51 protein-coding genes, 2 tRNA genes and 2 pseudogenes (1 of these 55 only partly in view) are annotated in these 55,366 nt (G+C 70.4%); 32 read left to right on the plus strand and 23 right to left on the minus strand.

Features of this window, described 5'->3' with window-relative positions; all coding sequences use genetic code 11:
- The 3 genes and pseudogenes from ASF28_RS23460 to parE all read left to right on the plus strand — a co-directional run.
- A pseudogene (locus ASF28_RS23460) lies at positions 1-431 on the plus strand (outer membrane protein); the annotation flags it as partial.
- A gap of 154 nt (positions 432-585) precedes the next feature.
- Complete coding sequence (locus tag ASF28_RS18155; protein WP_056095976.1) at positions 586-2,580, plus strand: PhoX family protein; 1,995 nt, start codon at positions 586-588, stop codon at positions 2,578-2,580.
- Between the two features lie 277 nt (positions 2,581-2,857).
- On the plus strand, positions 2,858-4,906 hold the full coding sequence (parE, locus tag ASF28_RS18160) for a DNA topoisomerase IV subunit B (protein ID WP_056095979.1): 2,049 nt from the start codon (positions 2,858-2,860) through the stop codon (positions 4,904-4,906).
- A gap of 136 nt (positions 4,907-5,042) precedes the next feature.
- On the opposite strand, the gene topA is transcribed toward parE, so the two are convergent.
- Positions 5,043-7,808, minus strand: coding sequence for a type I DNA topoisomerase (topA, locus tag ASF28_RS18165; protein ID WP_056095982.1), 2,766 nt, complete (start codon positions 7,806-7,808; stop codon positions 5,043-5,045).
- A gap of 239 nt (positions 7,809-8,047) precedes the next feature.
- Between topA and ASF28_RS18170 the strand changes: the two genes are divergently transcribed.
- From ASF28_RS18170 to dprA, 6 genes are read left to right on the plus strand one after another with little or no spacing between them, the layout of a single operon-like run.
- Complete coding sequence (locus tag ASF28_RS18170; RefSeq protein WP_056095985.1) at positions 8,048-8,998, plus strand: aspartate carbamoyltransferase catalytic subunit; 951 nt, start codon at positions 8,048-8,050, stop codon at positions 8,996-8,998.
- 1 nt (position 8,999) lies between these two features.
- Complete coding sequence (locus ASF28_RS23755) at positions 9,000-9,218, plus strand: type II toxin-antitoxin system HicA family toxin (protein WP_082476651.1); 219 nt, start codon at positions 9,000-9,002, stop codon at positions 9,216-9,218.
- Positions 9,215-9,601, plus strand: a complete 387-nt coding sequence (locus ASF28_RS18175; protein ID WP_056095990.1) for a type II toxin-antitoxin system HicB family antitoxin — start codon at positions 9,215-9,217, stop codon at positions 9,599-9,601. Before ASF28_RS23755 ends, ASF28_RS18175 begins: the two co-directional genes overlap by 4 nt.
- A complete protein-coding gene (locus ASF28_RS18180) occupies positions 9,598-10,899 on the plus strand; it encodes a dihydroorotase (RefSeq protein ID WP_056095991.1) in 1,302 nt (433 codons plus the stop codon). The genes ASF28_RS18175 and ASF28_RS18180 overlap by 4 nt, the downstream gene beginning before the upstream one ends.
- A complete protein-coding gene (gene plsY, locus ASF28_RS18185; RefSeq protein ID WP_200912694.1) occupies positions 10,896-11,504 on the plus strand; it encodes a glycerol-3-phosphate 1-O-acyltransferase PlsY in 609 nt (202 codons plus the stop codon). The genes ASF28_RS18180 and plsY overlap by 4 nt, the downstream gene beginning before the upstream one ends.
- A gap of 38 nt (positions 11,505-11,542) precedes the next feature.
- Positions 11,543-12,712, plus strand: a complete 1,170-nt coding sequence (dprA, locus tag ASF28_RS18190; protein WP_056095994.1) for a DNA-processing protein DprA — start codon at positions 11,543-11,545, stop codon at positions 12,710-12,712.
- A 7-nt stretch (positions 12,713-12,719) separates the two neighbouring features.
- On the opposite strand, the gene ASF28_RS18195 is transcribed toward dprA, so the two are convergent.
- On the minus strand, positions 12,720-13,895 hold the full coding sequence (locus ASF28_RS18195; RefSeq protein WP_056095997.1) for a hypothetical protein: 1,176 nt from the start codon (positions 13,893-13,895) through the stop codon (positions 12,720-12,722).
- A gap of 224 nt (positions 13,896-14,119) precedes the next feature.
- Here ASF28_RS18195 and ASF28_RS18200 point away from each other — a divergent pair, with 224 nt between their 5' ends.
- Complete coding sequence (locus ASF28_RS18200; RefSeq protein ID WP_056096000.1) at positions 14,120-14,380, plus strand: hypothetical protein; 261 nt, start codon at positions 14,120-14,122, stop codon at positions 14,378-14,380.
- Between the two features lie 218 nt (positions 14,381-14,598).
- Here ASF28_RS18200 and ruvX read toward each other — a convergent pair whose 3' ends face one another.
- Positions 14,599-15,087, minus strand: a complete 489-nt coding sequence (gene ruvX / locus ASF28_RS18205; protein WP_056096003.1) for a Holliday junction resolvase RuvX — start codon at positions 15,085-15,087, stop codon at positions 14,599-14,601.
- 87 nt (positions 15,088-15,174) lie between these two features.
- Entirely contained in the window at positions 15,175-15,714 is a 540-nt protein-coding gene (locus ASF28_RS18210) for an SMI1/KNR4 family protein (protein WP_056096006.1), read from the minus strand.
- 108 nt (positions 15,715-15,822) lie between these two features.
- On the opposite strand from ASF28_RS18210, the gene ASF28_RS22635 reads away from it, so the two are divergent.
- From ASF28_RS22635 to ASF28_RS23760, 6 genes and pseudogenes are all read left to right on the plus strand, one after another.
- Positions 15,823-16,011 carry a hypothetical protein gene (locus ASF28_RS22635; protein ID WP_157085644.1) on the plus strand — a complete coding sequence of 63 codons (189 nt, stop codon included), beginning with the start codon at positions 15,823-15,825 and terminating at the stop codon, positions 16,009-16,011.
- A gap of 138 nt (positions 16,012-16,149) precedes the next feature.
- Positions 16,150-16,437 carry an Asp-tRNA(Asn)/Glu-tRNA(Gln) amidotransferase subunit GatC gene (gene gatC / locus ASF28_RS18215; protein ID WP_056096008.1) on the plus strand — a complete coding sequence of 96 codons (288 nt, stop codon included), beginning with the start codon at positions 16,150-16,152 and terminating at the stop codon, positions 16,435-16,437.
- A 93-nt stretch (positions 16,438-16,530) separates the two neighbouring features.
- Entirely contained in the window at positions 16,531-18,012 is a 1,482-nt protein-coding gene (gene gatA / locus ASF28_RS18220) for an Asp-tRNA(Asn)/Glu-tRNA(Gln) amidotransferase subunit GatA (RefSeq protein ID WP_056096010.1), read from the plus strand.
- 10 nt (positions 18,013-18,022) lie between these two features.
- Positions 18,023-18,322, plus strand: coding sequence for a hypothetical protein (locus ASF28_RS18225; protein WP_056096012.1), 300 nt, complete (start codon positions 18,023-18,025; stop codon positions 18,320-18,322).
- A gap of 68 nt (positions 18,323-18,390) precedes the next feature.
- Positions 18,391-19,863 carry an Asp-tRNA(Asn)/Glu-tRNA(Gln) amidotransferase subunit GatB gene (gene gatB, locus ASF28_RS18230; RefSeq protein ID WP_056096014.1) on the plus strand — a complete coding sequence of 491 codons (1,473 nt, stop codon included), beginning with the start codon at positions 18,391-18,393 and terminating at the stop codon, positions 19,861-19,863.
- 282 nt (positions 19,864-20,145) lie between these two features.
- Positions 20,146-20,358: pseudogene (locus tag ASF28_RS23760) on the plus strand (GNAT family N-acetyltransferase); the annotation flags it as partial.
- A gap of 412 nt (positions 20,359-20,770) precedes the next feature.
- Here the strand turns inward: ASF28_RS23760 and ASF28_RS18235 are convergent.
- The 5 genes from ASF28_RS18235 to ASF28_RS18255 form a co-directional block, all read right to left on the minus strand.
- Positions 20,771-21,772, minus strand: a complete 1,002-nt coding sequence (locus ASF28_RS18235) for an efflux RND transporter periplasmic adaptor subunit (protein ID WP_056096017.1) — start codon at positions 21,770-21,772, stop codon at positions 20,771-20,773.
- A 2-nt stretch (positions 21,773-21,774) separates the two neighbouring features.
- Positions 21,775-21,969 (minus strand): DUF1656 domain-containing protein, encoded by a 195-nt coding sequence (locus tag ASF28_RS18240; protein ID WP_056096020.1) that lies wholly within the window; start codon positions 21,967-21,969, stop codon positions 21,775-21,777.
- A complete protein-coding gene (locus tag ASF28_RS18245) occupies positions 21,969-23,987 on the minus strand; it encodes an FUSC family protein (protein ID WP_056096024.1) in 2,019 nt (672 codons plus the stop codon). Before ASF28_RS18245 ends, ASF28_RS18240 begins: the two co-directional genes overlap by 1 nt.
- Positions 23,984-24,397, minus strand: coding sequence for a DUF4345 domain-containing protein (locus ASF28_RS18250; RefSeq protein ID WP_056096026.1), 414 nt, complete (start codon positions 24,395-24,397; stop codon positions 23,984-23,986). Before ASF28_RS18250 ends, ASF28_RS18245 begins: the two co-directional genes overlap by 4 nt.
- A 122-nt stretch (positions 24,398-24,519) precedes the next feature.
- The gene (locus tag ASF28_RS18255) at positions 24,520-24,768 is read right to left on the minus strand and encodes a hypothetical protein (RefSeq protein ID WP_056096028.1); all 249 of its coding nucleotides are present in this window, start codon (positions 24,766-24,768) and stop codon (positions 24,520-24,522) included.
- A 218-nt stretch (positions 24,769-24,986) separates the two neighbouring features.
- On the opposite strand from ASF28_RS18255, the gene ASF28_RS18260 reads away from it, so the two are divergent.
- Positions 24,987-25,622, plus strand: a complete 636-nt coding sequence (locus ASF28_RS18260; RefSeq protein WP_056096411.1) for a glutathione S-transferase N-terminal domain-containing protein — start codon at positions 24,987-24,989, stop codon at positions 25,620-25,622.
- A gap of 29 nt (positions 25,623-25,651) precedes the next feature.
- Here the strand turns inward: ASF28_RS18260 and ASF28_RS18265 are convergent, their stop codons facing one another.
- Positions 25,652-26,230, minus strand: a complete 579-nt coding sequence (locus tag ASF28_RS18265) for a DUF2147 domain-containing protein (RefSeq protein ID WP_056096030.1) — start codon at positions 26,228-26,230, stop codon at positions 25,652-25,654.
- A 202-nt stretch (positions 26,231-26,432) separates the two neighbouring features.
- Here ASF28_RS18265 and ndk point away from each other — a divergent pair, with 202 nt between their 5' ends.
- Both ndk and ASF28_RS18275 read left to right on the plus strand, forming a co-directional pair.
- Positions 26,433-26,855: a nucleoside-diphosphate kinase gene (gene ndk / locus ASF28_RS18270; protein WP_056096033.1), complete on the plus strand. Its 423-nt coding sequence runs from the start codon at positions 26,433-26,435 to the stop codon at positions 26,853-26,855.
- Positions 26,856-27,017: 162 nt separating this feature from the next.
- Positions 27,018-27,395, plus strand: a complete 378-nt coding sequence (locus ASF28_RS18275) for a hypothetical protein (protein ID WP_056096036.1) — start codon at positions 27,018-27,020, stop codon at positions 27,393-27,395.
- A 65-nt stretch (positions 27,396-27,460) separates the two neighbouring features.
- Here the strand turns inward: ASF28_RS18275 and purN are convergent, their stop codons facing one another.
- The 3 genes from purN to ASF28_RS18290 all read right to left on the minus strand — a co-directional run bounded on the left by purN (position 27,461) and on the right by ASF28_RS18290 (position 31,108).
- The gene (gene purN / locus ASF28_RS18280; protein ID WP_200912696.1) at positions 27,461-28,123 is read right to left on the minus strand and encodes a phosphoribosylglycinamide formyltransferase; all 663 of its coding nucleotides are present in this window, start codon (positions 28,121-28,123) and stop codon (positions 27,461-27,463) included.
- 13 nt (positions 28,124-28,136) lie between these two features.
- A complete protein-coding gene (purM, locus tag ASF28_RS18285; protein ID WP_056096041.1) occupies positions 28,137-29,201 on the minus strand; it encodes a phosphoribosylformylglycinamidine cyclo-ligase in 1,065 nt (354 codons plus the stop codon).
- A 155-nt stretch (positions 29,202-29,356) separates the two neighbouring features.
- On the minus strand, positions 29,357-31,108 hold the full coding sequence (locus tag ASF28_RS18290; protein WP_056096415.1) for a methyl-accepting chemotaxis protein: 1,752 nt from the start codon (positions 31,106-31,108) through the stop codon (positions 29,357-29,359).
- Between the two features lie 369 nt (positions 31,109-31,477).
- Here ASF28_RS18290 and ASF28_RS18295 point away from each other — a divergent pair, with 369 nt between their 5' ends.
- The 6 genes from ASF28_RS18295 to ASF28_RS18320 all read left to right on the plus strand — a co-directional run bounded on the left by ASF28_RS18295 (position 31,478) and on the right by ASF28_RS18320 (position 39,545).
- Positions 31,478-32,569, plus strand: a complete 1,092-nt coding sequence (locus ASF28_RS18295) for an AI-2E family transporter (RefSeq protein ID WP_056096043.1) — start codon at positions 31,478-31,480, stop codon at positions 32,567-32,569.
- A 5-nt stretch (positions 32,570-32,574) separates the two neighbouring features.
- Complete coding sequence (locus ASF28_RS18300; RefSeq protein WP_056096418.1) at positions 32,575-33,294, plus strand: DnaA/Hda family protein; 720 nt, start codon at positions 32,575-32,577, stop codon at positions 33,292-33,294.
- Between the two features lie 112 nt (positions 33,295-33,406).
- Entirely contained in the window at positions 33,407-35,821 is a 2,415-nt protein-coding gene (locus tag ASF28_RS18305) for an RNA degradosome polyphosphate kinase (RefSeq protein WP_147708753.1), read from the plus strand.
- 34 nt (positions 35,822-35,855) lie between these two features.
- Positions 35,856-37,403: an exopolyphosphatase gene (ppx, locus tag ASF28_RS18310; protein WP_056096047.1), complete on the plus strand. Its 1,548-nt coding sequence runs from the start codon at positions 35,856-35,858 to the stop codon at positions 37,401-37,403.
- A 17-nt stretch (positions 37,404-37,420) separates the two neighbouring features.
- Positions 37,421-38,443 (plus strand): zinc-binding dehydrogenase, encoded by a 1,023-nt coding sequence (locus ASF28_RS18315; protein WP_056096050.1) that lies wholly within the window; start codon positions 37,421-37,423, stop codon positions 38,441-38,443.
- Between the two features lie 121 nt (positions 38,444-38,564).
- Positions 38,565-39,545: a lipid A biosynthesis lauroyl acyltransferase gene (locus tag ASF28_RS18320; RefSeq protein ID WP_056096053.1), complete on the plus strand. Its 981-nt coding sequence runs from the start codon at positions 38,565-38,567 to the stop codon at positions 39,543-39,545.
- 44 nt (positions 39,546-39,589) lie between these two features.
- On the opposite strand, the gene ASF28_RS18325 is transcribed toward ASF28_RS18320, so the two are convergent.
- The 3 genes from ASF28_RS18325 to ASF28_RS18335 all read right to left on the minus strand — a co-directional run bounded on the left by ASF28_RS18325 (position 39,590) and on the right by ASF28_RS18335 (position 42,932).
- A complete protein-coding gene (locus tag ASF28_RS18325) occupies positions 39,590-40,864 on the minus strand; it encodes an aminopeptidase (protein WP_056096056.1) in 1,275 nt (424 codons plus the stop codon).
- Positions 40,865-40,926: 62 nt separating this feature from the next.
- Positions 40,927-41,220 carry a DUF2218 domain-containing protein gene (locus ASF28_RS18330; RefSeq protein ID WP_056096059.1) on the minus strand — a complete coding sequence of 98 codons (294 nt, stop codon included), beginning with the start codon at positions 41,218-41,220 and terminating at the stop codon, positions 40,927-40,929.
- A gap of 266 nt (positions 41,221-41,486) precedes the next feature.
- Positions 41,487-42,932 (minus strand): FAD-binding oxidoreductase, encoded by a 1,446-nt coding sequence (locus ASF28_RS18335; protein WP_056096063.1) that lies wholly within the window; start codon positions 42,930-42,932, stop codon positions 41,487-41,489.
- Between the two features lie 127 nt (positions 42,933-43,059).
- On the opposite strand from ASF28_RS18335, the gene ASF28_RS18340 reads away from it, so the two are divergent.
- The 5 genes from ASF28_RS18340 (at position 43,060) to ASF28_RS18360 (ending at position 45,867) form a co-directional block, all read left to right on the plus strand.
- Positions 43,060-43,758, plus strand: coding sequence for a fumarylacetoacetate hydrolase family protein (locus tag ASF28_RS18340; RefSeq protein ID WP_056096066.1), 699 nt, complete (start codon positions 43,060-43,062; stop codon positions 43,756-43,758).
- Between the two features lie 2 nt (positions 43,759-43,760).
- The gene (locus tag ASF28_RS18345) at positions 43,761-44,231 is read left to right on the plus strand and encodes an NUDIX domain-containing protein (protein WP_056096069.1); all 471 of its coding nucleotides are present in this window, start codon (positions 43,761-43,763) and stop codon (positions 44,229-44,231) included.
- Positions 44,232-44,395: 164 nt separating this feature from the next.
- Positions 44,396-44,470: transfer RNA gene (locus ASF28_RS18350), tRNA-Gly, on the plus strand.
- A 101-nt stretch (positions 44,471-44,571) separates the two neighbouring features.
- Positions 44,572-44,646: transfer RNA gene (locus ASF28_RS18355), tRNA-Gly, on the plus strand.
- Positions 44,647-44,949: 303 nt separating this feature from the next.
- Positions 44,950-45,867 (plus strand): PhnA-like protein, encoded by a 918-nt coding sequence (locus tag ASF28_RS18360; RefSeq protein ID WP_443189750.1) that lies wholly within the window; start codon positions 44,950-44,952, stop codon positions 45,865-45,867.
- Between the two features lie 110 nt (positions 45,868-45,977).
- Here the strand turns inward: ASF28_RS18360 and ASF28_RS18365 are convergent, their stop codons facing one another.
- On the minus strand, positions 45,978-48,311 hold the full coding sequence (locus ASF28_RS18365) for an NADP-dependent malic enzyme (protein WP_056096072.1): 2,334 nt from the start codon (positions 48,309-48,311) through the stop codon (positions 45,978-45,980).
- Between the two features lie 84 nt (positions 48,312-48,395).
- Here ASF28_RS18365 and ASF28_RS18370 point away from each other — a divergent pair, with 84 nt between their 5' ends.
- Together ASF28_RS18370 and ASF28_RS18375 are read left to right on the plus strand one after the other, a co-directional pair.
- Positions 48,396-49,022, plus strand: a complete 627-nt coding sequence (locus ASF28_RS18370; RefSeq protein WP_056096424.1) for a CatB-related O-acetyltransferase — start codon at positions 48,396-48,398, stop codon at positions 49,020-49,022.
- A gap of 47 nt (positions 49,023-49,069) precedes the next feature.
- Positions 49,070-49,324, plus strand: coding sequence for a DUF3297 family protein (locus ASF28_RS18375; protein ID WP_056096075.1), 255 nt, complete (start codon positions 49,070-49,072; stop codon positions 49,322-49,324).
- A gap of 6 nt (positions 49,325-49,330) precedes the next feature.
- Here the strand turns inward: ASF28_RS18375 and ASF28_RS22645 are convergent, their stop codons facing one another.
- The 6 genes from ASF28_RS22645 to aspS form a co-directional block, all read right to left on the minus strand.
- Positions 49,331-50,026, minus strand: coding sequence for a hypothetical protein (locus ASF28_RS22645; RefSeq protein WP_157085645.1), 696 nt, complete (start codon positions 50,024-50,026; stop codon positions 49,331-49,333).
- On the minus strand, positions 50,023-51,054 hold the full coding sequence (locus ASF28_RS22650; RefSeq protein WP_157085646.1) for a hypothetical protein: 1,032 nt from the start codon (positions 51,052-51,054) through the stop codon (positions 50,023-50,025). Before ASF28_RS22650 ends, ASF28_RS22645 begins: the two co-directional genes overlap by 4 nt.
- Positions 51,055-51,181: 127 nt before the next feature.
- Positions 51,182-51,493, minus strand: a complete 312-nt coding sequence (locus ASF28_RS18385; RefSeq protein ID WP_056096081.1) for a hypothetical protein — start codon at positions 51,491-51,493, stop codon at positions 51,182-51,184.
- Positions 51,490-52,554, minus strand: a complete 1,065-nt coding sequence (locus tag ASF28_RS18390) for an acyltransferase family protein (protein ID WP_056096084.1) — start codon at positions 52,552-52,554, stop codon at positions 51,490-51,492. The genes ASF28_RS18385 and ASF28_RS18390 overlap by 4 nt, the downstream gene beginning before the upstream one ends.
- A complete protein-coding gene (locus tag ASF28_RS18395) occupies positions 52,551-53,435 on the minus strand; it encodes a glycosyltransferase family 2 protein (protein WP_056096085.1) in 885 nt (294 codons plus the stop codon). Before ASF28_RS18395 ends, ASF28_RS18390 begins: the two co-directional genes overlap by 4 nt.
- 75 nt (positions 53,436-53,510) lie before the next feature.
- Positions 53,511-55,366 carry the 3' portion of an aspartate--tRNA ligase gene (gene aspS / locus ASF28_RS18400; RefSeq protein WP_056096088.1) on the minus strand. It continues 1 nt past the right edge of the window, so the window shows 1,856 of its 1,857 coding nt (coding positions 2-1,857); the start codon is cut by the window's right edge — 2 of its three bases fall inside, at positions 55,365-55,366; the stop codon is at positions 53,511-53,513.

Genomic DNA, 55,366 nt, shown 5'->3' on the forward strand with positions numbered 1-55,366 from the left:
CGGTGGTCAGATCGGCTACAACTAYCAGTTCACCCCGGGCTCCGGCTTCGTCGTCGGCGTCGAGGCCGATGCCCAGTACGTCGATTTCGGTCGTGAGCGGAACCGCTTCTCCGCCACCGGYCCSCTGGCCGCCCAGCAGGTGTTCAACCCGGCCGGCGTGTCGAGCCTCGACTACTTCGGCACCGTGCGCGGCCGCCTCGGCTACGCCTTCGACCGCACCCTCGTCGGCCGTGACGTTCAAGGTCGAAGGCCTGTACGTGAAGCTCGACCAGAACAACCGCAACGCCGGCGCCTTCGCCGTCAACAACGCCGGCGCGACCATCTTCACCAACAGCCCGGGCGTCGTCCTGGCCAGCGGYGGCCGTCAGGTCCGCGACACCGAGTTCGCCGTCGTCCGCGCCGGCCTGAACTACAAGTTCGGCTCGTACTAGGACCCGACCGGCGCCCCTCACCGGGCGCCACCGGCTCCACGAACCCCAGAAGCCCGGCCGAAAGGCCGGGCTTTTTCGTGCGCCGCATCCGTCATGCCGGTGCCATGCGAAGCCGGTAGGAGGCGCGGTTCTCAGGATTCGACGGAGCCGATTGATGACGCAGCCGACGCGAACCCGCTCGCGGGCGGCCGAAGACGCCGAGGATGCCGGCTCCAATGCCAGCGCCAACGCCACCTTCGGCGACGTGGTCGCCGCGCGCTTCGACCGGCGCGACCTCCTGCGCGGGCTCCTCGGGGTCGGCGCCATCGCCGCCGTGGTGACGCCCCGCGCCCTCGCCGCCCGCGAGGCCCACGCCGCCCAGGGGCGGAACGGCGACGCGTCCGCTCCGACCCGCTTCCCCTTCGCGGAAATCGAGGCGGGTTCGGACACGCATCATCACGTGGCGGCGGGACACGACGCCCGGATCCTCATCCGCTGGGGCGACCCCGTCCTGCCCGGCGCCCCGGCCTTCGATCCGCACAACCAGTCGGCCGCCGCGCAGCGCCAGCAGTTCGGCTACAACAACGACTTCGTCGGCTACTTTCCCATGCCGGGCGCACCCGACCCGGCCGCCCACGGACTCCTGGTGGTCAACCACGAATACACCAACGAGGAACTCATGTTCCCCGGGCTGGGGCGCCAGGACCTCAAGGGCGTGGCCTTCGCCGGCATGACGCGGGACCTCGTCGAGATTGAGATGGCGGCCCATGGCGGCTCGGTGATCGAGATCCGGCGCACGGACGGCCGCTGGGCCGTGGTGCCGGATTCGCGATACGCCCGCCGCATCACCGTGGAGACCCCGATGGTGCTCACCGGCCCCGCCGCGGGGTCCGAGCGCCTGATGACCGCCGCCGACCCCACCGGCCGCGCCGTCCACGGCATGATCAACAACTGCGCGGGCGGCACGACTCCGTGGGGCACGTGGCTCACCTGCGAGGAGAACATCAACTACTACTTTTCGGGGACGCTCCCGCAGGACTCGGCGGAGGCCGCCAACCACAAGCGCTTCAACCTGCCGAACTCCGCCTACGCCTGGGGCCGGTTCCACGAGCGCTTCGACATCGGAAAAACCCCGCGCGAGCCGAACCGCTTCGGCTGGGTGGTGGAGATCGATCCGTTCGATCCGAATTCCGTCCCGAAGAAGCGCACCGCCATGGGCCGGTTCAAGCACGAGGGCGCGGCCGGCATCGTCGCGAAGACGGGGCAATACGTCGTCTACCAGGGCGACGACGAGCGCTTCGACTACGTCTACAAGTTCGTCACCGCGGGGCGGGCCGACGGCGGCGACCGCGACCTGCTCGATTCCGGCACGCTGCACGTCGCCCGCTTCGATCCGGACGGGCGCGGCACCTGGATGCCCCTGGTGTTCGGACGGGGACCCCTGACGCCGGAGAACGGCTTTGCCAGCCAGGCCGACGTGCTCATCGGCGCGCGCCTGGCCGCCGACCGTCTCGGCGCCACCAAGATGGACCGCCCGGAGGACGTCGAGGCCAACCCGAAGACCGGCAAGGTCTACGTGATGCTGACCAACAACGGGAAGCGCACACCCGATGGGGTCGACGCCGCGAACCCGCGCGCCGACAACCGCTTCGGCCACATCGTCGAGCTCACCCCCGATGACGGCGACCATGCCGCGCCCGGCTTCGCCTGGGAGATCCTGGTCCGCTGCGGCGATCCCGCCATCGCCGCCGTCGGCGCCACCTTCTCGTCGGCGACCACGAAGGACGGCTGGTTCGGCATGCCGGACAACTGCGCGATCGACGGCCAGGGCCGCCTCTGGGTCGCCACCGACGGCAACTCGGCGTCGCGCACGGGCCGATCCGACGGCCTCTGGGCCCTGGAGACGGAGGGCCAAGGGCGCGGCACGGGCAAGCACTTCTTCCGGGTGCCGTGCGGGGCCGAGATGTGCGGGCCGTACTTCACGCCCGACGACACCACCTTCTTCGTCGCCGTCCAGCATCCGGGCGAGGCGGACGAGGACGATCCCAAGGCCGCGCCCGCCACCTTCGAGGCCCCGTCCACCCGCTGGCCGGATTTCGATCCCGCCCTGCCGCCGCGCCCGGCCGTGGTGGCGATCACGAAGCACGGGGGCGGTCGCGTCGGCACCTGAGGGTGCCAGCGCCGCGACGCGATAAAAGGCTTCCCCCGACCGTCAGCCCTTCTTAACCAACCCTGTCCCATGCCATGGGGTATCGTGCCCTTCGGGCATGGGGTCGGTGCGCCCGGCGGATCGGGGGACCCGACCCCATCCCGCGGGGGGGAAGCCCCTTTCTGTTTCCGGTTTGTTCCGGTATGGTCAGAGGATGAAGGCGAATGCTGCACGGTCTCCCTCTGCGACCCGGTCCACGAAGCAGGCGGCCGTGCCGTCGCCCGCGCGGAGCGCTCCGGTGAGCGACCCCGCGCGCGACCTTTTCGTGGGTGGCAAGGCGCCGGCGCCGACGGCCGCCGAGCGGCGCACGCGCGAATCCGCCGTGGCGCCGCTCGTGCTCCCTTCGGCGGAGGCCGGCTACGACGCCTCGGCCATCGAGGTGCTGGAGGGGCTGGAGCCCGTGCGCCGCCGCCCCGGCATGTATATCGGCGGCACCGACGAGCGCGCCCTGCACCACCTCTTCGCCGAGGTGATCGACAACGCCATGGACGAGGCGGTGGCGGGGCATGCCAGCTTCATCGAGGTGGAGCTGGAGGAGAGCGGCCACCTCGTGGTGACCGACAACGGCCGCGGCATCCCCGTCGATCCGCACCCGAAGTTTCCGGGAAAATCCGCCCTGGAGGTCATCATGACCATCCTGCACGCGGGTGGAAAGTTCGATTCCAAGGTCTACGAGACGTCGGGCGGCCTGCACGGCGTCGGCATCTCCGTGGTCAACGCCTTGTCCGACGAGCTCGAGGTCGAGGTCGCGCGCGCCCAGACCCTCTACCGCCAGACCTTCTCACGGGGCCACGTGCAAGGGCCCCTGGAGACCGTGGGCCGGGTGCAGAACCGGCGCGGCACCCGGGTACGCTTCCACCCCGATGCCCAGATCTTCGGGGCCCTGAAGTTCGATCCGCGCCGCCTGTTCCGCATGGCGCGCTCCAAGGCGTACCTGTTCGGCGGCGTCGAGATCCGCTGGCGCTGCGCCCCCGCCCTGATCGAGGGCATGGACGACGTGCCGGCCGAGACCGTGCACCGCTTCCCCGGCGGCCTGCGCGACTATCTCGCTCGCGATCTTGAGGGCAAGGAGCTCGTCACCGACGCGATCTTTTCGGGCAAGATCACCAAACCGGGCGGCCACGGGTCCCTCGAATGGGCGGTGGCCTGGATGGTGGTCGAGGACGGCGTCTCGGCCTCCTACTGCAACACGATCCCGACAGCCGAGGGCGGCACCCACGAGAGCGGCCTGCGCGTCGCCCTGCTGCGGGCCCTGCGCGAGCACGCCGAGCGGGTGAACCAGGCCAAACGCATGACGGCCGTCACCACGGACGACGTCATGGCGACCTGCGCCTCGATGCTGTCGGTGTTCATCCGCGAGCCCGAGTTTCAGGGCCAGACCAAGGACAAGCTCGCCACGGTGGAAGCCTCCCGCATCGTCGAGACGGCGATCCGCGACGCGTTCGACCATTGGCTCGCCGCCTCGCCGGCCCAGGCCAACAAGCTCCTCGACTGGGTCATCGACCGGGCCGAGGAGCGCCTGCGCCGCCGCCAGGAGAAGGACGTCGCGCGCAAATCCGCCACCCGCAAGCTGCGGCTTCCCGGAAAACTCGCCGATTGCTCGAAGGCCGGCATGGCCGGCTCCGAGATCTTCATCGTCGAGGGCGATTCGGCCGGCGGCTCGGCCAAGCAGGCGCGCGACCGCGCCAGCCAAGCCATTCTGCCGCTGCGTGGAAAAATCCTCAACGTGGCGTCGGCGAGCCGCGACAAGCTCGTCGCCAACCAGCTCATCTCGGACCTGACCCAGGCGCTCGGCTGCGGCACCGGCAACAGCTTCCGCCTGGAGGACCTTCGCTACGAGAAGGTCATCATCATGACCGACGCCGATGTCGACGGCGCCCACATCGCCTCCCTGCTGATCACGTTCTTCTACCGGCAGATGCCGAAGCTCATCGACAAGGGCCACCTCTACCTGGCGATCCCGCCGCTCTACCGCCTGACCCACGGCGCCAAGACGGCCTATGCCCGCGACGACGCCGACAAGGAGCGGGTGATCAAGACCGTGTTCAAGGGCGCCAAGGTCGAGATCGGCCGCTTCAAGGGTCTGGGCGAGATGATGCCGGCGCAGCTGAAGGAGACCACCATGGACCCCAAGAAGCGCACGCTCCTGCGCGTCGGGGTGCTGGAGGATGCCCGCATCTCCACGGGGGACGCCGTAGAGCGCCTCATGGGCAACAAGCCCGAAGCCCGCTTCGCCTTCATATCCGAGCGCGCGGCCTTCGCCGACGGGGCCGAGCTGGATATCTGATCCAGGCTCCAGGCCGATCGCAAGATCCTCCGGGTCTCGAAGAGCATAGCCCTTCGCGGGTCCAGGGCTGGCCCTGGCAACCGTGTCGGGCCCTGCCCGACACCCGCCGAAGGGATGATCCCTTCGGAATCCCGGATCAGGCTTTCTTAGCCGTCGCCTTGCGCGCGGCTGCGGGTTTCGCCGCCGCCGCTTTGGGGGAGGCCGCTTTGGCAGGCGCCTTCTTCGCGGCCGGCTTCTTGGCCGGGGCGTCCGCGCCATCGGTCGTCACGGCCTTCGCAGCCGCCTTCTTAGCCGGAGCCTTTTTCGCAGGGGCCGACTTCGCCGACGCTTTGCGGGCCGGGGCGCGCTTCTTGCCGCCGCCCGATGCCTCGCGGGCGGCGATGAGTTCCAGGGCCTGGGGGAGGTCGATGTCCTCCGCCGCCTGAGTTTTGGGCAGGGTCGCGTTGGTGGTGCCGTCGGTGACGTAGGGGCCGTACTTGCCCGATTTCACCACGATGGCCTTGCCCGTCTCGGGATGGTTGCCGAGGGCCCGGCCCGGATCGGCGGCGGGGCCGCGGCGGCCGCCGCCCTGCTCCTTGGCGACGATGATGTCGATGGCCCGGTTGGCGCCGATCTCCAGCACGTCGTCGTCGCGGCCGAGATTCGCGTACATCTTGCCGTGCTGGACGTAGGGCCCGAACCGGCCGAGATTGGCCAGGATCGGTTCGCCGGTCTCGGGGTGTTTCGCCACCTCGCGCGGCAGGGACAGCAGCTTCAGGGCCTTCTCCAGGTCCACGCTCGACGGGCTGAGGCCCTTCGGGATCGAGGAGCGCTTTGGCTTCGGCGCCTCCTTGTCGGGGGAGGCCTCGCCGAGCTGCACGAACGGGCCGAAGCGGCCGTCCCGCAGGCTCACGGCCATGCCGGAGACCGGATCGGTGCCGAGCACCCGCGTGCCGGGCTGGCCGCCATTCTCCGAGGTGCCGTCGCCGTCGCCCTCGACGGCGGACGCCGCGAGCTGCCGGGTGTACTTGCACTCGGGGTAGTTCGAGCAGCCAACGAAGGCGCCGAACTTGCCGAGCTTGAGCGAGAGCTGGCCGGCGCCGCAGGTCGGGCAGGTGCGCGGGTTCGAGCCGTCGGCCTTTTCGGGGAAGATGTGGGCGCCGAGCAGATCGTTCAGCGCGTCGAGGACCTCGGTGACGCGCAGCTCCTTGGTGCCCGCGATGGCCGCGGAGAAGTCTTTCCAGAAGTCGCGCAGGACCTCGCGCCAGTCGATCTCGGCGTTGGAGACCCGGTCGAGCTGGCCCTCGAGGTCGGCGGTGAAATCGTACTCGACGTAGCGCTTGAAGAAGCTCTCGAGGAAGCCGGTGACGAGGCGGCCCTTGTCCTCGGCCACCAGGCGCTTCTTCTCGATCTTCACGTATTCGCGGTCGCGCAGGGTCTGCAGGATCGCCGCGTAGGTGGAGGGCCGGCCGATGCCGAGCTCCTCCATGCGCTTGACGAGGCTGGCCTCGGAATAGCGCGGCGGCGGCTCGGTGAAGTGCTGGGTCGAGGCGATGCGCTCGCGCTTGAGGGCGTCGCCGGCCTTCATCGGCGGCAGGCGACGGCCGTCCTCGTCCTCCTCGTCGTCCTTGCCCTCCTGGTAGAGAGTGAGGAAGCCGTCGAATTTAACGACCTGCCCGGTGGCGCGCAGATCGAGCTTGCGCGGGCCGACATGGGCGACGATGTCGACGGTGGTGCGTTCCAGTTCGGCCGATTCCATCTGGCTCGCCACCGTGCGGGTCCAGATGAGTTCGTAGAGCTTGGCCTGCTCGGCATCCACCGTGCGGGCCACGGTCTTGGGCAACCGGCCCATGTCGGTGGGGCGCACGGCCTCGTGGGCCTCCTGGGCGTTCTTGGCCTTGGTGCTGTACTTGCGCGGCGCCCCCGGCAGGTAGCGCTCGCCGTACTCCTTGGCGATGACTTGGCGCGCGTCGGCGATGGCCTCGGGCGCCATGTCGACGCCGTCCGTCCGCATGTAGGTGATGAGGCCCACCGTCTCGCCGCCGATCTCGACGCCCTCGTAGAGCTTCTGAGCCGCCCGCATGGTCTGGGCCGGAGCCATCCCGAGTTTTCGCGACGCTTCCTGCTGCAGGGTCGACGTGGTGAAGGGTGGCGCCGGATGACGCTTTGCCGGCTTTGCTTCAACGGTGCCGACGGAAAACGTCGCGAGTTCGAGGTCGCGCTTGAACGCCGCCGCCTCGTCGCCGGTGCCGACGTCGAGGCGCTGGATCTTCTTGCCGTCCGCGCCCGTGAGCCGGGCCTCGAACACGGCGCCGGTCTCGGTCACCAGGGTCGCGACGAGGGACCAGTATTCGCGGGGGCGGAACACCTCGATCTCGCGCTCGCGCTCGCAGACGAGGCGGAGCGCCACGGACTGGACGCGGCCGGCCGAGCGGGCGCCCGGGAGCTTGCGCCACAGGACCGGAGAGAGGTTGAAGCCGACGAGGTAGTCGAGGGCGCGGCGCGCCAGGTAGGCGTCGACCAGGGCCTGGTCGATCTGGCGCGGGTTGCGCATGGCGGTGTCCACCGCCGCCTTGGTGATGGCGTTGAAGGTCACCCGCTCCACGTGCATGCCCTTCAGGGCGCGCCGGGCGTTGAGCGCCTCGACCACGTGCCAGGAGATGGCCTCGCCCTCGCGGTCCGGATCGGTCGCGAGGATCAGGCCGTCGGCGCCTTTGAGCGCCTTGACGATGTCGGAGACCCGCTTCGAGCCGCGCTCGTCGAGCTCCCACAGCATGTGGAAGTCGGCCTCCGGATCGACGGAGCCGTCCTTGGCCGGCAGGTCGCGGATGTGGCCGAACGAGGCGAGCACCTCGTAGTCGCGGCCGAGGTACTTGTTGATCGTCTTGGCCTTGGCCGGCGACTCGACGACGACAACTTTCATGGAGGGATTCCGAGCCTCTCGTGAGGGCCTCTTTTCCGCAACGGGCGGTTGAGCGCCCGAGGGCGCTTCGCCGATGCGGCAAGGCGGGCCGCCTCCCGGGGGAGGGGCCTTTTGCGGGGCATGAAGTGGGTTAACCCTCGGGCGATGTCAAATGGAGACACTTTGCCGGGTGCGCCGGGGCCCTCGGACGACCGCCGTCTTGCGGGCGCCGCGTGCCCGCTGTAGCGCTGACCCTCGTGATGACCAGCGCCCCGACTCCGCCCGGCTTCCCCCACCGCCACCTCCTCGGCATCGAGGGCCTGTCGCGCCCCGACATCGAGGCCCTGCTGGAGCGGGCCGATGCCGCTGTGGCCCTCTCCCGGCAGGTGGAGAAGAAGCGCACCACTTTACGCGGTCGCACGCAGATCAACCTGTTCTTCGAGCCGTCCACCCGGACCCAGGCGTCGTTCGAGCTCGCCGGCAAGCGGCTCGGCGCCGACGTGATGAACATGTCGGTGGCGTCCTCCTCGGTGAAGAAGGGCGAGACCCTCATCGACACCGCCGCGACCCTCAACGCCATGCGCCCCGACATCATCGTGGTGCGCCACCACGCGGCCGGCGCCGTGCATCTCCTGGCGCGCAAGGTCGATTGCGCCGTGGTCAATGCCGGCGACGGCGCCCACGAGCACCCGACCCAGGCGCTCCTCGACGCCCTCACCATCCGCCGCAACAAGGGCCGGATCGAGGGCCTGACCGTGGCCATCTGCGGCGACGTCCTGCATTCGCGCGTCGCCCGCTCCAACATCATCCTGCTCCAGGCCCTCGGCGCCCGGGTCCGGGTGATCGGTCCCTCGACCCTGCTGCCCACGGGCCTCGCCCGCTTCGGCGTCGACGTGTTCACCGACATGAGGCAGGGACTGGCGGGGGCCGACATCGTCATGATGCTGCGCCTCCAGCGCGAGCGCATGAACGGGTCCTTCGTGCCCTCCGTGAAGGAGTACTTCCGCTATTTCGGACTCGACGGCGACAAGCTGGCGCTCGCCGCTCCCGACGCCCTGGTGATGCACCCGGGCCCGATGAACCGCGGCGTCGAGATCTCGTCGGAGGTCGCCGACGGCGCGCAATCCCTCATCCGCGAGCAGGTCGAGATGGGGGTCGCCGTCCGCATGGCCGTGCTCGAAGCCCTCGCGACGCACCTGCCGAACGCTTGACATGCCCCCGCGCGACTTCGACCTTGATCTCCCGGCGATCCGCAAGCGCCTGGAGCGGGAGGGCTGGCGGATACGCCCCGCAAAGGGACCCCACGAGATCTATGTCCGTGAGGGCCGGCCGAACGTCGCGGTTCCGCGCGGTCGGGGCGACCTTTCACCGGGAACGGCACGCGCGATCGCCCGCAATGCGGGTTGGCTCGACGGGAGCAGGACGCCATGACGGCCTATATCGGCATCCTCGAGAAGGAGCCCGGAACCCTCTGGGGCATCTGGTTTCCCGATCTGCCCGGGTGCATCGCCGCCGCCGGGACGGCCGACGAGACCATATCCCAGGCGGGAGAAGCGCTCGCGCAATGGTTCTCCCTCATGCGGGAGGACGGTGAGACGCCGCCGCCGCCCCGGACCATCGAACAGCTTCGCGGCGATGCGGACTTCGCCGAGGCCCTGGCCGCCGGGCATATGGCCATCGTGATCCGGCCGCCCGTCGATGAACTCGACCTCGACGACGGCCAGTTGCGGGCCGTGGACGAGGCGGCCGAGCGGCGTGGCCTGTCACGGCGTGGCGTCGTCCGCGCCTTCGTTCTCAGCCAGATTTCAGGATGAGCGTGCCCCCCCTTCTCCTTACCAATGCCACCCTGTGCGATCCCGCCACCGGCCGGCAGGCCCCCGGCCACGTCCTCGTGCGCGATGGCCGCATCGCCGACATCGCTTGGGGGGCCGCCCCGGCCGCCCCCGGGGGGGCCGAGACCGTCGACTGCGCCGGGCATGTCCTCGCCCCCGGCCTCATCGACATGCGCGCCTTCGTCGGCGAGCCGGGCGCGGAGCACCGCGAGACACTGGCTTCCGCCAGCGCGGCGGCGGCCGCCGGCGGGGTCACCACCCTGGTCTGCATGCCCGACACCAACCCGGTTATCGACGGGCCGCCCATCGTCGATTTCGTCCTGCGCCGGGCCCGCGACACGGCCTGCGTCCATGTCCTGCCGGCGGCCGCCATCACCAAGGGGCTGGCCGGGCGCGAGATGACGGAGTTCGGCCTGCTGCAGGAGGCCGGCGCCGTGGCCTTCACCGACGGGCTCAAGGCCGTGACCAACGCCCAGGTCCTGCGCCGGGCCCTCACCTACGCCCGGGATTTCGACGCGCTGATCATGCAGCACGTCGAGGAACCCGACCTCGTCGGCGAGGGCGTGATGAACGAGGGCGAGATGGCCTCGCGCCTCGGCCTCATCGGCATCCCGCGCGAGGCCGAGACGGTGATGCTGGAGCGCGACATCCGCCTCGTGCGCCTCACGGGCGCCCGCTACCACGCGGCGATGATCAGTTGCGCCGATTCCGTCGAGATCGTGCGCCGGGCCAAGCACGACGGCCTGCCCGTCACCTGCGGCGCGTCGGTGAACAACCTCGTCCTCAACGAGGGCGATATCGGCCATTACCGCACCTTCTGCCGGCTCTCGCCGCCGCTCCGCCACGAGACCGACCGCCTCGCCCTGGTGGCGGCCCTGAACGAGGGCGTGGTCGACGTGATCGTGTCGGACCACAACCCGCAGGATGTCGAGACCAAGCGCCTGCCCTTCGCCGAGGCCGCCGACGGGGCGCTCGGCATCGAGACCCTGCTCGGCGCCGCCCTGCGCCTCGTCCACACCGGCGACATCGCCCTGCCGCGCCTGCTCGCCGCCCTCACGGCGCATCCGGCCAGGATCCTCGGCCGCGAGGCCGGGCGCCTCGCCGTCGGCGCGCCTGCCGACCTTGTGCTCATCGATCCGGACGTGCCCTACATCCTCGACAAGCGCAGCCTGAAGTCGCGCTCGAAGAACTCGCCCTTCGACGAGGCGCGCCTGCAGGGGGCCGCCGTGCTCACCCTCGTCGGCGGCCGGGTCGTCTTTCGCCATGGGGGCTTCGCGTGACCTATGCCGAGGCCGCCTCGGTGCCGATGCTGTGCGCGAGTCTCGCCGGGGGCTACCTCCTCGGCTCGATTCCCTTCGGCCTGATCTTCACGCGTCTGGCCGGCCTCGGCGACGTGCGCGCCATCGGCTCGGGCAACATCGGCGCCACCAATGTCCTGCGCACGGGCCGCAAGGGCCTGGCCGCCGCCACCCTCCTGGGGGATGCCCTCAAGGGCACGGTGGCCGTGCTCATCGGCCTGCGCTTCAACCTGGAGCCGGCCCTGGCGGCGGGGCTCGGTGCCTTCCTCGGCCACCTGTTCCCGGTCTGGCTCGGGTTCAAGGGCGGCAAGGGCGTGGCGACCTTTCTGGGCGTGCTCCTGGCGCTCAGCCCGGTGGCGCTCGCCGCCTTCGCGGCGATCTGGCTCGGCCTCGCCTTCAGCCTCCGGTACTCATCCCTCGCGGCGCTCGCCGCCTCGGCCGCCACGCCCGTCGTCCTGTGGGCCCTGGGACAGCCGGGGGTTGCATGGCTCTTCCTCCTGCTCGCGGCCCTGCTATGGTGGAAGCACGCGCCCAACATCCGCCGGCTCCGCGCCGGCACCGAAGGGCGCATCGGGCAGAAGGGCTGAGGAAGACCGACGCCGCCCGGGAGCGAGGGGGCAGGGCGATGCAACTCAACGATGCCCAGCGCCTCGACTGGCTCCGCCTCATCCGCGCCGAGGGCATCGGCCCGCGCACCTTCCGCACCCTGATCAACCGCTTCGGCGGGGCCGGCGCCGCCCTGGAGGCCCTGCCGACCCTCACCGGCCGCGCCGGCCGCAGCGTCACCCCGCCGACGCGGGCCGAAGCGCAAGCCGAGCTCTCCGCCGCCGCCCGCCTCGGCGCCCGCCTCGTGGCCCTGGGCGAGGACGACTACCCGAAGCTGCTCCAGGCAGCGGACTCCGCTCCGCCGCTCCTGGCCGTGCGGGGCGACCCGGCCGTCCTGAACCGGCCGGCCGTGGCCATCGTCGGCTCGCGCAACGCCTCGGCCGCCGGCCTGAGCGTCACCGAGCGCCTCGCCCGCGAGCTCGGCGCGGCCGGTCTCGTGGTGGTCTCGGGGCTGGCCCGCGGCATCGACGCCCGCGCCCACAAGGCCGCCCTCCCGTCCGGCACCGTGGCGGTGCTGGCGGGGGGGCACGACCGGATCTATCCGGCCAACCACGCCGGCCTCGTCGCGGGGATCCTGGAGGCGGGCGGGGCTGTGGTGGCCGAGATGCCCATGGGCTGGGAGCCGCGGGGCCGCGATTTCCCGAGGCGCAACCGCATCATCTCGGGGCTCAGCCTCGGCACCGTCGTGGTCGAGGCGGCGCGGCGCTCGGGCTCCCTCATCACCGCACGCTTCGCCCTGGAGCAGGGCCGCGAGGTCTTCGCCGTGCCGGGCTCGCCCCTCGACCCGCGCGCCGAGGGCACCAACGACCTCATCCGCCAGGGCGCCACCCTGGTGGCCGAGGCCGCCCACGTCCTCGAGGCCGTCGCCCCCCTGATCGGGCGCGATGCGGAGGGCCGCGAGCCCCTCGCCCGCGACCGGCCCGATCTCGCCGACGCACCGATCTTCTGGGACGAACTCGACGTCGACGGGATCGTGCTGCCGATGCCGGTGGATTCCTTCGACCCGCCCGAACCCGCGGACGACCGCGCCCGCCTCATCGGGCTGCTCAGCCCGACCCCCATCGGCACCGACGACCTCGCCCGCGCCGCGGGCCTGAGCGTGCGGGTGGTCCAGACGACGCTCCTCGAACTCGAACTCGACGGGCGCATCGAGCGCCACGGCAGCGGGGCGGTGTCGCTGGTGGGATGAGCGCGGCTCAGCGCAAGTAGATCACGCTGTAGAGGCTGCGCCGCAGCTCGTCCTCCCGGAGCCAGACCCGGCCGTTGTCGCAGCGCCGGGCGATGTCCGGCCGCATCCGGGCGCAATACTCGCCGGTGTTGTCTTGGACGAGGTACTGGCACCGGCCCGCCGCCTTGCGCCGGCCGATGACGGCGCTCGAATGGTCGGCGGCGAGATCCGGGTCCTTCGGGTCGCGGTCCTGCAGGATGTACCAGCTGTAGCCGATGGCCGGCGCGCGGCCGTGATCGAGGGCGTAGTCGACCCTGGACAGCAGGCGGGTGATGTCCGTTCGGGCCGGCGGTCGGCCCGCCTCCAGCATCGCCATGAAGTCGAGCTGGTTGGCGGCGACGCGGGCGGAGACCGGCAGCAGGGGCACGGGCAGGGGCTCGCGCCGGCACAGGGCGTCGACCCGTCGCAGCCACGCGTCGTTGAAGGCGTCCGCCCGCCGCGACCGGAGTTTGTCCACCGTCGCGCCGACGCGGCGCAGGCACTGGTTCGGCGCACGAACGGGGGCGCTGAAGCGCAGGGCCGCGTAGGTGGGGCCGAAATGGGCGTAGCCCTCGTGCGAGGGCAGGTCGCGCTCCGCGCACAAGCCGCCGAGGTTGTAGAGCAGGGCGGCGGCATCCTCCTCGCCGCCCTCCAGCTTGTCGAAATAGGGCTGCAGGCCCGGGTTGCCGACGGGGTTGATGTCGGCGGCGTTCCGGCCCCAGGCGATGTCGGCGGGGTAGCCCGGATGCGCCCGGAGATGCGCCCGCAGGGCCGGATCGGGCAGAGCTTCGAGGCGGGCCGGATCGGCGAAGTAGAACTTGCCGGCCACGTCCAGGGGCGACACCGCCCGGCCGACGCGTTGGGAGATCATGTCGGCGGTGGCATAGGCGAAGCAGATGGCGCTGTCGCCCTGCCCGACGGGGATCTCGGCGGGTCTGGGCGAGATCAGGGGACCGCCCGGAAGCCGGTGGGTGCCGGGCGGCATGGCGATCCGCACCGGGGCGCAGGCGGCGTTGCGCACGTAGCGCGGGGTCGCGGGCAGGATGCGCGGATCGACGCCCTGCGCCGGCGTGGCCGATCCTGCCACGAGGAGCAGGAGCAGCGCGCCGCAGGCCGACCGGACGTTTCCTGCGCGCCCGGCTCGTTTCACGTCCCGCTCGAACATTTTCGGCCTATCCCTGCGGGTCCACCCTCGGGCTCGCTAAACCATCGGCCCGCGCAGGGGAATTCGGTTCTCGCCGGAGGCCCCCGAACAACGCATCGGCTGGTTCGGCGGGGTTGCGTGCGCTTCGACACGTCACGCCAAGCTGACGCTCCCCATCTGTAGTTCAGACAGAGAGAAACGAACCGGTTCGTCGGTTCGACCTGCAGAGGAAACAGAGTATCACAATGAAGACCCGTATCGCCGCCATCGCCGCCGCTCTCGTGCTTGGCGTTGCTCCGATCTCGTCTGCCATGGCATTCGAAAACACCGCGCGCTACACCGCGTTCACCCCCTATGACGTCGAGACCACGGGTTCGGTCGATGCCGCGCCCCGCACTCCGTCCCATGGCGGCTGCCCGATGAATTCGGCCGCCGAGGGCAACGCCAACCAGCAGAACTTCCCCGTGATGCAGTACGGCCAGACCTCGGGCGGAAACCGTTGCTGATCCGGGCACGGGAGGTGACACCCATGGTCCTGAAGGGCTTTTCCTACGCGATGATCGGCGCCTTCGCGGGCGGCCTGGTCTTCACTATCGTCGGCGCATCCCAGGCGATGCTGAGCCTGTAAAGGCTCGGCCAACGGCACGGAGATTGGACGGACGGGCGGCGGAGCGAAGGTTCCGCCGTTTTCGCGCGCGGGCTCGAAGCTCTCCCGTTACCTGCATCACGTGTCGTCCGCCGCGTCCTCCAGCACGCCCCGCATCTGATCCAGGCAGCCCTGGAGGATGTAGGCCGCCGCCAGCTTGTCGACGACATCGCCGCGCTTGGCCCGGGAGGCGTCGGCGGCGATGAGGGCGCGGGTGACGGCGGCGGTGGACAGGCGCTCGTCGCAGAACAGCACCGGCAGGTCGAGGAGCGGCTTGAGGTTGCGCACGAAGGAGCGGGTCGACTGCACCCGCGGGCCCTCGCTGCCGTCCATGTTGAGGGGCAGGCCCATGACGAGGCCGCCGACGCCGTGGGTCTCGCAGAGCTGGCGCAGGCGAGCGACGTCGGGGGTGAACTTGACCCGGCGGATGGTCTCGAGGGGCGAGGCGATCTGGCGTCCGACATCCGACAGGGCGAGCCCGATGGTCTTGGTCCCCAGATCGATGCCAATGAGGCGGCGCCCGCCCCGCGACGCCTCCGCGAAGGCGCGGATCTCGGCCTCGGTCATGTCTGTCGCTCCCCGGTGATCCGCCGGTCCTGATCGATCCGTGGCCCGGTGGCAATCCGGGGCCTCGGACGTCAGGGCAGGGGGCGGTCAATGCGTGGCGGGGGCCGGGTCGTCGCCGGCGAAGGTCGAGGGCAGGGGGGCGGCCCCCATCCCGAGGATGCCGCGCACGGCCGGGCCCTGCACCCGCCGCAGGAGATCGCCGAGGTCGGCCCCACCGAAGCGAACGGATTCGAGGTCGGCGCCCATCACCCAGATCTCGTATTCGGGCCGATCCGGGACGACGTCCCAGAACAGGAACTCGCCGGCCTCCGAGCGGCCGAAGAAGCAGGCCCGCTCCACCACGGTGGGATCGTCCCCCTCGACCTCGAAGCGGTGCTCGGGGTGGTCGGCGAGGACCGCCCCGATGCTGTGGGCCATGAGCTCCGCGCCGGCGACGAGATCGGTGTCCGGATCGGGGCCGGGCGTCAGGATGCGGACATGTCCGGCGGCGAGGCCGGCGCCCCAGCGCCGGCAGAAGTCGCGGTAGGAGGCGGGCAGGGGAAAGCCCAGCGCCGCCTCGGCGCGCGCGAGATCCGCCTCCCCCGAGACCGGTCCGGCCACGCCGTGCGCGAACACCGTTTCCCACATTTTCCCGTCTCCGCCCGCATTAAGGTTAAGAATACGCAACCCTGGCCTTGCCGGGATCGCCCCGCTCATAGCATCGTTAACAATGCGTTAATGCCGTGGGTGCCGCGTATGACTCGAGTCCGAACGATCCGTTCCGCCCTGGCCGGCGTCGTCCCCGCGATGCCGTTCCGGCACAAGCTGATGCTGCTCCTGGCCGTCGAACTCGTCGCCGTCGGCTTCCATCAGGCCGAGCGCAATCCCTATCGCCCCGGGATCACCGTCGAGGTGCCCGACCGCTCCACCCATGTCATCACCTGAGGACAGGTCGGCACCCAGGGGATCCTTGCCCGAGATCACCCGGCGTTGCGAGCGCGCGAAGGCGGGTGCTATAGCCCGGCCATCCTTCGTCGCGGCCCCATGGGGGCCTGACGCATCCTCCTGGGGGCTCAAGGCAGCATGTCGGTCGACGCAACGACGGTGAGGCGCATCGCGCATCTGGCGCGCATCGCGGTGAGCGAGGACGAGGTCGCCCCGCTCCAGGGTGAACTCAACGCGATCCTGGCCTTCGTCGAGCAACTCGGCGCCGTCGACGTGACCGGCGTCGAGCCGATGACGTCGGTCACCCCCATGGCGATGAAGAAGCGCACCGATACGGTGACGGAGGGCGGCCACGCCCACGACATCGTCTTCAACGCCCCCGAGACCGAGGACAATTACTTCCTGGTGCCGAAGGTGGTCGAGTAGCGCCGCCCCCGTGTTTCGTGATGCCTCCCGGCAGGATCGTTCGGCGCCGAGACCGGCGACGGGGTTCGCCGGGATCTTGAGGACTGGACGCCCATGACCACCCTGAACGAACTCACCCTGGCGGAGGCCCGCGACGGGCTCAAGGCCAAGGATTTCTCCGCCCATGAGCTCACCCAGGCGCATCTCGCCGCCATGGAGAAGGCGCGCGGCCTCAACGCCTACATCCTGGAAACGCCCGAGCGGGCGCTCACCATGGCAAATGTCGCCGATACGAAAATCGCCGCTGGCGAGGCCCGCCCCCTGGAGGGCATTCCGCTCGGCATCAAGGACCTGTTCTGCACCCACGGCGTTGCCACCACCGCCGGCTCCAAGATCCTCGAAGGCTTCCAGCCGCACTACGAATCGGCCGTGACCCACAACCTCTGGCGCGACGGCGCCGTGATGCTGGGCAAGCTCAACCTCGACGAGTTCGCCATGGGCTCGTCCAACGAGACCTCGGCCTACGGCGACGTGGTCTCGCCCTGGCGCCGGAATGGTTCCGACACCAGGCTGGTGCCGGGCGGCTCGTCGGGCGGGTCCGCCGCGGCGGTCGCCGCGCACCTGTGCCTCGGCGCCACCGCCACGGACACCGGCGGCTCCATCCGCCAGCCCGCCGCCTTCACCGGCACGGTCGGCATCAAGCCGACCTACGGGCGCTGCTCGCGCTGGGGCACCGTGGCCTACGCTTCGTCCCTCGATCAGGCCGGTCCCATCGCCCGGACCGTGCGCGACTGCGCCATCCTGCTCGGCTCCATGGCCGGTCAGGATTCTCGCGACACCACCTGCGCCGATCTCCCGGTGCCGGACTTCGAGGCGGCGGTGGCGCGCGGCGTGAAGGGTCTCACCATCGGGATTCCGAAGGAGTACCGGGTCGAGGGCATGTCCGCCGAGATCCAGGCGCTCTGGGACAAGGGCGCCGCGATGCTGAAGGACGCCGGCGCCACCATCCGCGAAATCTCCCTACCGCACACCCCCTACGCCCTGCCGGCCTACTACATCGTCGCCCCGGCCGAGGCTTCCTCGAACCTCGCCCGCTACGACGGCGTGCGCTACGGCCTGCGGGTGCCCGGCAAGGACATCGCCGGGATGTACGAGAACACCCGCGCGGCGGGCTTCGGCCGCGAGGTCAAGCGCCGGATCATGATCGGCACCTACGTGCTGTCGGCCGGCTACTACGACGCCTATTACGTCCGCGCCCAGAAGATCCGCACCCTGATCAAGCGCGATTTCGAAGAGGCCTACGCATCGGGCATCGACGCGATCCTGACGCCCGCGACCCCGTCCGCCGCCTTCGGCTTAGGCGAGAAGGGCTCGGGCGATCCCGTGGAGATGTACCTGCAGGACGTGTTCACCATCACGGTGAACATGGCGGGGCTCCCCGGCCTCTCGGTGCCGGCGGGACTCGACGCGCAGGGCCTGCCCCTCGGCCTCCAGCTCATCGGCCGGCCCTTCGACGAGGAGACCCTGTTCGCCGCCGCTCAGGTGATCGAGACCGCCGCCGGGCGCACGAAGCTGCCGGCCGCGTGGTGGGCATGAAAGCGCGGTCATGACCGTCCCGGTTTATGTCTTCAACGACTGGATCTGGGCCGCGTTCGATCCCGTTCTGATCGCCATCGCGCTGGTCATGGGCTGGAAGTCGGATCAGTTCGTGAAGGTCATCCTCGTGTCGCTGATGGCCTTCTCGGTCTCGGTGCTGGTGTCGTGGGGTGTCACGGCCATCGGCATCCCCTGGCCGGCGCCGGTGAGCCACGACGGACCGACCTTCTTCCCGATCCGCTGGATCGCCGGATTCCTGTGGGGCACCCTGGGCTTCCTGGCGCACCAGCTCTATCGCCTGCGCGCTTGACCGCGCCGGCCGGCACTTTCACTCTTCCGGCGCTCACCCGCGCTCCGCAACGCTGAACCTGGGCCATCATGACCGCCTCCGTGAACCCAAAAAAGCTCATCAAGGGCGGCCTGCACGACTGGGAGGTCGTGATCGGCATGGAGATCCATGCCCAGGTCACGAGCCGCTCCAAGCTGTTCTCCGGCGCCTCCACCGAATTCGGGGCCGAGCCCAATGACCACGTCTCCCTCGTGGACGCCGCCATGCCGGGCATGCTCCCCGTCATCAACGAGGAATGCGTCGCCCAGGCCGTGCGCACGGGCCTCGGACTCAAGGCCCAGATCAACCACCGCTCAGTGTTCGACAGAAAGAACTACTTCTACCCGGACCTGCCGCAGGGCTACCAGATCTCCCAGTTCAAGGACCCCATCGTCGGCGAGGGCACGGTGCTGGTCGACCTGCCCGACGGGGAGACGATCACCGTGGGCGTCGAGCGGCTGCACCTGGAGCAGGACGCGGGCAAATCCCTGCACGACCAGAACCCGACCCAGAGCTTCGTCGACCTCAACCGCTCGGGCGTCGCCCTGATGGAGATCGTCTCGCGGCCGGATCTGCGCTCGTCGGAGGAGGCGCGCGCCTACGTGACCAAGCTGCGCACCATCCTGCGCTATCTCGGCACCTGCGACGGCGACATGGAGAAGGGCTCGCTCCGGGCCGACGTCAACGTCTCCGTGCGCCTGCCCGGCGACCCCCTCGGCACCCGCTGCGAGATCAAGAACGTCAACTCGATCCGCTTTATCGGCCAGGCCATCGAGGTCGAGGCGCGGCGCCAGATCGCGATCATCGAGGATGGCGGCACCATCTCGCAGGAGACCCGCCTGTTCGATCCGGGCAAGGGCGAGACCCGCTCCATGCGCTCCAAGGAAGAGGCGCACGATTACCGCTACTTCCCCGACCCCGATCTGCTGCCCCTCGAATTCGATCAGGCTTACGTGGATCGCCTCGCCGAGGGCCTGCCCGAACTGCCCGACGCCAAGAAGGCGCGCTTCATCGAGTCCTACGGTCTGAGCCCCTACGATGCCGGCGTGCTCATCGCCGAGCGGTCGTCGGCCGACTATTACGAGGCGGTGGCCAAGGGCCGTGACGGCAAGGCCGCGGCGAACTGGGTGATCAACGAGCTGTTCGGCCGCCTCAACAAGGAGGGCCGGGACATCGAGACCAGCCCGGTCTCGGCCGATCAGCTCGGCGCCGTGGTCGACCTCATCGGCGAGGGCGTGATCTCCGGCAAGATCGCCAAGGACCTGTTCGAAATCGTCTGGTCCGAGGGCGGCGATCCGCGCGCGCTCGTCGAATCCCGCGGCATGAAGCAGGTGACCGACACCGGCGCCATCGAGGCGGCCATCGACGCCATCATCGCGAAGAACCCCGACAAGGTGACCCAGGCCAAGGAAAAGCCGACCCTGCTCGGCTGGTTCGTCGGCCAGACCATGAAGGCCACGGGCGGCAAGGCCAACCCGGCGGCGGTGAACGCCCTGCTGAAGGCCAAGCTCGGGATCGAGTAGGGGTATCTACCGCCAAGAAGGATGACGTGGCGGCGTTCCGGGCCCTGCGCCTGGATGGCCTCGCTCGGCACCCGGCGGCGTTCGGTGGGTCGTGGGAGGTGGACCGGGCAGCCGCTCGCGCGGTTCTCTGCGCCCCTGGACGGGCAAGCCGTGTTCGGCGCTTGGCGCCGAAGGACGAACTGTCGGGATCGCCGGACTCTACGTGTTCGAGGCGCCCCAGCTCCGACACAGGGGCACGCTCTTGGGTCTGTTCGTTGAGGCCGGACGCCGCGCGGCGCTGGCCTTGGCTCGGCGCTGCTTGCAGACGTGCTCGCCCATGCGGCCGAATGTGTTGAGGATGTCGGTCTGTCCGTCGCCGCCGCCAATCATGGGGCCATCCGGCGCTATGCGGCAGCCGGATTTATGCCGTACGGCCTGGAGCCACGCGCCCTGAAGGTCAACAATGGATTCTACGACGCAGTCTTGATGGTTCTTGCTCTCAGCCGCCAAAGTTGAACAAAGCAACCGGCGGCGGAAGCAGTCGAGGTGGGGCTTTTCGCGTGTTCGAAGTCGTGCCGTGAAGGCCGCTTCTGCGCCCCGGTGACCGCTTCCGTCCCGTGATTCGCGTCTTCGCTGCTCGGGTCCGGATCGAATTAGGCTCGGATCGTCGCCGCAGCGTGCTGCTGGGGTGGAGTCATGCTCGTCTCCCGCGATTCGGTTGGCCGCAATCGAACGTAAACGCCGCTGCTGGTCACCTCGTTGCTTTGTCTGTGCTTGCCTTGCGAAGCACAACGACAGACTGCGACTGCCGGGGGAAAGCGTCAACCCCCTATTTGCCGGCTCCATCGAAAGTCTTCCGCCGCGATGGACGGCGACCGCGAAACGTCGTTACCGATCAGTGTCTTGGTGCCGGTCCGCACCGCGGACATCACGGGCTCGGCGCCGGTGCCGCCCAGCCCGAGAAGCGCTGACGCAGGGCCGTCCACCACTTGCGCCGGTGGTCGCCGGCCTCGCCCACGGAGACCGTGGCGGTCATGCCGGCCACCAGGGTCACGCCCTCGGGCACGCGCTCGATGCGCACCCGCACGGGCACGCGCTGGGCGAGGCGCACCCAGGTGTAGACGGGATCGACGCTGGGCAGCCCCTGCGTGCTCGGCGCCGCGTTGGCGATGCTGATGCCGAGGGTGATGCTCTCGACCCGGCCCCGGATGAGGGGATCGTAGCCCAAAAGCTCGGCCGAGACGGGGTCGCCCACATGGATATGGGCCATCTTCGTCTCCTCGAAGTAGCCGTCGATCCAGAACGAGTCCGTGTCGATCACCGCGATGTTCACGGTGCCGGTGGTGGCGTAGTCGCCGACCCGCAGGAGCAGGTTGGTGACCCGGCCGTTCACGGGCGCGCGCACCTCCGTGCGGGTGCGGTTGATCTTGGCCTGGGACAGCTGCGCCTTGGCCGAGGCGAGGGCGGCCTCGGCGATCTTGGCGGTGCCGGCGAATTGCTGCTTCTCCTCGACGGAGGTCGAGAGGGTGGTGAGCGCCTCGCGCCGCGCGGCCTGGGTGCGCTTGACCTGGAGGTCGGCCTCGCGGTTGTCCATCTCGGCTTCGGCCGACGCGATGGCGACGTCGAAGTCGAACGGGTCGATGACGTAGAGCACGTCGCCCTTCCGCACCGCCTGGTTGTCGGTGACCCTCAGCTCCACGATCTGGCCCGAGACCTGGGGGGCGACGCTGGCCACCTGCACGCGCACCCGGCCGTCGCGGGTCCAGGGCGCGGTGACGTAGAACTGCCAGACCAGGGCCGCCGCCACGAAGGCGCAGGCCAGGATCAACCCGGTGGCGAGGACGCGCAGGAACCGCCGTGGCCGGCGGACCTTCTTGGGAGCCTTGGCCGGCTGCGCCTTTCGGTCGGCATCTTGGGATTCGTCGGACATCGTCAGAGGAACACGATCAGGAGGGCGAGGATGCAGACGTAGAGGCTGGCCTCCGCGAGCGGCGGATTGGCGACGTAGCGGCTGAAGCGGAGGCGGTTGAAGGCGACGCGCAGGAGCATCAGGATCGCGAGGGCGCCGGCGGCGTAGGCGACGAAGGGCGAGACGAGGACGCCGCCGAAATCGAGGTCTTGACGCATCAGGCGGCTTTCAGTCCGAGGCGGCGCAGGAACCGTCCCTGCGTGGCGGCGACGTTGGCGAGGGTGGCGAGATCGCTCGCCGCCCGGGCGATGGCGAGGCGCGTCGGCCGGTCGGCCTGCGGGCCGGCGGCCAGCAGACCGCGCGCGGACGCCGCGATGGCCCGCCCGTCGACGGCCCTGATCCCGTCCCGGGCCGCCTCGGCGGCGCGCGCCAGGGCCGGGTCGCCTGCGAGGTCGCGCAGCTGCGCGTGGGCGCGGGCGGCCGCCGCCTCCATCCGGGCGAGGTCGAAGGCCCGGTCGAGGCTCGCCGCCCGCACGGCGCCGCTCCGCGAGCTCCACTGCGAGAACTGGAGCAGGCGGTCGCTGTTGAGGCTGGTGCGGGTGGTGGCGTCACCGCCCGCGCCGGCCAGCGCCTCGATGAGGGCGCGCCGCGCCGAATCGAGGGCGAAGGCCCGGTGCCGGGAAGCCGAGATCGGCAGCACCACCCGCACGGTGACGAACAGGATGAGGGCCGCCATCACCACCAGCAGGGCGTTGGCGAAGAAGGTCTGCGGGTCGTAGGTCTGCGGGTTGGCGGGCGACAACAGGACGGGGAAGAACACCAGCAGGATGAAGCCGACGCCGAAGGTCGGCGGATTGAGGCTGAGGAAGCAGGCCGTGAACACCACGGGCGCGATGGCGATGGCGAGCAGGGGAAACCCCTGCACCCCGGCGAGCAGCCCGAACAGCACGATGCCGGCGCAGAGGGCGGCCAGGGGCATGCCGATGAGCACGCCCCGGGCGAACGCCTTCGGGTCCGGCGTGATGGAGGACAACGCGCAGGTGGCGGCCACCTGGACCAGGGCGAAGGAGGTGGCCGGCCAGCCCGCGAAGATGAGGAAGAGGGCCGTCGTCCCGAAGGCGATGCCCACCCGCGCCGCGCCCCGCAGGGCCACGGGAAAATCGCGGTGGGTCGGCAGGGGCACGTCGCGCAGGGGGCGGTCGCCGGTGGTGAGCGCCTCGACCCCGTCCTGCGCGAAGACGGCGTTCCGGGCGAAATCAACGGCGCGCTGCAGGGCCAGGATCTCGCCGAGATCGGCACCGCGCCCGACGGTGTCCGCGAGACCATCACGCAGGCGCTCGGCCGCCTGGACGGCCGAGTCCCGCGAACCGTCGCGGGTGAGGGCGAGGCAGAGGGCGCGGGCCTCCGCCACGGCCGGGCCGGGGCTCGCGAGCCGATCGGCGGCGGCCGTGAAAGCGCGGGCGGAGGCCGCCATGGCGTAGAGGGCCGCGATGGTGCTGCGGGCCCCGGCGGCGCGGTTGGGACCGTCGTCGAGCTCGCCCGCGATGGCGCTGGCATCGCCCCGCATGGCGGCGATGCGGCGGATGAGGGCGCTCGCGCGCTCCGATCCGGGATCGCCCGCCGCGAGGGTGTCGCGGGCGAAGGTCCGGGTCGCCGCGACGGCGCCGTCGAGGGTGCCCCGCAGGGCGCGCCACGTGCTGGGGGAGGCGAGGGCATCGTTGATGAAGGTGATGGCGACGATGCCGATGGTGATCGCCGCCACCCGGTCCACGGCTGCGTCGAACACCGCCTGCGGCGCATCGATATGCGCGATGGCGATGATCGCCACGGTGTAGCCCGAGAGCATCGCCCCGTAGGCCCGGGTGTCCTGCAGGAAGTGGGCGGTGAAGACGCACAGCATCAGCCACGTCGCGCACGACACCAGCAGCAGCACCCGGTCCTGCGCGAACAGGGCGATGAGCACGATGGCCACCACGGCGCCGACGATGGTCCCGACGAAGCGGTAGAGGGCCTTCGACAGGGCCTGCCCGCGCTTGGGCTGGGCCAGGATCGCCACGCAGACCATGGCCGAGGAGGCGCCCGAGAGCTGGAGCCAGAACGCGGCGTAGAGGGCCAGCACCATGGCGAGCCAGATCCGCAGGGCGAAAGCCCAGGCGGAGGGTGGCGGCACCACCCGGTCGGCGAAGGCGAGGCTGCGGTCGAGGAGGGAGGGCGCACCCGGCGCCGCCTCGCTCATGCGGGGCGCGATCCGGCCGTCGCCGCGTCCGGGGCGCGTCCGGCGACCCGAGCCTGCCACAGGCACAGGAGCGGCGTGACGAGGAGTTCCACGGCCAGCGCCGCCATCATGGTAAGCGAAGGCAGGCCGGTCAGCGCCAGGCCGAGGAGCCGGGCGAGGCCGCCCAGCCCCACCACCAGGGTGAGGAACCGGACCAAGCCGGTCTTGGCCTCGATCCCCGGCACGCAGGTCCAGAACAGGATGCCGATGCCCATGTGCAGGCCCGACAGGTAGCGGTAATGGCTGTCGGCGGAGACATCGACGAGGCCGCCCGCACTCCCGAGACCGAACAGGACGCCGTAGAGGCCCGACACGACGGGCACGAGGGCGACGGCCGCCACCACCCGCTGCAACGCCTGTCGCTCCCGCATCGTCCCGTTCCGTCCCTCGCGAACGCCGTTCGATCCCTACGGGATGGCGGCGTTCCGCTTCGCTCACCCGCCCGACGGCAAACCAGGGCAGGCGCTCAAGCGTTCCAGCCCCGGACGCGCCGTCAGGCCTTCTGCTCCTTGAGCCGCTTCACGCATTTGCTGAAGTATTGCGGCCATTTCGGACCCTTGGCGGCCTTGTCGGCCACGGAGAGCGCGCGCCATTCCGCGCCGCAGGTCTTCTGGCGCTGGCGCGCCGCGCTCTGGCTCACGCTCGGCTCCTTGGCGGTGGCATCCGGCTCCTTGGCGAGAACCGGTTGGGCCAGCAGCAGCGGAGCGGCGAGGCAGGCGACCAGGATGGAACGGAACGGCATCGTGACAACCCTCGATTGCGGACTTGCCCGTCGCGCGGCGGGCGGGACGCATCACACCCACAACCACAGGGTTCGGCAAGAGCCCTCTTCACGGGACAAGCCTTTTCCGGGGCGGCGGGGCCGCGATCCACCGCGGGCCCGCTTCCCGCAACCATCGGCTGGCGTTCCGGTTTGATCCGGCACATGAAGGCTGCTCAACCTTGGCCGGGATGATCCGCATGGCACACGCTCCGGGAAAACCCATCGACGTCCACACCTGGAGCACGCCCAACGGCTGGAAGATCCCGATCATGCTGGAGGAGTGCGGCCTGCCCTACCGGGTGGTGCCGGTGAACATCGGCCGGGGCGACCAGATGGCGCCGGACTTCCTCGCGATCTCGCCGAACAACAAGATCCCGGCCATCGTCGATCCAGACGGGCCGGACGGCCAACCGATCACCATCTTCGAATCGGGGGCGATCCTGCAGTATCTCAGCCGCAAGACCGGGTGCTTCCTCCCCGCCGACGAGCGCGCGCGGGTGACGGTCGAGGAGTGGCTGATGTGGCAGGTGGCGGGCTTCGGCCCGATGCTCGGCCAGACCCACCATTTCCGCATCTACGCGCAGGAGAAGATTCCCTACGCCATCGAGCGGTTCACCACGGAGGCCCAGCGCCTCTACGGCGTCCTCGATCGCCAGCTCGCCGGCCGGGACTACGTGGCGGGCGAGCTCTCCATCGCCGACATCGCGATCCTGCCGTGGGCGAAGTACCACGAGAAGCAGGGCGTCGATCTCGCCGACCTGCCCGACGTGCGGGCCTGGATCGCCCGGATGCTGGCGCGTCCGGGCGTGCAGCGCGGATTCGCGGCGATCTGAGGGGAGGGCTCGGGCCCTCCCCGCGGGGCTTACTGCTCCGCCGGCGCGGCCTTGTCCGCCGGCGCGGCTTTGGCGGCCGGCTTGAGAGCCGCCTTCGCGGCGGGCTTCGGGGCCGGGGCGGCCGTCTCGCCAGCGGCGTTGGCGGCCTGCTGGTTCACGTCCGGCACCCGGGTCCAGGTCTGCGAGCCGCACAGGATCTTCAGGAGGCAGCCGGAGACCGACAGTTCCGCGGCGCTCTCGCGCTCCAGGCTGACCTGGTACAGCTTGCCCTCGTCGGCATTGTAGATCTCGCCGGAGAACTTCGCTTCCTCGGGCTTGAGGTTGTCGAGGAGGGTGAGGCCCAGCGCCGGCCGGCCGCGCTTCTTCGGATCGGGGTTCTTGATGTCCGTGCGCGGGGTGCCGTCCTCGGTGTTGGGCGACTTCAGCCAGACCACCTTGCCGCAGATGTTGGCGCCCGCCGGGCCGCAGCGGTCGATGCGGACCTTGGCGCGGCCGTCGCCCGTGAGCCAGGTACCCGAGGGGTCCTGGGCCGGCGCGGCGAGGGCCGGCGCGACCTGGATGGCGGTGAGGCCGGAAAGGAGGAAGGCGGCAGTCAGGGCGACGCGCATGGGCTGGTCTCCGTCGAACGGCGGCAGGGGGTGGTGTCGTTGACCCCAGAAAGCCCGCGCAATCGGGCGAATTTCCGGCACTGTTGCGCTCAAGCCATGGCCAAGGTGTTTTTGCCCTCGGGTTGAGGGGCGGGGGCACCCCCGCTATAAGCCCGGCGCCGGGGCCTCAGTCTCGGCCCCAGAATCAGAACCGGACGCATTCATGGCCACCGAGCGCACCTTCTCCATCCTCAAGCCCGACGCGACGAAGCGGAACCTGACCGGCGCGGTCAATGCCGTGATCGAGAAGGCGGGCCTGCGCATCGTCGGCCAGCGCCGCATCCAGATGAGCCGTGCCCAGGCCGAGAAGTTCTACGAGGTCCACAAGGAGCGCCCGTTCTTCGGCGAGCTCGTCGATTTCATGATCTCCGGTCCCGTGGTCGTGCAGGTCCTCGAGGGCGAGAACGCCATCGCCCGCTACCGTGAGGTCATGGGCGCCACCAACCCGGCCAATGCCGACGAGGGCACCATCCGCAAGACCTTCTCCGAGTCGGTGGGCGAGAACACCGTCCACGGGTCCGACAGCGCCGAGAACGCCAAGCTCGAGATCGCGCAGTTCTTCCAGGATTCCGACATCGTCGGCTGAGTCGCTTCGCCGCGCGTCGCCTCCTCCCTTGGGCCGGTCCCTCGGGCCGGCGGCGCGTGGCGGTATTTGCCGCCACGCTGTGGCTGCGCTGCCCTTGCGCGGCCTTGAGGGCTCCGTGAAACCGGGTCGTTTCCCGAATCGCTTTCACGGACCCGTCACACCATGCGCCTCCTCGCTCCGCGCACCGGCCGGCTTCTGCTCGCCGCCGGCCTCCTCGCCGCGCTCGCCGCCTGCAATGCCAACAAGGCCGGCCCGACGGCCGAGCTCGCCGGCTACACCCCCGATCCGGCCCTGAAGACCGCCTCGGCGAACAACCTCACCGGCCGCGTGCGCCACGCCTGCGCCGTGACCCAGGCCAGGCTCCAGAACGTCTCCGAGGTCTCGCTCGCCCGTCCGTGCGGCTGCTACGCCCAGCGCACCCTGGCGAGCCTCGATCAGGGCGAGCTCGCCGCCTACCGCACCACCGGCTACTTCAACGATTCGGCCCGCGCCAAGGCGCTCTCGGCCCTCGACAGCTGCCAGCTGCCGCGCCCGGCCTGATCCCGCCGCAGGGCGGACCCGCCGTGCAGGTCCGCCCTTGCAGGTCCGCCCTTCGTCCGAGGCTTCTATTCCCGAAGACTGAGCAGGGCGCCGTCCGCCCGGCGCACGGTGTCCGAGAAAACCACCCGGTCGCCGTCGAGGCGCGCATGGCCCGAGGCGATGAGCGCCAGGGCCGCCGGGTAGAGCCGGTGCTCCTCCACCAGGATGCGGGCGGCCAGGGCGTCGGCATCGTCGCCGGGCAGGACCGGCACGGCGGCCTGGGCGACGATGGGCCCGGCATCGAGTTCCGGCACCACGTAATGCACCGTGCAGCCGTGCAGGCGCACCCCGGCGGCGAGCGCCTGCTCGTGGGTGTGCACGCCCTTGAACAGGGGCAGCAGGGACGGATGGATGTTGATCATCCGCCCGGCCCAGGCCTCGACGAAGCCGGCGGAGAAGATCCGCATGAAGCCGGCCAGGCACACGAGGTCGATATCGGCGGCGACGAGTTCGGCGTGGAGCGCCCCGTCGAAGGCCGCCCGGCTCGGATAGGCCTTGTGGTCGAGGGCGCGGGTCGGGATGCCGGCCGCCGCCGCCGTGGCGAGGCCCCCGGCGTCGGGCCGGTTGGAAGCGACCAGCACGATCTCGGCGGGATAGTCGGCCGCCGTAGCCGCCGCGATGAGCGAGGCCATGTTCGAGCCGCGTCCCGAAATCAGGATCGCGACCCGGGTTTTTTTCGAAATCGACATCAGCACGGCACTGTCAAAACGTGAGCCGGCCTTCGAACGTCACGGGCTCGGGGCCGCGCGCGGTGATCCGGCCGAGGCGCACGGGCGAGGCGCCGCCGAGATCCAGCGCCTTCGAGACGGCGCCGACGCTGTCGGGCGCCACCACCACCACCATGCCGATGCCGCAGTTGAAGGTGCGCAGCATCTCGGATTCGGCGACCTCGCCGATCTCGGCGAGCCAGCCGAACACCGGCGGGGGCATGATCGCGTCGAGGTCGATGGCGATGCCGACCCCGTCGGGCAGCACGCGGGGCAGGTTGTCGGGAAAGCCCCCACCGGTGATGTGCGCCAGCGCCTTGATCCCGTCCGTGGATTTCAGGGCGGCGAGCAGGGGCTTCACGTAGATGCGGGTCGGCTCGAGGAGGGCTTCGCCGAGGGTCCGGATCGGCTCGAACGGGGCCGGGTCGTCGTAGGACAGGCCGCTCTTCTCGACGATGCGGCGCACCAGCGAGAAGCCGTTGGAATGGACCCCGGAGGAGGGCAGGCCGAGGACCACGTCGCCCGGCACGATGTTGCCGCGCGGCAGCAGGGTGCCGCGCTCCGCCGCCCCCACGCTGAAGCCGGCGAGATCGTAGTCGGCGCCGTCGTAGAGGCCCGGCATCTCGGCGGTCTCGCCGCCGATGAGGGCGCAGCCGGCCAGCCGGCAGCCCGCCGCGATGCCGCGCACGATATCGGTGCCGACGCCCGGCACCAGCTTGGCGGTGGCGTAGTAATCGAGGAAGAACAGCGGCTCGGCGCCCTGGACGATGATGTCGTTGACGCACATGGCGACGAGATCGATGCCGATGGTGTCGTGGCGGTTCGTCTCGATGGCGATCTTCACCTTGGTGCCGACGCCGTCATTGGCCGCCACCAGGATCGGATCGCGGAACCCCGCCGCCTTGAGGTCGAACAGGCCGCCGAACCCGCCGATCTCGGCATCCGCCCCCGGCCGGCGCGTGGCCCGCACCAGCGGCTTGATCGTCTCGACCATGGCGTTGCCGGCGTCGATGTCGACGCCGGCCTCCGCGTAGGTCATTCCCTTGTGTTCGGCCGTCATCGGCACCTCGTCTCAACGTCCCGTTCGGCCTGCTCTAGCGGGTCGGGGCGGTCTCGGCGAGGGGTTGCGAACGACTCCGGCATCCGACACCGGGGGCATCGCCCCGACGCCGCCGTTCGAGGGGCGGTCGACCCGGACTCGTCCGGTCCCCGTCGTCAGGCGGCCCGGAGCTGCGCCAGGAAGCGGTTGACCGCGGCGTCGAGGTGGTCGGCGTCGTGGGAGACGGAGGTGGCGACGGAGAGCACCCGCCCGGCTTCGCCGCCGGCCTTGTGCGCCGCTTCGGCGACGCCGCCGATATGGGACGTGACCTCGCCGGTGCCGACGGCGGTCTGGTGGATGTTGCGGACGATCTCCCGGGTCGCGGCCCCCTGCTCCTCCACCGCGGCCGCGATCGCGTGCGAGATCCCGCTCAGGTCGCCGATGCGCCCGGCGATGGCGCCGATCGCCGTCACCGCCTCACCGGTCACCGCCTGGATGCTCCCGATCTGCGAAGCGATCTCTTCGGTGGCCCTGGCGGTCTGGTTCGCGAGTTCCTTGACCTCGGCCGCGACCACGGCGAAGCCGCGTCCCGCCTCGCCGGCCCGCGCGGCCTCGATGGTGGCGTTGAGGGCGAGCAGGTTGGTCTGACCGGCGATGCCGTTGATCATCGCCACCACGTCGCCGACCCGGGTCGCCGCCTGACTCAGATTCTGCACCAAGCCGGCGGTGCGTCCGGCCTCCGTCGCGCTCGCCTGCGTCAGGGCCGCCGAATTGTCGACCTGACGGCCGACCTCCGACACCGAGGCGCTGAGCTGCTCCGCCGCCGCCGCCACGGCGGCGACGTTGGCGGACGCCTCCTCCGCGGCCCGGATCACGGCGCCCGAGCGGTCGGCGGTGTCGCCGGCCATCCGCGACATCGTCAGCGCGGTGTCCTGTAACTCGCCCACGGACGTCGCCACGGCCCGGACGATGCCGCTGAACGTCGCCTCGAAGGATTGCGCCAGGGTCTCGGTGTGGCCCCGGCGGGTGGCCTCGCGCACCCGGGTTTCCTCGGCGTGGCGTTCCGACACGTCCCGGGCGAGGTTGGCCTTAAAGGCTTCGAGGCCGCGGGCGAGGTCGCCGACCTCGTCGCGGCGTCCCCGGCCCGGCACCGCCGCGGCGTAATCGCCCCGGGCGATCCGGCCCATGGCCTCGCCGACCGCACCGTAGCCGCGGACCAGGGCCTCGTAGGCGAACCAGCCGAGCGCCAGGAAGCTCGCGACGGTGGCCGTCAGCGCGGCGACCACGACGGTGAAGTAGAGGTGCGCCCGGGCCTCGTCCGTCGCGACGGCCGCATCGGTGCGCGCCTGCATCAGCCCGTAGAACCCGTCGAGGGGCTTCATGATCTGCGCCTTGAAGGCGTGATAGGCGTCGGAATGGACGAGGTCGATCGCCCGGTTGCGGTCCCGGACCCCATCCGGCTGTGCCAGGGGCTGACCCGTGCTGTCCTTGCCCTCGACGAGATTCATCGCCTCGACCTCGAGCTGGACCAGGCCGTCCGAGTTGCGGACAGATTCGGCCAGCATGTCGTATTCCCGCTGGGAGAAGCCGAGGCGCTTCATGAGGTCGGGCATCGATACGGTCTCGCCGTCCGGGCGCGGCTTCGCCACGCCGGCCGCGACGAAGTCCCAGTAGATGCGATGATACTCCTCCGGGCGCGGCGCGCGGCCGGAGCGGATGTCGAGGATGCTCTGGTACTGCCGTTCGTAGGCCGCCTTCCCGGTCACGACGTAGGTGCGGCCGAGACGGGTGAGGTCGTCCGAGCTCTGCCGAATTTCGTCGGCGAGGAGGATCGATTTCTGACGCGTCTCGTGCGTCGCACTGACCTGAGCGACGGATCGCCCATAGAGGATGATCGACCCGGCCAGGAGCAGGCTAGAGATCAGCATCGCCGCGACCAATCCGACGAACTTACTCGACAAACGCATTGATCGGTCTCCATCTCCCGGGAGGGTTCTGCGGCAGGGCGGTTAATTATCCGGCCTAGTGTCGGGGAATGAGTCTCATTTCGCCTCCGGACTTGAGACAGTGGCCCTTTGACCAAGTGGCCGTCGCGGGTGCTCGAGAAATCCACAGTGTTTTTCCCGGACTGTAGTTGATGGATGCGCGGACGCGGCGGTCGGCGCCCGCCGGACGCAGCGAGGTCCGGTCGTCATCGGCGCGAGCGGAGCACGGGACCGACGCCGAGCCTTGACCGCACCGCCCCGGCTTCCCACTCTCGGGAGCGCACGGGCGGCGTGTGCGGGGGAGGACGGCCGATGCGCGGCAGGGCGGTGATCGGGTGTCTGGCGCTCGGCGGGGTCGTCCTGCTGCTCTACCTGCTGGCCGACGTGATGCTACCCTTCGTGGCGGGGCTCGCGCTGGCCTACCTCCTCGATCCCCTCGCCGACCGGCTGGAGCGCCTCGGCCTCGGGCGGCTCTCGGCCTCGCTCCTGATCCTGGCGATGTTCGTAGTCGCCCTCGTGGTGGCGCTCCTCATCGTCGTGCCGCTCGCCGCCAACCAGATCGCCGCGCTGGTCGCCACCCTGCCCGGCATGGTCGCCCGGCTGCAGGGAATCCTGACGGAGCGGGCCGGCCCGCTCTTGCAGCGCGTGGGCGGCGCGGACGTGCTGACCGACCTGCAATCCTCCGTCGGCACCCTGGTGGGGCAGGGTGGCACGTGGTTCCTGGCGTTCCTGAAATCCCTGTGGTCGGGCAGCCAGGCGCTGATCTCCATCGCCTCGCTTCTCGTGGTGACGCCCGTGGTGGCGTTCTACCTGCTCGTCGACTGGGACCGGATGATCGCGGCCCTGGACAGCTGGGTGCCGCCGCGGCACCGCCCCGTGGTGCGCCGCCTCGGCCGCGAGATCAACGGGGCCATCACCGGCTTTGTGCGCGGCCAGACCCTGGTCTGCTTGATCCTCGGCAGCTTCTACGCCGTGGGCCTGTTCGCCATCGGGCTGAATTTCGGCGTGCTCATCGGCCTCATCGCCGGGTTCCTCACCTTCATCCCGTATGTCGGCACGCTCACGGGCTTCCTGCTCTCCGTCGGCGTCGCCCTGGCGCAGTTCTGGCCCGAATCCGACTGGCTCCATATCGGGCTCACCATCGGGGTGTTCGTGGTCGGCCAGTTCCTGGAGGGCAACATCATCTCGCCGAAGCTCGTGGGCGAATCGGTGGGCCTCCACCCGGTCTGGCTCATGTTCGCGCTCCTGGCCTTCGGGTCGCTGTTCGGCTTCCTCGGCCTGCTGCTGGCCGTGCCCGTGGCCGCCTCCATCGGCGTCGTGGTGCGCTTCGCCCTCGGCCGCTACCTGCAGAGCCCGCTCTATCACGCGGGCTCCCCGGTGCTGCTCCCCAACCGTGAGACCTGATGGCCATCCGCGAGAACGCGCCGCCGAAACAACTCGCCTTCGACCTGCCCGCCGACCCCCGCTACGGGCGGGAGGATTTCCTGGTCGGCCCGGCCAACGCGGCCGCCTACGGTCTGGTGGAGGCCTGGCCGAACTGGCCCGACACCGTCTGCGTCCTCACCGGGCCGCCCGGCAGCGGCAAGAGCCACCTCGCCTCGATCTGGGCGACGCGGGCCCATGCCTGGACCGCCGCCGTCGCCGAGGTCCGGGCGGCGGCGGTGCCCCACCTCGTCTCTAACGGCGCCCTCGTCATCGAGGACATCGACCGGGCCGAGGGCCGCGACGAGGCGGCCCTGTTCCACCTCCTCAACCTCGCCCGCGAGCATGGCAGCCCCGTCCTCGTCACGGCGGCCCAGCCGGTGGAGGCCATGGGCCTCGCCACGGCGGACCTGCGCTCGCGCCTGCGCCTGGCGCCCGGCGCCACCATCCTTCCCCCCGACGACGCGCTCCTGCGCGCCGTCCTCGTCAAGCTGTTCGTGGACCGCCAGCTCGTGGTCGATCTCGCCGTGGTCGAGGCCCTGGCCCTGCGCATCGACCGCTCGTTCGGCCTCGCCCGGCAGGTGGTGACCGAGCTCGACCGCGACGCCCTCGGGCGCGGCCGGCGCATCACCCGGCCCCTGGCCCTGGCGGTTCTCGCCCGCCTCGGCCTCGATGCGACGGATGACGAGGCCGACGACGCCGACTAGGAGCGTCGATCCGGCCGCGCGCGGAAGACTGTCATCGAACTGTCAAGAATCGCGCCTTCCCGCATGCTAGGAAGCCGCCCCTCAGCTTTCAGGAGACACCCACTTGGCGGACATGGAATCGGACGCGACCGCACCGGAGACCGGACCCGCCGAGGCCGAGGCCACCCGTGCGCCGGCCCGTCCCCGGGCCGCGCGGTCCGCCCCGAAACGCGCCGCGCAGGACAAGCCCGTGCCCGGCGAGAAGCCCGTGTCAGGCCCGGACGCGCCCGCGGCGCTGGCCGCCGAGGCCGGGCCCGACGTCGACCTGCCTCCGGCGGAGGCGCTCCTGCCGGATTCCGGTCCCGATCTCCCCGCCGAGGCGGATGTCCGCGACACCGTCCGCGAGGCCGGCCTCGCCCTGCGCCACTCGCCCGAGCGCTTCGTCAACCGCGAGCTGTCCTGGCTCCAGTTCAACCGCCGGGTGCTGGAGGAGGCGTCCAATCCCAACCACCCCCTGCTGGAGCAGCTGCGCTTCCTCTCGATCTCGGCCAACAACCTCGACGAATTCTTCATGGTGCGCGTGGCCGGCCTGCACGATCAGGTCCGCTCCGGCCTCGTGGCGCCGTCGCAGGACGGCCTGAGCCCGGCCGAGCAGCTCGCCCGCGTCGGCACGGACGTGTCGCGCCTCGCCCTCGACCAGCAGCAGCGCTGGCGCGAATTGCGAGGCGAACTCCTCGGCGCCGGCATCGAGCTCGTCGAGCCCGCCGGCCTCGCCCCGGAGCACAAGGCCTGGCTGGAGGAGTATTTCCTCAGCCACGTCTTCCCGGTGCTGACGCCCCTCGCCATCGATCCCGCGCACCCGTTCCCGTTCATCCCGAATCTCGGCTCGACCATCGCCCTGATGCTCATGCGCCCCCGCGACGGCCGGGTGCTGCGCGCCCTGATCCGCCTGCCGGCCCTCGTCGACCGCTTCGTGCGCCTGCCCGATGCCGAGGGGGATGCCACGGCGCGCTTCATCGCCATCGAGCAGGTCATCGTCCTGTTCACCGGGCGCCTGTTCCCGGGCTACTCCCTGCGCGGCCACGGCGCGTTCCGGGTGATCCGCGATTCCGACCTCGAGATCGAGGAAGAGGCCGAGGATCTCGTCCTGCATTTCGAATCGGCCCTGAAGCAGCGCCGCCGCGGCATCGTCATCCGCCTCGAGGTCGAGGCCGGCATGTCGGAGGACCTGCGGGCGTTCGTCGCCGACGAGCTCGAGATCGGCCCCGACGCGGTGTTCCTCATCGAGGGCATGCTGGCCCTCAACGAGCTGTCGCAGATCGTCGGGATCGACCGGCCGGAACTCAAGTTCAAGGCCTACAACCCGCGCTTCCCCGAGCGCATCCGCGAGAGCGGCGGCGACGTGTTCGCCGCCATCCGGCAGAAGGACTTCACCGTCCACCACCCCTACGAATCGTTCGACGCGGTGGTGCAGTTCCTGGCCCAGGCCGCCCGCGATCCCAACGTCGTGGCGATCAAGCAGACCCTCTACCGCACCTCCTCGAACTCGCCCATCGTGGCGGCCCTGGCGGAAGCCGCCGAGCTCGGCAAGTCGGTCACGGCGCTGGTCGAACTCAAGGCCCGTTTCGACGAGGAGGCCAACATCCGCTGGGCGCGCAACCTCGAGAAGGCCGGCGCGCAGGTGGTGTTCGGCTTCGTCGAGCTGAAGACCCACGCCAAGCTGTCGATGGTGGTCCGGCGCGAGGGCGACAAGCTCGTGAGCTACTGCCACGTCGGCACCGGCAACTATCACCCGATCACGGCGCGCATCTACACCGACCTGTCGTTCTTCACCGCCGACCCGGTGGTGGCCCGCGACGTGTCGCGGATCTTCAACTACATCACCGGCTACGCCGAGCCCGCCGGCCTGGAGCGCATGGCGGTCTCGCCCCTGACCCTGAAGCCCCGCCTCCTGGAGAACATCGAGCAGGAAATCGCCCACGCCAAGGCCGGGCGCCCGGCGGCGATCTGGATCAAGTGCAACTCCCTCGTCGACCAGCAGATCATCGACGCCCTGTACGACGCGAGTGCCGCCGGCGTGCAGATCGACTGCGTGGTGCGCGGCATCTGCTGCCTCCGGCCCGGCATCCCCGGCCTGTCGGAGACGATCCGGGTGAAATCCATCGTCGGCCGCTTCCTGGAGCACGGGCGCATCTACTGCTTCGGCAACGGCGTCGGCCTGCCCCACCCCAAGGCCACGGTCTACATCTCGTCGGCCGACCTCATGAGCCGCAACCTCGACCGCCGGGTCGAGGCCCTCCTGCCCATCACCAACGCGACGGTGCATCAGCAGGTGCTGGATCAGATCATGCTGGCTAACCTCCTCGACAACCGCCAGAGCTGGCGTGTACTGGCATCGGGCGCGAGCGAGCGGATCCAGCCGGCCGAGGGCGAGGAGCCGTTCAACGCCCACAAGTATTTCATGACGAATCCGAGCCTGTCCGGGCGCGGCAAGTCGTCGAAGAAATCGAGTCCGCGCGCCCTGAGTCGCCGTGCCCAGCGCGGCTGACGCCCCGCCGAAGGAACACGCAGAAGGAACACGCATGGGCCTCCGCCATGCCGGCCCACCCGCTGCTGAATCCGGAACCGCCGAGTCGCCCTCCCGGATCAGCCGCGCGCCCGTGGCCATCATCGACATCGGCTCCAATTCCGTGCGGCTCGTCGCCTATGACGGGCTGACCCGGGCGCCGACGCCCCTCTACAACGAGAAGGTGCTGTGCGGGCTGGGCCGCAACGTCCTCACCACGGGGCGCCTCAACGAGGAGGCGGTCCGGCGGGCCCTCATCGCCCTCGCGCGCTTCCGGGTGCTGTGCGAGACCATGCGGGTCGCCCGGGTCTTCGTGCTGGCCACCGCCGCCGCGCGCGACGCCGGGAACGGCCCCGAGTTCCTCGCGGCGGCCGAGGCCGCCTGCGGCCATCCCATCGAGTTGCTGTCGGGCCGGCGCGAGGCCGAGTTGTCGGCGCTCGGCGTCATCTCGGGCTTCCACGCGCCGGACGGCGTGGTCGGGGATCTCGGCGGCGGTTCGCTGGAACTCGTGGACGTGCGCGGCGCCACCGTCGGCATGGGCGTGACCATGCCGCTCGGGGGCCTCGCCCTCCAGGACCTCTCGGGTAACTCACCCAAGAAGGCCATCAAGATCGTCCGCGAGCACCTGAAGAAGGCCGCGCCCCAGCTCGAGACCCTGCGCGGGCGCAGCTTCTATGCGGTCGGCGGCACCTGGCGGGCGCTGGCCCGCCTCCACCAGGCCGCGCGCGGCTATCCGCTCCACGTCATGCACGGCTACAGCGTCGAGCCCTCGGACGAGCTCAGCTTCCTCGAAGTGGTGGAGCGCACGGACGCGGCCCTGCTGCAGGATGTCGAGAGCGTCTCCGAGGCCCGCCGGCCCCTGCTGGCCTACGGCGCCGTGGTGCTGGAGGAGATCCTCAAGGTCGGGCGTCCGCGCGAACTCGCGATCTCGGCCTCCGGCGTGCGCGAAGGCCTGCTCTACGAGCAGCTCGACCGCGATGCGCGCCTGGCCGACCCCCTGCTGGCGGCGGCGGCGGAACTCAACGTCCTGCGCGCCCGCTCGCCGGGCCACGCCACCGACCTCATCGCCTGGACCGACCGCTTCATCGGGACCCTCGACGCCCCCGAGACGGCGGACGAGCGCCGCCTGCGCCACGCCGCCTGCCTGCTCTCGGATATCGGATGGCGGGCGCACCCCGATTACCGCGGCGAGCAGAGCGTCAACGTTATCACCCACGCCGCCTTCGTCGGCATCGACCATCCCGGTCGGGCCTACCTCGCGCTGGCCGTGTATTTCCGCCACGAGGGCGTCGCGCCCGAAAAGGCGAGCCCGATGCTGCGCAGTCTGGCCGGTCCCCGCCTGTTCGACCGGGCCCGGCTGCTCGGCGCCCTCCTGCGCCTCGCCTTCCCGCTCACGGCCGGCACGGAAGGCACCCTCGGCGGCCTGCCCGTCACCGCCGCGGACGGACGCGTCACCCTGACCCTGCCGGCGGACCGCGAGACCCTGGCGGGCGACCGCATCCTCAACCGCGTGCGCGGGGTCGGCCGCGTCATCGGCCTCGACGGCCGCATCGCCATCGCCTGATTCCGGATCGAGACGAGATGCAAGCCCTCCAACTCTTCGGCGACCGCGACCTGCGCGTGAGCGAGATCGAGGCCCCAGCCCCCCCCGGCCCCGGCGAGGTCCGGGTCCGCGTGCGGGCGGTCGGCCTCAACTACATCGACGTCTGGGGCTTTCGCGGCATGGCCTTCGCCAAGCGCAAGCTGCCCCTCACCGTGGGCGCCGAAGCCTCCGGCGAGATCGTCTGCGTCGGCGAGGGCGTCGAGGGCCTGGCCGAGGGCGACCGCGTGGCGCTCTACGGCGCCCAAACCTGCGGCCGGTGCAAGGCCTGTCGCGAGGGTCGCGACAACCTCTGCGAGGACGTCGCCGGGGTGATGGGGTTCCACATCGACGGCTTCGCCCGCGAGGTCGTCACCATGCCGGCCCGCCTCGTGGTCCGGGTGCCGGAGGGCGTGAGCTTCACGGACGCGGCCTGCGCGCCCATCGCCTTCGGCACCGTGCAGCACATGCTGTTCGACAATGCGAAGCTCGAACCCGGCGAGAGCATCCTGGTCCATGCCGGCGGGTCCGGCATCGGCACGGCGGCGATCAAGATGGCGAAAGCCATCGGCTGCACGGTGTTCACCACCGTGGGCGACGACGCCAAGGGCGAGAAGGCCAGGGCGCTCGGCGCCGACCACGTCATCAACTACCGCGACGAGCGCTTCGAGGGCGAGGTCCGCCGGCTGACGAAGCGCAAGGGCGTCGACGTGGTGTTCGAGCATGTCGGCCCCGACACCTGGAACGGCTCGCTCCTGTGCCTCAAGCGCGGCGGCCGCCTCGTCACCTGCGGCTCGACCTCGGGCGTGTCGACCACCATGAACCTGATGCAGCTGTTCCAGCAGCAGTACCGCATCACCGGCTCGTTCGGCTGCTCGCTCGCCAATATCCGCCAGTCCCTCGACAAGATGGCCGGGGGCCTCACCCCCGTCGTCGATACGGTCCTGCCCCTCGCCGACTTCGCGAAAGGGCTGGAGCGCCTCGAATCGCGCAAGGTGTTCGGCAAGATTCTCGTCACCCTGTGACGCCGGGTCCCGCCGGGGCCGCTCCGCCGGCGGGCGCAGACCGGGTGCACCCCCGCGAAGAAATGATCTAAGCGGGGCGGGTGGGGCGTCGTCCGGAACGCTCCCCCGCACGGAAATCGCCTTGCTCCGCCTTGCCCTGGTCCTGAAACGTCACCTGCCGCGCCTTGCCGGACTGGCGATGATCCCCCTGATCCGGACCCTGTTCTGGCTGGCGCGCCGGCTCGGGACCGACCGGGCGAGCCGGATCGGCGGGCGCGTGGTCCGGACCATCGGCCCGTTCCTGCCCGCCCACCGCACGGCCATGGCCAACCTCGCCGCCGCGTTCCCGGACCTCGATCCGGCCGCAAGGCGGGCGCTGGCGGCGCAAGCCTGGGACAATCTCGGCCGCACCGGCGCGGAATACGCCCACCTGCACACCCTGTTCGATAGCGAGGAGACCGATCCGTCGAGCCAGCGCATGCAGGTCTCGGGGGAAAGTCATTTCGCCGATCTGCGCGACGACGGGAAGCCGGGGCTGATCTTCTCGGCGCACCTCGCCAACTGGGAATTGCCGGCGATCTGCGCCGCCCGCTACGGCCTCGACGCCACGGCGATCTTCCGTCCGCCCAACGACGCCGCCTCCGCCCGCCTGGTGCAGGAGGTGCGCCGCCAGACCATGGGCGGCCTCGCGGCGGCCGGGCAGGGTGCGGTCTTCGCCATGCAGGGCGTGGTGGAGCGCGGCGGCCATCTCGGCCAGCTCATCGACCAGCATTTCACCCGGGGCGTCGTGGTCGAGTTCTTCGGCCGTCCCGTCCTCGTCAACCCGCTGCTCGGCAAGCTCGCCCGGCACTACGACTGCCCGGTCCACGGGGTCCGGGTGGTGCGGCGGGAGGGCGCGCGCTTCGCCCTCGAACTGACCCCGCCCCTCGACCTGCCGCGCGACGGCAAGGGCGAGATCGACGTCCAGGGCGCCATGCAGGCCATGACCCGCGTGGTCGAAGACTGGATTCGCGAGAATCCCGGCCAGTGGCTGTGGATGCATCGGCGCTGGCGCCCGGCCATGCTGCCGAAGCCCAAGGCGCCGGCCGCGCCCGCCACCCAGACGGCGTCGCCCGTCACCTGATCCGGGGTTCGAAGGGCTCGCCCTTCGGAATCCCGGAGCGGCGCTCAGTCGATCCACTCGCCCGCGCGCATCACCGGGATCGCCCGTCCCTCCGCCGTGAGGCCGTCGACGTCGATCTCGGCCGAGCCGATCATCCAGTCGATGTGGATCAGGCTGCGGTTGGCGCCCCGCGCCACGAGGTCGGCCTCGCTGAACGCCGCGCCGCCGTCGAGGAAGCACTTGCTGTAGGCTTGGCCGAGCGCGATGTGGCTCGCCGCGTTCTCGTCGTAGAGGGTGTTGTAGAACAGGAGCCCCGAGGCCGAGATCGCCGAGGAGGCCGGCACCAGGGCAACCTCGCCGAGCTGGCGCGCGCCCGCATCGGTCTCCAGCACCTTGGCGAGCACCGCACCGCCCGTGCGGGCCTCGGCCTCGACGATGCGTCCGCCTTCGAACCGCACCCGGATGCCGTCGATGAGGGTGCCCTGATAGGACAGGGGCTTGGTGCTCGTCACGACCCCGTCGACCCGGTCCTTGTGGGGCGTGGTGAACACCTCCTCGGTGGGGATGTTGGCGTTGCAGGTGATGCCGCTGCGCGAGACCGAGGCGCCGCCACACCATTCGTGGTCGTCGGCGAGGCCCACGGTGAGGTCGGTGCCCGGCCCGGTGAAGCGCAGGGCCGCGAAGCGGTGGGCGTTGAGGGCGCCCATGCGGGCGTGGAGCGCGGCGTTGTGCGTCTCCCATGCGGCGATGGGGTCCGGCCCGTCCACCCGCGAGGCCGCGAAGATCGCGTCCCACAGGCGGGCGACGGCCGCGTCCTCGGGGAGATCCGGGAACACCGTGCGGGCCCACGGCGTGGTGGCGGCCGAGACGATGGTCCAGTTGGTGGAGAAATTGGCGATGAGTTCCAGGGCCGGCACGTAGGCCTGCGACCGGGCGCGGTTGGCCCGCGACACCCGCGCCGTGTCCTGGGCGGCCAGGAGCGACGGGTCGTCGCCGGCCACCGCCAGGCGCGCGGCGCCGTTGCGGTAGGCCTCCGCCATGCCGGAATAGAGCCAGCCTGCGGCCGTGTCGAAGGCCTCTTCCGGGGCGTGGGCGAAGCGCGCCAGGGTGGCGGCATCGTCGGAGTAGAACGTGGTGACGAGGGACGCGCCGGCCCTGTAGGCCTGCTCGGTGATCGCCCGCACGAGGGGGACGGTCTCCAGGGGCGCCGTGATCACGAGCTCCTGGCCCGGCCGCAAGCCGAGGCCGACCTTGACGGCCACTTCCGCGAGGCGCTCCAGGCGCACCGCATGCGTCGTCTGAGCCGCGCCCGCCCCACCGGCCTGACCGTGCGTATCCATCCCTTGGCCTCCCTCGATCCGATCCTGAACGTCAGCCCAAGATCAGGTCCCGAGACGTCAGGTCAAGCGGCGCGCGACCAGGTGATCTCGCCGAGGTTCTCGCGGAAGGCGAAGCGCAGGAGGTGATCGGAGACCACGTTCTCGAGGCGCGTCAAGGCTGCCGGATCGGGGGTCGCCACCCGCATCAGCAGGGCATCGGCCTCGGCCTCGAAGGTGCAGACCCGGTCCTCGCCGAACGGCACGCGGCCGGCGGCGTCGGTGGCCTCGACGGGGAACTTGTGGCTCCAGTGCCGGCAGAGCTGCTTCAGGTAGCGGCTCGCCTCGGCGGTGGGGACTCTCGCCTGAGAGGTCGGCATCGTCGGGTCTCCTTCGGTGCCCCTCGCGGGGCGGGGTCGTGTCGCGGCGCGGTCGAATACGTTGGACGATTGAACGCCGGAGCGGTTAAGGCCGGGTAACCTGCCGCACCGCAACGTCTGCGAAACCGCCGTGTCTTCACATCCTTGGCGCCATTGGCGTCCAATTCATGGCGCGCCGCGAAAAACAGTCTGACGGGAATTGGTGCGACGCACAATAACAATCCCACGAGAGCCTTTCCGGTTCCGGCAAAAGATCGCCCGCGGCTTCAGGCCGGGGGCAGGGCGGGCGGCCCGCCGCCTTCGGGGGCGACGACCTTGCCGGGGTTCAGGGTCCCGTGCGGATCGAGGGCCGCCTTGACCCGACGCATGAGGTCGAGGGCGACGGGGTCGGCGTAGTGGGCGAGTTCGTCGCGCTTGATCAGCCCGACGCCGTGCTCGGCGGCGATGGACCCGCCGAGACTTTCCACCACGTCGTGGACGATGCGGTTGAAGCGGCTCCACTGGCCGAGGAACGCCGCCCGGTCCATGCCCACGGGCTGGCTCAGGTTGAAGTGGATGTTGCCGTCCCCGAAATGGCCGAAGGCGCAGACGCGCAGGCCCGGCATCGCCGCTTCGCAGGCCCGCGTCGCCGTTGCGAGGAACTCCGGGAGGGCCGAGAGCGGCACCGAGACGTCGTGCTTGATCGAGCCGCCCTCGCGCCGCTGCACCTCCGACAGGTTTTCGCGAAGCGTCCACAGGGCCTGGTTCCGGGCCTCGCTGGCGCCCAGCGTCGCGTCCTCCACGAGGCCGGCTTCCATGGCTTCGGCGAGGGCCACCTCCAGGGCCTCGGTGGCCGGGGCGTCGGGCCGCGTCGAGGAGAACTCGACGAGGGCGTAGGTGCCGTGCCGGCCCGCGAGCGGCGGCGTCGCGCCCGGCGTGTGGCGCAGGACGATCTCCAGGCCGAAGGGCGGGATCACCTCGAAGGCGGTGAGATCGCGTCCGGCCCGGGCGCGGAGCCGGGCGAACAGGGCGAGGGCGGCGGCCGGGTCGGCGAGGCCGACGAAGCCGACGCCCCGGCTCAGGGGCCTGGGAAACAGCTTCAGGACGGCGGCGGTGATGATGCCGAGGGTGCCTTCCGAGCCGACGAAGAGCTGCTTGAGGTCGTAGCCGGCATTGTCCTTGCGCAGGCCTTTCAGCCCGTTCCAGACCCGGCCGTCGGCCAGCACCACTTCGAGGCCGAGGACGAGGTCGCGGGCATTGCCGTAGGCCAGTACCGCCGTGCCGCCGGCATTGGTCGCGAGGTTCCCGCCGATGCGGCACGAGCCCTCCGAGGCGAGCGACAGGGGAAACAGCATTCCGGCCCCGTCCGCCGCCGCCTGGACGTCCGCCAGGGTGACGCCGGCCTCGACGGTGATGGTCGCGTTGGTCGGATCGACGGCGCGCACCCGGGCGAGGCGGGCGAGCGACAGGACGATCCCGCCCTGGGGCACGCCGCCGCCGACGAGGCCGGTGTTGCCGCCCTGCGCCACCACCGGCACCCGCGCGGCGGCGCATTGCGCCACGACGAAGGCGGCCTCGGCCGTGTCGGCCGGACGCGCCACGGCGAGGGCCCGGCCGCGGTGGAGCCCGCGGGTCTCGACGAGATAGGGCTCCAGATCCTCGGGCGCCGTCAGCACGTGGGCCGCTCCGAGGCGGTCGGTCAGCGCGGCGAGGAGGGCGGGGGAGGGGGGCACGCGAACATCCCGGACAGGCCGCCCACCGCCGCCGGGATGGCGCGGCCGGGCGCTCCCCCTATGATAGGGAGCGCGCGGCCGCTGTGCAGGGCCGGCCGCCGCATCCGAGACCCGGGAGACTTCAACGATGCTGTCCGTGATCCCCAACCCGCCGCGCATCGCCCTGCCCATCGTCGGCAGCGCGGACCTGTTTCCCGTCCGGCGCGTCTACTGCGTCGGGCGCAACTACGCGGCCCATGCCCGCGAGATGGGCAAGGACCCCGAGCGCGAGCCGCCATTCTTCTTCATGAAGCCCGCCGACGCCCTCCAGGTCGTGCCCGGCGTGGAGGCCGTCGATCATCCCTATCCGCCGCGCACGGAAAACTATCATTTCGAGGTGGAGATGGTGGCGGCCCTGTCCGTCGGCGGCGCCGACATCGCGGTCAGTTCCGCCCTCGACCACGTCTACGGCTACGCGGTCGGCCTCGACATGACCCGGCGCGACGTCCAGGACGAGGCCAAGCGCCTCGCCCGGCCGTGGGATCTCGCCAAGGCGGCCGACGCCTCCGCCCCCATCGGTCCGCTCCACCCCGCTTCGGCCATCGGCCACCCGGACCGGGGCGCCATCACCCTCAGCCTCGACGGCACCGAGCGCCAGCGAGGCGATCTCTCGGAGATGCTGTGGTCGCTGCCCGAGCAGATCGCCTACCTGTCGGCCTACTTCACCCTGCATCCCGGCGATCTCATCTTCACCGGCACGCCGTCCGGCGTCGGCGCGGTGACGCGCGGCCAGACGATGCGCGCGGCCGTCGACGGCCTCGGCGCCATCGACCTGCGGGTCGTCTGAGGATGCTCCTGGACCGACCGCTCCTGCGGCGGCTGTTCCACCTCGGGGCCCTGGCCACGCGCGGCATGACCCTGGGCGTGCGCGGCGCGGCCATCGACGGGCGGGGCCGGGTCTGCCTCGTGCGCCACACCTACGTCGCCGGCTGGCACCTGCCCGGCGGCGGCATCGAGACGGGGGAGAGCGCCGTTTCGGCGATGATCCGCGAGTTCCACGAGGAGGCCGGGATCGTCGTCGATCCTGCCGTGGCCCTGCGCCTGCACGGGTTCTACCACAATGCGGCGGCGGCCGGCCGTGACCACGTCGCCCTCTACGTGGCGCCCGCCTTTACCGTGCCGGTCCCCAAGGGGCCCGACCGGGAGATCGCCGAATGCGGGTTCTTTCCCCTCGACGCCCTGCCGGAGGCGACGACGCGGGCCACCCGGGCGCGCCTGCGCGAGATCCGCGAGGGCGCGCCGCCGTCCGCGCAATGGTAGGACCGACGGCAGGGATACCGGGCCGGGATTCCGCATCGGGATTCTTGTCCGAGGCGCCGGCTACGGGAATCGGCCGCTCGGCCCTTGCAACGCCCCGCGGAATGGTGTTTAGAGACGCCGTCCGGGGCCGCCGGCGGGTCTTTCCACCAGCGGCGCGGTTGTGAGCGGGTGTAGCTCAGGGGTAGAGCACAACCTTGCCAAGGTTGGGGTCGAGGGTTCGAATCCCTTCGCCCGCTCCAATTCATCCGAGACGACACGATGTCATGGCCCGCCCAGGCCGTTCGACGTCGTGACTACGACGAATCCCGATCGCTGGCGCCATGCCGGCATCGCGGTGTGAGCGGGTGTAGCTCAGGGGTAGAGCACAACCTTGCCAAGGTTGGGGTCGAGGGTTCGAATCCCTTCGCCCGCTCCAAATTTCCAGCTTTCTCCAGCGTTCATGACGGTCCCTCGGGGCCGTTTTTACGTTTTGGGCCGAGCCGGCCGCGAGGGGCCGGCCCGCCGCCCGGAAAGCCGAGCTCGGACAAGAACGGCGAAAGGCCGCGAACATTTCGCGGAACCGCACGTTGGGACCGGCGATGTCGTGAGTTGGCGTGCAAGCGGGCAGGGTGTGCCCGATCGTGCGCCATCTGGTTCATCGCCTTCATCCCTCGGTCACCGCGCCGCGTCCCCGCGACCGGCGCGCGTCGTCCCGATCCCCGATCCCCAGGAGTTCCCCTTGGCCGTCACACCCACACGCACGCCCGTCGCATCGACGGCCGCCACCATCGAGCCGCGCAGCACGCTTCTGCTGAACCAGGTCTCCTGGGGGGCCATCTTCGCCGGCGCCGTCATCGCCCTGGTGGCGCAGATGATCCTCAACATGGTCGGCCTCGGCATCGGTCTCTCGACCCTGAACCCCACCGGCAACGACACCCCCACCGCCGCCAGCCTGTCCACGGGCGCGGGCCTGTGGTGGGTCGTCTCGGGCATCGTCGCCTCGCTCATCGGCGGCTTCCTCGCCGGACGCCTCTCGGGCAAGCCGTCGGCCGGCACCAGCGGCTATCACGGCCTCGTGTCCTGGGCCGTGACCACCCTCGTCATCGTCTACCTGCTCACCTCGGCGGCCGGCGGTCTCATCGGCGGTGCGTTCGGCGGCATCTCCAGCGTCATCGGCGGTGCCGGTTCGGCCCTCGGCGGGGCCGCCCAGACGGCGGCCCAGACGGCCGCGCCCTCGCTCACCAAGCTGACCAACCCCCTCGACGGCATCGAGAACAAGGTCCGCCAGACCTCCGGCGGTCAGGACCCGGCCGCCCTGCGCGACACCGCCGCCCAGGCCGTGCGCGCCTACCTCTCGGGTGACGCCGTCCAGCAGGCCCAGGCCGAGGCCCGCGCCACGGACGCCCTCGCCAAGGCGCAGGGGATCTCGCCCGACGAGGCCAAGGCCCAGGTCCAGGATTACCGCAAGCAGTACGAGCAGGCCGCGGCCGAGGCGAAGCAGAAGGCCCTCGCCGCCGCCGAGGCGACCCGCAGCGCCGCGGCGCAGGGCGCGCTCTATGGCGCCCTCGCCCTGGTCCTCGGCGCCCTCGCCGCGTTCCTCGGCGGCCGCTTCGGCACCGTCGATCCGGCCCTGGCCTACGGCACCCGCCGCGACTGACCGGACCGTCCCGCCGGTCCACGGCCGGCGGGATCGTCCCGAATGAAAGAAGGCCCCCGGATCGCTCCGGGGGCCTTTTTCGCGGTCGGTCCAAGTCTTGAACGATCCGGTTATCCGGCCGTCGGGGCCGCACCCGGCTCGGCCAGGGCCGTGATCGCCGTCACATCGCCGGCTTGGGCCTCGACCACGGCGGCGGCGGTGATGTTGACGATGCCCCGCGCCGTCACCGAGGGCGACAGGATGTGGGCGGGCTTGGCCGGACCGATGAGGAGCGGCCCCACCGGCAGGGCGTCGGCGAGGACCTTGGCGAACTGGAAGGCGATGTTGGCCGCATCCAGGTTCGGCAGGATCAGCACGTTGGCCGCGCCCTTGAGATACGAGTTCGGCATCACCCGGTCGCGGATGAGGTCCGACAGCGCGGTGTCCGCCTGCATCTCGCCATCGACCTGCAGTTCCGGCGCGCGCGCCCGGATGAGGCCGAGGGCCGAGCGCATCTTGAGGGACGAGCGCGAATCCGACTGTCCGAAATCCGAATGGCTGAGGAGCGCGATCTTCGGGGTGAGGCCGAAGCGGCGGACGTGCTCGGCGCAGGCCACCGCGACGTCGGCGATCTCTTCCGCCGTCGGATCGGGCCGCACGTGGGTGTCGGCGAGGAAGTAGGCGCCCTTCTTCGTGACGATGAGGCTCATGGCGGCGAAATCGAGGATGCCCGGCGCCAGGCCGATCACGTCGCGGATCACCCGCAGGCGCGTCTCGAACCGGCCCTCCAGGCCGCAGATCAGGGCGTCCGCCTCGCCCCGGCGCACGGCGATGGCGCCGATCACCGTGGTGTTGGTCCGCACCAGGGTGCGGGCGGCGTCCGGGGTGATGCCCCGCCGGCCGGCGACCTCGAGGTAGGTGGCGACGTAGTCGCGGTAGCGCGGATCGTCCTCGGGATCGATGAGGTCGAAATGCTCGCCCTGGCGCAGGGTCAGGCCGAAGCGCTTGATCCGGGTCTCGATGACCCGCGGGCGTCCGACGAGGATGGGCCGCGCCACCCCGTCCTCCGTCAGGGCCTGGGCGGCGCGCAGGACGCGCTCGTCCTCGCCCTCGGAGTAGATGACCCGCTTGGGGTTCTCCTTGGCCTTGGTGAAGATCGGCTTCATGATGAAGCCCGAGCGGTGGACGAAGCGGTCGAGGCTGTCGGCGTAAACCTGGAGGTTCTCCAGGGGCCGGCCGGCGACGCCAGAATCCATGGCGGCCTGGGCGACCGCCGGGGCGATGCGCAGGATCAGGCGCGGGTCGAACGGGCTCGGGATCAGGGAGCGCGGGCCGAACGGCCGGGCCTCGCCGCCATAGGCGCGGGCGACCACGTCGGACGGCGTCTCGCGGGCCAGCGCCGCGATGGCCTTCACGGCGGCCTGCTTCATCTCCTCGTTGATCGAGGTGGCACCGACATCGAGCGCGCCCCGGAAGATGTAGGGGAAGCACAGGACGTTGTTGACCTGGTTGGGGAAGTCCGAACGCCCGGTGCAGATCATCGCGTCGGGGCGCTTCTCCTGCGCCAGATCGGGCATGATCTCGGGGTAGGGGTTGGCGAGCGCCATGATCAGCGGATTGGCCGCCATCGTCTCGAGGTATTCGGGCTTGAGGACGCCGCCCGCCGACAGGCCGATGAACACGTCCGCGCCCGGAATGACCTCGGCGAGGGTCCGAGCCTCGGTCTCCTTCGCGTAGATGTCCTTCCACCGGTCCATCAGTTCGGGGCGGCCCTTGTAGACCACGCCCTTGATGTCGGTGACGGTGATGTTCTCGACCTTTGCCCCGAGGGAGACGAGGAGGTTGAGACAGGCCAGCGCCGCGGCGCCGGCGCCCGAGGTGACGATGCGAACGTCGCCGAGCTGCTTGCCGGCGAGTTCCAGCGCGTTGAGGACGGCGGCCGCCACGATGATGGCGGTGCCGTGCTGGTCGTCGTGGAAGACCGGGATGTTCATCCGGGCCCGGCAGCGCTCCTCGACCTCGAAGCACTCGGGGGCCTTGATGTCCTCGAGGTTGATGCCGCCGAAGGTCGGCTCCAGGGCGCAGACCACGTCGACGAGCTTGTCGACGTCGTTCTGGTCGACCTCGATGTCGAACACATCGATGCCGGCGAACTTCTTGAACAGGACCGCCTTGCCCTCCATCACGGGCTTCGACGCCAGGGGGCCGATATTGCCGAGGCCCAGCACCGCCGTGCCGTTGGTGAGGACGGCGACGAGGTTCTGGCGGATGGTGAGGGTGGCGGCCTCCTGCGGATCGGCCGCGATGGCCTCGCAGGCGGCGGCGACGCCGGGGGAATAGGCGAGGGCGAGGTCGCGCTGGTTGCCGAGCGGCTTGGTGGCCTGAATCTCGAGCTTTCCGGGACGCGGCAGGCGGTGGTAGACGAGCGCCCCGGACTTGAGATCGTCGGACATGTTGTCGCCCATGGGCCTCACTCCCTGGATATCGCGCCGCGCGCGCCTTGGAGCACCGTTCCGGTCGGGTCCGGGGTGCGTCGATTGAAGACCCTGTTGCACCGCCTGCGGAGTGGGCGCAACCCGCACAACGAGACCCGGATTCACCTCGCCCGATTGGCGAAACGGCACGGATTCTCCATCGGCGCGTACTCCTACGGGCGCCCGAAGGTGCGGTTTCCCGAATCCGGGCGGCGGCTGACGATCGGCCGGTTTTGTTCCATCGCCGACAAGGTCGAGATCCTGCTCGGCGGGGGGCACCGCCTCGACTGGGTCTCGACCTACCCGTTCGCCGCCATGGCGGGCCTGTGGCCGGGCCTCGACGCGTCGGCGGAGTACCATGCCTCGCGCGGCGACGTCGTGATCGGGTCGGACGTCTGGCTCGGCTCGGGCTGCCTCGTCCTGTCGGGCGTCACCATCGGGCACGGTGCCGTGGTGGCGGCCCACGCCGTGGTGAGCCGGGACGTGCCGCCCTACGCCGTGGTCGCCGGCAACCCCGCCCGGGTGGTGCGCCACCGCTTCGACCCCGAGACCGTCGCGGCCCTCGTCGAGACCGCGTGGTGGGACCTGCCGCACGCGGCGGTGGCGGGCCTCGTGCCGCTGCTCCAGAGCGGGCGCACGGACGAGCTGATCGCGGCGGTCAGAACCCTCGACGGGACGCTGAACGTTGCGGGCGGCGCCTGAATCCCTTACCCGCTTGGGCTCGAAACCGATCGCCAAGGCCGCCGACGATGTCCGACACGCCCCCCGACCGCCTCGCCGTGAACCCCAACAGCCCGTTCTACGACGAGAAGACCCTCGAGCGCGGCATCGGCATCCGCTTCAAGGGCGTCGAGAAGACCAACGTCGAGGAATATTGCGTCAGCGAGGGCTGGGTCCGCCTCTCGGCCGGAAAAACCCTCGACCGGGCCGGCAACCCGATGACGGTGAAGCTGAAGGGCCCCGTCGAGCCGTATTTTCGCGACGACGTTCCGGCCGAGGGCTGAGGACGTTCAGACGGGCGCCCGTTCCAGGGGGAACGGCGTCGGCTCCCAGTAGCGCTCGAGTTTCGCGCCGCGGATGTTTTCGGATTCCCAGCCGTGGAGGATCGCTGCCAGGGCCGGCCGGTCGTCGGCCAGGAGCGGTTCGGCGACGGGCAGGATCAGGCTGCGCATGTATTGGTAGATCGGCTGATCCGGACTCTTGTTCTCCCGGAAATGCGGGAGGAGTTCGGCGAGCTGCGCGCGCGCGGCCGGCAGGTTGCCCAGGGCGATGTCGAGAATCAGCCGCTCATGCGGGAAGCCGGTCAGGGCGATCGGGAAGGTTTCGCGGTAATAGGCCGCCCAGTGTTCCAGACTCTCGAACGACCGTAGGTGCGGTAGGGCTTCGGTCTCGATCACGGAGATCGCTGCCTCCACCGTCGAGGGGGCGGACCAATGCCAATACACAGACCCTATTCGAGGGGGCGGATTGATGTATCCCGCACAATGTCCGATGATTCCGGAAAAATCCGGCAGTGCAATAAAGGTCGGGAGGATCGCCCACCCAAGTCGAAATGCATCCGGCTCCAGGGTTTGACAGGCGAAGACACGGAACGCCAGATGGCGAATGGGGGTGAGCCATAGGTCGCGCTTGCCGGGGTAGGCGAAATCGGCGTTCCGGTCAGCCAGCGGCCGGAAGATTGTCTTGATTTGGCGTGCGGTGGTCATCGGGTCGGCCTCATTTCGATCACGATAAAGCGCGTCGCACCTGGGAAATGCAGCTGCACAGCTGTTGCATAATCGACCGCAGTTTGTGGTTTGAACCCTTTTTCTCCGGTCTTTGGGTCATATATGCAGACTGTTGTGTTTTGAATGTTCTCGAGGATATCAAGTCTCACGCTATTCTTTTTTCCCGGATTGGTCATGATTCCTGTGGTTTTATCATAGGATATTTCCGCGATAAAGTTTGGGTTATTTTGAGATTTAATTTCCTGAGCCATCAAATGATGAACACGTTTTCCGATGGATGTCGGATTGAGGTATAGTCCGGATTGTGTGACCTCCGCCATGGTCCTGTCCAGCAGGGACTGCACTTCGCCATACCGAGGACAAGCGGATTCCAAATCAGCTTGGTCTACTTGTCCAACCCAGATCGCCTGAGGCGGCTGCGCAGTGCCACGCTGGTACTCGCTCGCGGGCCCAACGAAAATCGCCGGACCGCCGACGATCCGTTGAGCGAAGGCTCCCAAAAGGGCCAACCCTGCATTGGCCGTCGCAATGAACCGTGACTGCCCCGGTAGCGGAGACCGAGCATCCTGCGGGAAGGCGTCCGGCTCCGCCCGGCCGTCGATCAGGGTGCTGCGACCGAGGATCGCCCCGGTTTCGCCGTCGCGGATGGTCTGGGTCCGGCCCGCCATTTCGAAGACGGTCTGCGTACCGTCCGGAGCGATGACGGTGTGCTGCTCGTCCCAGTCCCGATGGGGCTGGCTGCGGATGCGCAGGGACAGGACGCGCGATCCGTCCTCGGTCACGGTCTCCTCCGCACCCGATGTGCTTTGCCCGGATGTGCCTTGGCCGCCGCCGTTCGAGACCCAGCGTCCGCCGCCGGAGCTTCCCGCCGGCTCGCGGGGTTGGTCGGGATCGTACTTGCGGGACAGCGCCCGTTGCAGGCGCACGAAACCGAGGGTGACGGACAGGCCCGCGACGGCGGAGCGCAGGCGGAGGAGTTTGGTGCGGTGATCGGGGGAGAGCGACATCGACGGGGGCTCCGCAAGCGAATCCAACCATCGGTTGTGTATCAGGGTATTAGGGCAATATCAATAAAAACCTATCTTGGGCTCATTGTCTTGTCGTTGTCGAGACGTGTAGGCACCTGACGCCCGCTCAATCGACCGGCGGACTTGCCTCGCGGCTCCGCCGCGCGCCCGCAAAGTTCAGCAGGGCCTGCGCCACGAGGGCGTCGACGCCGCGCTCCGTCTGCGGGGTGCGGATCACCAGGCTGGTGATGGCGTCGGGGTGGTTTTTGCGCTGCTTCGGCGTGCGGGCGTGGTTGGAGATCCGGAGCGCGAAGGCGCAGCCCTCTGGCTTGAGGTAGAGGCTGTCGCCCCGGGTGTTGCGGGCCACGATGGCAAAGCCGTGGGCGATCACTCCGGCCACGGCCCGGTCCAGGGCCGCCTGGGGGGTGAGGAGGCTCACGACACCGCCGCCTGGGGCCCGCGCGCCCTCAGGGCCCGCGCCTTGAGCCGCAGGGCGGGCTTCTCGACGGCGACCCATGACGCGGCCGCCACGAGCCCGGTGAGCGCCAGGGCAGGGGGCAGCAGCAGCCAGGGCGCGGCCGCCGGCATCAGGGCGTGCAGGCTCTGCTGGATCGGCCAGCCGTAGAGGTAGATCCCGTAGGAGAGGTCGGCGCGCGGCTCCAAGGCCGGATGGGCCAGGGCCGGGCTCAGGGCCAGCCAGATCGCCCCGTAGGCCTCGGCGAGGAACAGGGTCGCCCGGTAGGGGGGCGTGCCCTGGAGAAGGGCGGCGGCCAGCGCCAAGGCGACGAGGGGCCAGGCCCGATGCCGGAGGCGGTCGCGCCAGAGGTAGAGGGCGGAGCCCGACGCGAACAGCAGGGGCAGGCGAAAGCGCGTCTCCGCGCCCTCGGACAGGTCGGGATGGAGGAATTCCGCCGCCGCCAGCCCCATGGCGAGGGCCGCCACGAGGGCCAGCGCCGGTCCGCGCCGCAGGAGGCCGAGGAGTCCGGCGACGAGCAGCCCGAGATAGCACAGCACCTCGTATTTCAGGGTCCAGACCGTGCCCAGCGGCGAGCGGTAGGGATTGTCCGGAAACACCCCCGGCAGGCTCGCGTTGCTCTTGAACGTCGTCAGGGTGTCGCGGATGAAACGCCACGGGCCGGGCTCGCTCAGGTATGCGGCCACGGGCAGGCGGGTGAGGGCGGGGCCGAGGATCAGGGTGACGATGAGGGTCGCGGCGATCACGCCCGGCAGGATGCGGAGGGTCCGGGCCAGGACGTAGTCGCGGGCCCCGCGCCGCTCCAGGCTCATGGCGACGAGGAAACCCGAGACGGCGAAGAACCCGTTTACCGCGTGCGCGCCCAGGGAAAATCCCGTCGCCCGGGCCAGGGGCTCGTCGAGGGGCTGCCCGCTGGTGACGCTGAAGGCGTGGGAGACGACCACGGCGGTGGCGAGGGCGAGGCGCAGGGCGGAGAAGCCATTGTGCGGCCGGGCCAGGGCCCGCCCGAAGGTGTTCGCGCTCACGCGGGCTCCTCGCGGTCCAATCCCTCGTGATCGAGGGCGGAGCGGCCGCGCAGGGCGGCCAGCGCCCCGGCCGCCGAGCCGCCGTAGCGCTCCCACAGGGCGCGGTGTCCGACGAGGCGGGCCAAGGCGGCCTTCGGCGCGTTGACGGCGAGCATGCCCGGGCTCGGATCGGACAGGCCGTATTTGGCGGAGACGTAGGCGCGTGACCACGCCTGATGCCAGCGGGTGCGGAACACCCGGCCGGGTTCCGGCGCCGAGGAGCGTCCGCGCCCGTGCAGGGCTTGCGCCCCGTGGACGTGAACGAGGGCATGGCCGGCATCGGCCACGCGCCGGCACAGGTCGTCGTCCTCGTAGAACAGGAACAGGTTCGGATCGAAGCCGCCGAGCGCCAGGAACAGGTCGCGCCGGATCATCAGGCAGGCGCCCGACAGGAACGGCGCGCAGGCGTCGCCCTCGGGCAGGGACCGTCTGCCCTTGCGGTTGGTGAGATAGGGGGCGAGCAGCGAGCGCGGCTGGTAGAAGAACCGCCCGTCCGGCTCCACGAGGCGGGGAGCCAGGAGTCCCGCATCCGGATAGGCGCGGGCGGCGACGAGCAGGGCGTCGACGGTGCCGGGCCGCAGGATCACATCGGGGTTGAGGACGAGGACGCGCTCGGCATGGGTGGCGGCCCCGACGCCGCGGTTGTTGGCCCGGCCGTAGCCTTCGTTGCGGGCGTTCCGCACCACCTGCGCGCCCGCCGCCTCGGCCACCGCCACGGACGCGTCCCGGCTGGCATTGTCGACGACCAGGGCCGGCACGTGCTCGGCGGCCAGCGCCGCGAGGCAGCCGGGCAGGGCGTGCGCGCTGTCATGGGTGACGACGATGGCGACGAGGCTCGGCACGGCTCGGCTACGTCTCCCGTGGTGGATGAGGCGCGACGCGATTCCCTCCCCCGGGCCGGGGGAGGGAGGGGGCGCCTAGGCGCTCTTCTCGGGCAGGTTGAGGCGGATGTGGAGTTCGCGCAGCTGCTTCGGCGTGGCCTCAGCGGGGGCGCCCATCATCAGGTCCTCGGCGCGCTGGTTCATGGGGAACAGCACCACCTCGCGCAGGTTCTGCTCGCCGCAGAGCAGCATGACGATGCGGTCGATCCCCGGCGCGATGCCGCCGTGCGGCGGGGCGCCGAGCTTCAGGGCGTTGAGCATGCCGCCGAACTTTTCTTCGAGTACGTCCTGGCCGTAGCCGGCGAGACCGAAGGCCTTCTCCATCACCTCGGGGCGATGGTTGCGGATGGCGCCCGACGAGAGTTCGGTGCCGTTGCAGACGATGTCGTACTGGAACGCCTTGATGTCGAGGATTTTTTTTGTGACATCGCCCTCTGGCAACCCAAGGTGCTGCTCTGCCTTAGCCGTATCGAGATCGAGCGCCAGGAACTCGTCCCGATCAAAATTCGGCATCGAGAACGGGTTGTGGGAGAAGTCGATCTTCTTGTCGTCCTCGTTCCACTCGTACATCGGGAAGTCGGTGATCCAGCAGAAGGCGAACTGGTCCTTGTCGGAGAGGTTCAGCTCGTCCGCGATGCGGATGCGGGCCTTGCCGGCCAGCGCCGCCGCCTTGGCCTCGGTGCCGGCGGAGAAGAACACCGCGTCGCCGGCCTTCGTCCCGGTCTTTTCGCGGATGAGGGCCTGGACCTCGGCGGGGATGAACTTGGCGATGGGGCCCTTGCCGGTGAGCACGCCGTCGACGTCCTCGAAGATGACGTAGCCGAGGCCGGGCGCGCCCTCGGCGCGGGCGAAATCGTTGAGCTTGTCGAAGAACGAGCGCGGCTGGGTCGCCGCGCCCGTCGCCGGGATCGCCCGGACCTTGCCGCCGGACGCGATCACGCCCTTGAACGCCTTGAACGCGACGTCGTCGCGCGAGAATTCGTCGGTGACGTCGGCGATGATCAGCGGGTTGCGCAGGTCCGGCTTGTCGACGCCGTATTTCAGCATCGACTCGGCGTAGGGAATGCGCGGGAATTCCCCCGTCACGCGCTTGCCGTCGGCGAATTCCTCGAAGACGCTGCGCAGCACCGGCTCCACGGACTGGAACACGTCCTCCTGGGTGACGAAGCTCATCTCGATGTCGAGCTGGTAGAACTCGCCGGGCGAGCGGTCGGCGCGGGCATCCTCGTCGCGAAAACACGGGGCGATCTGGAAGTAGCGGTCGAAGCCGGCGATCATCGTCAGCTGCTTGAACTGCTGGGGCGCCTGCGGCAGCGCGTAGAATTTGCCGGGATGGACGCGGGAGGGCACGAGGTAGTCGCGTGCGCCCTCCGGCGAGGACGCCGTGAGGATCGGGGTCTGGAACTCGAAGAACCCGCCCTCGCGCATGCGGCGGCGGAGCGAATCGATGATCGCGCCGCGCTTCATGATGTTGGCGTGAAGCTTGTCGCGGCGCAGATCCAGGAAGCGGTACTTCAGCCGCGTCTCCTCCGGGTACTCCTGGTCGCCGAACACCGGCACCGGCAGCTCGCCCGCGGGCCCGAGCACCTCGAGGTCGTCGATGTAGACCTCGATGGTGCCCGTGGGCAGGTCGGGGTTCTCGGTGCCGGCGGGACGGGTGCGCACGCGCCCGTCGATGCGGATCACCCATTCGGAGCGGGCGAGGTTCGCCCCCTGGAACGCCTTGGAATCCGAGTCCACCACGCATTGCGTGCGGCCGTAATGGTCGCGCAGGTCGATGAACAGCACGCCGCCATGGTCGCGGATGCGGTGGCACCAGCCCGAGAGGCGAACGGTCTGGCCGACGTCCGAGGGGCGGAGCGCCCCGCAGGTGTGGGTACGATAACGGTGCA

The organism is Methylobacterium sp. Leaf99 (genome assembly GCF_001422375.1).
Taxonomy (GTDB): Bacteria; Pseudomonadota; Alphaproteobacteria; order Rhizobiales; family Beijerinckiaceae; genus Methylobacterium.

Bases quoted from the DNA above. Each gene is read 5' to 3' on its own strand.
- ASF28_RS18155 (WP_056095976.1), top strand. From the start codon at position 586: ATGACGCAGCCGACGCGAACCCGCTCGCGGGCGGCCGAAGACGCCGAG.
- topA (WP_056095982.1), bottom strand. From the start codon at position 7,808: ATGAAAGTTGTCGTCGTCGAGTCGCCGGCCAAGGCCAAGACGATCAAC.
- ASF28_RS18170 (WP_056095985.1), top strand. From the start codon at position 8,048: ATGACCAGCGCCCCGACTCCGCCCGGCTTCCCCCACCGCCACCTCCTC.
- ASF28_RS23755 (WP_082476651.1), top strand. From the start codon at position 9,000: ATGCCCCCGCGCGACTTCGACCTTGATCTCCCGGCGATCCGCAAGCGC.
- ASF28_RS18175 (WP_056095990.1), top strand. From the start codon at position 9,215: ATGACGGCCTATATCGGCATCCTCGAGAAGGAGCCCGGAACCCTCTGG.
- ASF28_RS18180 (WP_056095991.1), top strand. From the start codon at position 9,598: ATGAGCGTGCCCCCCCTTCTCCTTACCAATGCCACCCTGTGCGATCCC.
- dprA (WP_056095994.1), top strand. From the start codon at position 11,543: ATGCAACTCAACGATGCCCAGCGCCTCGACTGGCTCCGCCTCATCCGC.
- ASF28_RS18195 (WP_056095997.1), bottom strand. From the start codon at position 13,895: ATGTTCGAGCGGGACGTGAAACGAGCCGGGCGCGCAGGAAACGTCCGG.
- ASF28_RS18200 (WP_056096000.1), top strand. From the start codon at position 14,120: ATGAAGACCCGTATCGCCGCCATCGCCGCCGCTCTCGTGCTTGGCGTT.
- ruvX (WP_056096003.1), bottom strand. From the start codon at position 15,087: ATGACCGAGGCCGAGATCCGCGCCTTCGCGGAGGCGTCGCGGGGCGGG.
- ASF28_RS18210 (WP_056096006.1), bottom strand. From the start codon at position 15,714: ATGTGGGAAACGGTGTTCGCGCACGGCGTGGCCGGACCGGTCTCGGGG.
- ASF28_RS22635 (WP_157085644.1), top strand. From the start codon at position 15,823: ATGACTCGAGTCCGAACGATCCGTTCCGCCCTGGCCGGCGTCGTCCCC.
- gatC (WP_056096008.1), top strand. From the start codon at position 16,150: ATGTCGGTCGACGCAACGACGGTGAGGCGCATCGCGCATCTGGCGCGC.
- gatA (WP_056096010.1), top strand. From the start codon at position 16,531: ATGACCACCCTGAACGAACTCACCCTGGCGGAGGCCCGCGACGGGCTC.
- ASF28_RS18225 (WP_056096012.1), top strand. From the start codon at position 18,023: ATGACCGTCCCGGTTTATGTCTTCAACGACTGGATCTGGGCCGCGTTC.
- gatB (WP_056096014.1), top strand. From the start codon at position 18,391: ATGACCGCCTCCGTGAACCCAAAAAAGCTCATCAAGGGCGGCCTGCAC.
- ASF28_RS18235 (WP_056096017.1), bottom strand. From the start codon at position 21,772: ATGTCCGACGAATCCCAAGATGCCGACCGAAAGGCGCAGCCGGCCAAG.
- ASF28_RS18240 (WP_056096020.1), bottom strand. From the start codon at position 21,969: ATGCGTCAAGACCTCGATTTCGGCGGCGTCCTCGTCTCGCCCTTCGTC.
- ASF28_RS18245 (WP_056096024.1), bottom strand. From the start codon at position 23,987: ATGAGCGAGGCGGCGCCGGGTGCGCCCTCCCTCCTCGACCGCAGCCTC.
- ASF28_RS18250 (WP_056096026.1), bottom strand. From the start codon at position 24,397: ATGCGGGAGCGACAGGCGTTGCAGCGGGTGGTGGCGGCCGTCGCCCTC.
- ASF28_RS18255 (WP_056096028.1), bottom strand. From the start codon at position 24,768: ATGCCGTTCCGTTCCATCCTGGTCGCCTGCCTCGCCGCTCCGCTGCTG.
- ASF28_RS18260 (WP_056096411.1), top strand. From the start codon at position 24,987: ATGGCACACGCTCCGGGAAAACCCATCGACGTCCACACCTGGAGCACG.
- ASF28_RS18265 (WP_056096030.1), bottom strand. From the start codon at position 26,230: ATGCGCGTCGCCCTGACTGCCGCCTTCCTCCTTTCCGGCCTCACCGCC.
- ndk (WP_056096033.1), top strand. From the start codon at position 26,433: ATGGCCACCGAGCGCACCTTCTCCATCCTCAAGCCCGACGCGACGAAG.
- ASF28_RS18275 (WP_056096036.1), top strand. From the start codon at position 27,018: ATGCGCCTCCTCGCTCCGCGCACCGGCCGGCTTCTGCTCGCCGCCGGC.
- purN (WP_200912696.1), bottom strand. From the start codon at position 28,123: ATGTCGATTTCGAAAAAAACCCGGGTCGCGATCCTGATTTCGGGACGC.
- purM (WP_056096041.1), bottom strand. From the start codon at position 29,201: ATGACGGCCGAACACAAGGGAATGACCTACGCGGAGGCCGGCGTCGAC.
- ASF28_RS18290 (WP_056096415.1), bottom strand. From the start codon at position 31,108: ATGCTGATCTCTAGCCTGCTCCTGGCCGGGTCGATCATCCTCTATGGG.
- ASF28_RS18295 (WP_056096043.1), top strand. From the start codon at position 31,478: ATGCGCGGCAGGGCGGTGATCGGGTGTCTGGCGCTCGGCGGGGTCGTC.
- ASF28_RS18305 (WP_147708753.1), top strand. From the start codon at position 33,407: ATGGAATCGGACGCGACCGCACCGGAGACCGGACCCGCCGAGGCCGAG.
- ppx (WP_056096047.1), top strand. From the start codon at position 35,856: ATGGGCCTCCGCCATGCCGGCCCACCCGCTGCTGAATCCGGAACCGCC.
- ASF28_RS18315 (WP_056096050.1), top strand. From the start codon at position 37,421: ATGCAAGCCCTCCAACTCTTCGGCGACCGCGACCTGCGCGTGAGCGAG.
- ASF28_RS18325 (WP_056096056.1), bottom strand. From the start codon at position 40,864: ATGGATACGCACGGTCAGGCCGGTGGGGCGGGCGCGGCTCAGACGACG.
- ASF28_RS18330 (WP_056096059.1), bottom strand. From the start codon at position 41,220: ATGCCGACCTCTCAGGCGAGAGTCCCCACCGCCGAGGCGAGCCGCTAC.
- ASF28_RS18340 (WP_056096066.1), top strand. From the start codon at position 43,060: ATGCTGTCCGTGATCCCCAACCCGCCGCGCATCGCCCTGCCCATCGTC.
- ASF28_RS18345 (WP_056096069.1), top strand. From the start codon at position 43,761: ATGCTCCTGGACCGACCGCTCCTGCGGCGGCTGTTCCACCTCGGGGCC.
- ASF28_RS18365 (WP_056096072.1), bottom strand. From the start codon at position 48,311: ATGGGCGACAACATGTCCGACGATCTCAAGTCCGGGGCGCTCGTCTAC.
- ASF28_RS18375 (WP_056096075.1), top strand. From the start codon at position 49,070: ATGTCCGACACGCCCCCCGACCGCCTCGCCGTGAACCCCAACAGCCCG.
- ASF28_RS22645 (WP_157085645.1), bottom strand. From the start codon at position 50,026: ATGACCACCGCACGCCAAATCAAGACAATCTTCCGGCCGCTGGCTGAC.
- ASF28_RS22650 (WP_157085646.1), bottom strand. From the start codon at position 51,054: ATGTCGCTCTCCCCCGATCACCGCACCAAACTCCTCCGCCTGCGCTCC.